Origin of the sequence: Algibacter lectus (assembly GCF_004368925.1) — a bacterium.
GTDB lineage: Bacteria > Bacteroidota > Bacteroidia > Flavobacteriales > Flavobacteriaceae > Algibacter > Algibacter lectus.
In genome coordinates this window covers 173,015-230,685 of record NZ_SORL01000007.1, presented here as the reverse complement: position 1 = coordinate 230,685, position 57,671 = coordinate 173,015, and the positions used below count along the sequence as shown (strand labels likewise).

At 32.5% G+C, this 57,671-nt stretch carries 50 protein-coding genes (2 of these 50 running past the window's edge); 15 read left to right on the top strand and 35 right to left on the bottom strand.

Annotated elements, in window-relative coordinates:
• The 3 genes from DFQ06_RS02010 to DFQ06_RS02000 form a co-directional block, all read right to left on the bottom strand.
• Nucleotides 1-728: the beginning of a TonB-dependent receptor gene (locus DFQ06_RS02010; protein ID WP_235833461.1), read on the bottom strand. Its footprint begins 1,594 nt before the window's first position; 728 of the gene's 2,322 nt are visible here — the first part of the coding sequence; it begins with the start codon at nucleotides 726-728; the stop codon falls past the left edge of the window.
• Nucleotides 729-970: 242 nt separating this feature from the next.
• A complete protein-coding gene (locus tag DFQ06_RS02005; RefSeq protein WP_133965731.1) occupies nucleotides 971-1,213 on the bottom strand; it encodes a hypothetical protein in 243 nt (80 codons plus the stop codon).
• 113 nt (nucleotides 1,214-1,326) lie between these two features.
• On the bottom strand, nucleotides 1,327-1,713 hold the full coding sequence (locus DFQ06_RS02000; protein WP_042494861.1) for a MerC domain-containing protein: 387 nt from the start codon (nucleotides 1,711-1,713) through the stop codon (nucleotides 1,327-1,329).
• A 181-nt stretch (nucleotides 1,714-1,894) separates the two neighbouring features.
• Between DFQ06_RS02000 and DFQ06_RS01995 the strand changes: the two genes are divergently transcribed.
• Complete coding sequence (locus tag DFQ06_RS01995; RefSeq protein ID WP_042494860.1) at nucleotides 1,895-2,269, top strand: Fur family transcriptional regulator; 375 nt, start codon at nucleotides 1,895-1,897, stop codon at nucleotides 2,267-2,269.
• Between the two features lie 97 nt (nucleotides 2,270-2,366).
• On the opposite strand, the gene DFQ06_RS01990 is transcribed toward DFQ06_RS01995, so the two are convergent.
• On the bottom strand, nucleotides 2,367-3,206 hold the full coding sequence (locus tag DFQ06_RS01990; protein WP_042503905.1) for an oxidoreductase: 840 nt from the start codon (nucleotides 3,204-3,206) through the stop codon (nucleotides 2,367-2,369).
• 384 nt (nucleotides 3,207-3,590) lie between these two features.
• On the opposite strand from DFQ06_RS01990, the gene DFQ06_RS01985 reads away from it, so the two are divergent.
• On the top strand, nucleotides 3,591-4,454 hold the full coding sequence (locus DFQ06_RS01985; RefSeq protein ID WP_133965730.1) for a bestrophin family protein: 864 nt from the start codon (nucleotides 3,591-3,593) through the stop codon (nucleotides 4,452-4,454).
• Nucleotides 4,455-4,459: 5 nt separating this feature from the next.
• On the opposite strand, the gene DFQ06_RS01980 is transcribed toward DFQ06_RS01985, so the two are convergent.
• From DFQ06_RS01980 to DFQ06_RS01970, 3 genes are all read right to left on the bottom strand, one after another.
• Nucleotides 4,460-5,995 carry a YifB family Mg chelatase-like AAA ATPase gene (locus DFQ06_RS01980; RefSeq protein WP_133965728.1) on the bottom strand — a complete coding sequence of 512 codons (1,536 nt, stop codon included), beginning with the start codon at nucleotides 5,993-5,995 and terminating at the stop codon, nucleotides 4,460-4,462.
• 141 nt (nucleotides 5,996-6,136) lie between these two features.
• Entirely contained in the window at nucleotides 6,137-6,700 is a 564-nt protein-coding gene (locus DFQ06_RS01975) for a hypothetical protein (RefSeq protein WP_133965726.1), read from the bottom strand.
• Nucleotides 6,701-6,751: 51 nt separating this feature from the next.
• A complete protein-coding gene (locus DFQ06_RS01970) occupies nucleotides 6,752-7,147 on the bottom strand; it encodes a hypothetical protein (protein WP_133965724.1) in 396 nt (131 codons plus the stop codon).
• A 441-nt stretch (nucleotides 7,148-7,588) separates the two neighbouring features.
• On the opposite strand from DFQ06_RS01970, the gene DFQ06_RS01965 reads away from it, so the two are divergent.
• Entirely contained in the window at nucleotides 7,589-8,560 is a 972-nt protein-coding gene (locus tag DFQ06_RS01965; RefSeq protein WP_133965722.1) for a retropepsin-like aspartic protease family protein, read from the top strand.
• Nucleotides 8,561-8,589: 29 nt separating this feature from the next.
• On the opposite strand, the gene DFQ06_RS01960 is transcribed toward DFQ06_RS01965, so the two are convergent.
• The 12 genes from DFQ06_RS01960 to nrfH all read right to left on the bottom strand — a co-directional run bounded on the left by DFQ06_RS01960 (nucleotide 8,590) and on the right by nrfH (nucleotide 23,536).
• Nucleotides 8,590-9,051: a lipocalin-like domain-containing protein gene (locus DFQ06_RS01960; protein ID WP_159140046.1), complete on the bottom strand. Its 462-nt coding sequence runs from the start codon at nucleotides 9,049-9,051 to the stop codon at nucleotides 8,590-8,592.
• 192 nt (nucleotides 9,052-9,243) lie between these two features.
• Complete coding sequence (locus DFQ06_RS01955) at nucleotides 9,244-10,296, bottom strand: transglutaminase domain-containing protein (protein ID WP_133965720.1); 1,053 nt, start codon at nucleotides 10,294-10,296, stop codon at nucleotides 9,244-9,246.
• Complete coding sequence (locus tag DFQ06_RS01950; protein WP_133965718.1) at nucleotides 10,297-11,013, bottom strand: carboxypeptidase-like regulatory domain-containing protein; 717 nt, start codon at nucleotides 11,011-11,013, stop codon at nucleotides 10,297-10,299.
• A 174-nt stretch (nucleotides 11,014-11,187) separates the two neighbouring features.
• Nucleotides 11,188-12,444, bottom strand: a complete 1,257-nt coding sequence (locus tag DFQ06_RS01945) for an alginate export family protein (protein WP_133965716.1) — start codon at nucleotides 12,442-12,444, stop codon at nucleotides 11,188-11,190.
• 123 nt (nucleotides 12,445-12,567) lie between these two features.
• Nucleotides 12,568-13,395 (bottom strand): ABC transporter ATP-binding protein, encoded by an 828-nt coding sequence (locus DFQ06_RS01940; RefSeq protein ID WP_133965714.1) that lies wholly within the window; start codon nucleotides 13,393-13,395, stop codon nucleotides 12,568-12,570.
• An 11-nt stretch (nucleotides 13,396-13,406) separates the two neighbouring features.
• Nucleotides 13,407-14,252: an ABC transporter ATP-binding protein gene (locus DFQ06_RS01935; protein ID WP_074936212.1), complete on the bottom strand. Its 846-nt coding sequence runs from the start codon at nucleotides 14,250-14,252 to the stop codon at nucleotides 13,407-13,409.
• 118 nt (nucleotides 14,253-14,370) lie between these two features.
• Nucleotides 14,371-15,477 carry an ABC transporter permease gene (locus DFQ06_RS01930; RefSeq protein ID WP_074936214.1) on the bottom strand — a complete coding sequence of 369 codons (1,107 nt, stop codon included), beginning with the start codon at nucleotides 15,475-15,477 and terminating at the stop codon, nucleotides 14,371-14,373.
• Nucleotides 15,478-15,504: 27 nt separating this feature from the next.
• Complete coding sequence (locus DFQ06_RS01925) at nucleotides 15,505-16,899, bottom strand: CmpA/NrtA family ABC transporter substrate-binding protein (RefSeq protein ID WP_133965712.1); 1,395 nt, start codon at nucleotides 16,897-16,899, stop codon at nucleotides 15,505-15,507.
• 311 nt (nucleotides 16,900-17,210) lie between these two features.
• Nucleotides 17,211-17,969 carry a Crp/Fnr family transcriptional regulator gene (locus tag DFQ06_RS01920; protein WP_162857628.1) on the bottom strand — a complete coding sequence of 253 codons (759 nt, stop codon included), beginning with the start codon at nucleotides 17,967-17,969 and terminating at the stop codon, nucleotides 17,211-17,213.
• A 208-nt stretch (nucleotides 17,970-18,177) separates the two neighbouring features.
• A complete protein-coding gene (gene ccsA / locus DFQ06_RS01915) occupies nucleotides 18,178-21,321 on the bottom strand; it encodes a cytochrome c biogenesis protein (protein WP_133965710.1) in 3,144 nt (1,047 codons plus the stop codon).
• Between the two features lie 92 nt (nucleotides 21,322-21,413).
• On the bottom strand, nucleotides 21,414-22,910 hold the full coding sequence (gene nrfA, locus DFQ06_RS01910) for an ammonia-forming cytochrome c nitrite reductase (protein WP_042503890.1): 1,497 nt from the start codon (nucleotides 22,908-22,910) through the stop codon (nucleotides 21,414-21,416).
• Nucleotides 22,911-22,936: 26 nt separating this feature from the next.
• The gene (gene nrfH / locus DFQ06_RS01905) at nucleotides 22,937-23,536 is read right to left on the bottom strand and encodes a cytochrome c nitrite reductase small subunit (protein ID WP_235833459.1); all 600 of its coding nucleotides are present in this window, start codon (nucleotides 23,534-23,536) and stop codon (nucleotides 22,937-22,939) included.
• A gap of 248 nt (nucleotides 23,537-23,784) precedes the next feature.
• Here nrfH and DFQ06_RS01900 point away from each other — a divergent pair, with 248 nt between their 5' ends.
• The 8 genes from DFQ06_RS01900 (at nucleotide 23,785) to moaA (ending at nucleotide 30,533) form a co-directional block, all read left to right on the top strand.
• Nucleotides 23,785-24,963: a molybdopterin molybdotransferase MoeA gene (locus DFQ06_RS01900; protein ID WP_133965706.1), complete on the top strand. Its 1,179-nt coding sequence runs from the start codon at nucleotides 23,785-23,787 to the stop codon at nucleotides 24,961-24,963.
• Between the two features lies 1 nt (nucleotide 24,964).
• A complete protein-coding gene (locus tag DFQ06_RS01895) occupies nucleotides 24,965-25,303 on the top strand; it encodes a winged helix-turn-helix domain-containing protein (RefSeq protein WP_042494847.1) in 339 nt (112 codons plus the stop codon).
• A gap of 91 nt (nucleotides 25,304-25,394) precedes the next feature.
• Complete coding sequence (locus DFQ06_RS01890; RefSeq protein ID WP_074936224.1) at nucleotides 25,395-26,135, top strand: sulfite exporter TauE/SafE family protein; 741 nt, start codon at nucleotides 25,395-25,397, stop codon at nucleotides 26,133-26,135.
• Nucleotides 26,136-26,137: 2 nt separating this feature from the next.
• Nucleotides 26,138-26,941 (top strand): NTP transferase domain-containing protein, encoded by an 804-nt coding sequence (locus DFQ06_RS01885; protein ID WP_133965704.1) that lies wholly within the window; start codon nucleotides 26,138-26,140, stop codon nucleotides 26,939-26,941.
• Between the two features lie 49 nt (nucleotides 26,942-26,990).
• A complete protein-coding gene (gene moeB / locus DFQ06_RS01880; RefSeq protein WP_133965702.1) occupies nucleotides 26,991-28,091 on the top strand; it encodes a molybdopterin-synthase adenylyltransferase MoeB in 1,101 nt (366 codons plus the stop codon).
• Nucleotides 28,081-28,524 (top strand): molybdenum cofactor biosynthesis protein MoaE, encoded by a 444-nt coding sequence (locus DFQ06_RS01875; RefSeq protein WP_042494844.1) that lies wholly within the window; start codon nucleotides 28,081-28,083, stop codon nucleotides 28,522-28,524. The genes moeB and DFQ06_RS01875 overlap by 11 nt, the downstream gene beginning before the upstream one ends.
• A 26-nt stretch (nucleotides 28,525-28,550) precedes the next feature.
• Nucleotides 28,551-29,462 (top strand): bifunctional molybdenum cofactor biosynthesis protein MoaC/MoaB, encoded by a 912-nt coding sequence (gene moaCB, locus DFQ06_RS01870; protein ID WP_133965700.1) that lies wholly within the window; start codon nucleotides 28,551-28,553, stop codon nucleotides 29,460-29,462.
• A gap of 63 nt (nucleotides 29,463-29,525) precedes the next feature.
• Complete coding sequence (moaA, locus tag DFQ06_RS01865; RefSeq protein ID WP_133965698.1) at nucleotides 29,526-30,533, top strand: GTP 3',8-cyclase MoaA; 1,008 nt, start codon at nucleotides 29,526-29,528, stop codon at nucleotides 30,531-30,533.
• Between the two features lie 105 nt (nucleotides 30,534-30,638).
• Here the strand turns inward: moaA and DFQ06_RS01860 are convergent, their stop codons facing one another.
• Genes DFQ06_RS01860 through DFQ06_RS01850 form a run of 3 tightly spaced genes read right to left on the bottom strand, consistent with a single transcriptional unit; the run spans nucleotide 30,639 to nucleotide 32,661 of the window.
• Nucleotides 30,639-31,058, bottom strand: coding sequence for a glycosyltransferase (locus tag DFQ06_RS01860; RefSeq protein ID WP_052415278.1), 420 nt, complete (start codon nucleotides 31,056-31,058; stop codon nucleotides 30,639-30,641).
• Between the two features lie 9 nt (nucleotides 31,059-31,067).
• A complete protein-coding gene (locus DFQ06_RS01855; RefSeq protein WP_042503884.1) occupies nucleotides 31,068-32,252 on the bottom strand; it encodes a response regulator in 1,185 nt (394 codons plus the stop codon).
• Between the two features lie 37 nt (nucleotides 32,253-32,289).
• Complete coding sequence (locus DFQ06_RS01850) at nucleotides 32,290-32,661, bottom strand: response regulator (RefSeq protein ID WP_074936236.1); 372 nt, start codon at nucleotides 32,659-32,661, stop codon at nucleotides 32,290-32,292.
• Between the two features lie 183 nt (nucleotides 32,662-32,844).
• Here DFQ06_RS01850 and DFQ06_RS01845 point away from each other — a divergent pair, with 183 nt between their 5' ends.
• From DFQ06_RS01845 to DFQ06_RS01835, 3 genes are read left to right on the top strand one after another with little or no spacing between them, the layout of a single operon-like run.
• Nucleotides 32,845-35,934: a hypothetical protein gene (locus DFQ06_RS01845; RefSeq protein WP_133965696.1), complete on the top strand. Its 3,090-nt coding sequence runs from the start codon at nucleotides 32,845-32,847 to the stop codon at nucleotides 35,932-35,934.
• Complete coding sequence (locus DFQ06_RS01840) at nucleotides 35,934-37,145, top strand: hypothetical protein (RefSeq protein WP_052415277.1); 1,212 nt, start codon at nucleotides 35,934-35,936, stop codon at nucleotides 37,143-37,145. The genes DFQ06_RS01845 and DFQ06_RS01840 overlap by 1 nt, the downstream gene beginning before the upstream one ends.
• Complete coding sequence (locus DFQ06_RS01835) at nucleotides 37,139-38,656, top strand: glycoside hydrolase family 2 TIM barrel-domain containing protein (RefSeq protein WP_133965694.1); 1,518 nt, start codon at nucleotides 37,139-37,141, stop codon at nucleotides 38,654-38,656. The genes DFQ06_RS01840 and DFQ06_RS01835 overlap by 7 nt, the downstream gene beginning before the upstream one ends.
• Before the next feature lie 23 nt (nucleotides 38,657-38,679).
• Here DFQ06_RS01835 and DFQ06_RS01830 read toward each other — a convergent pair whose 3' ends face one another.
• Both DFQ06_RS01830 and DFQ06_RS01825 read right to left on the bottom strand, forming a co-directional pair.
• Nucleotides 38,680-39,861 carry a glycosyltransferase gene (locus DFQ06_RS01830; protein WP_133965692.1) on the bottom strand — a complete coding sequence of 394 codons (1,182 nt, stop codon included), beginning with the start codon at nucleotides 39,859-39,861 and terminating at the stop codon, nucleotides 38,680-38,682.
• 111 nt (nucleotides 39,862-39,972) lie between these two features.
• Complete coding sequence (locus DFQ06_RS01825) at nucleotides 39,973-41,235, bottom strand: oligosaccharide flippase family protein (protein ID WP_074936245.1); 1,263 nt, start codon at nucleotides 41,233-41,235, stop codon at nucleotides 39,973-39,975.
• A gap of 169 nt (nucleotides 41,236-41,404) precedes the next feature.
• Here DFQ06_RS01825 and DFQ06_RS01820 point away from each other — a divergent pair, with 169 nt between their 5' ends.
• Nucleotides 41,405-43,465, top strand: a complete 2,061-nt coding sequence (locus DFQ06_RS01820) for a tetratricopeptide repeat protein (RefSeq protein ID WP_133965690.1) — start codon at nucleotides 41,405-41,407, stop codon at nucleotides 43,463-43,465.
• Between the two features lie 736 nt (nucleotides 43,466-44,201).
• On the opposite strand, the gene DFQ06_RS01815 is transcribed toward DFQ06_RS01820, so the two are convergent.
• From DFQ06_RS01815 to DFQ06_RS01765, 11 genes are all read right to left on the bottom strand, one after another.
• A complete protein-coding gene (locus tag DFQ06_RS01815) occupies nucleotides 44,202-46,817 on the bottom strand; it encodes a DUF6923 family protein (RefSeq protein ID WP_133965688.1) in 2,616 nt (871 codons plus the stop codon).
• 121 nt (nucleotides 46,818-46,938) lie between these two features.
• Entirely contained in the window at nucleotides 46,939-47,433 is a 495-nt protein-coding gene (locus DFQ06_RS01810; RefSeq protein ID WP_133965686.1) for a CAP domain-containing protein, read from the bottom strand.
• 559 nt (nucleotides 47,434-47,992) lie between these two features.
• Nucleotides 47,993-48,706 (bottom strand): LytR/AlgR family response regulator transcription factor, encoded by a 714-nt coding sequence (locus tag DFQ06_RS01805; RefSeq protein WP_133965684.1) that lies wholly within the window; start codon nucleotides 48,704-48,706, stop codon nucleotides 47,993-47,995.
• A 9-nt stretch (nucleotides 48,707-48,715) separates the two neighbouring features.
• Nucleotides 48,716-49,033: a hypothetical protein gene (locus tag DFQ06_RS01800; RefSeq protein WP_042494836.1), complete on the bottom strand. Its 318-nt coding sequence runs from the start codon at nucleotides 49,031-49,033 to the stop codon at nucleotides 48,716-48,718.
• Entirely contained in the window at nucleotides 49,005-50,084 is a 1,080-nt protein-coding gene (locus DFQ06_RS01795; protein WP_133965682.1) for a sensor histidine kinase, read from the bottom strand. The genes DFQ06_RS01800 and DFQ06_RS01795 overlap by 29 nt, the downstream gene beginning before the upstream one ends.
• A gap of 3 nt (nucleotides 50,085-50,087) precedes the next feature.
• Nucleotides 50,088-51,221 (bottom strand): FIST signal transduction protein, encoded by a 1,134-nt coding sequence (locus tag DFQ06_RS01790; protein WP_133965680.1) that lies wholly within the window; start codon nucleotides 51,219-51,221, stop codon nucleotides 50,088-50,090.
• 2 nt (nucleotides 51,222-51,223) lie between these two features.
• The gene (locus DFQ06_RS01785) at nucleotides 51,224-53,182 is read right to left on the bottom strand and encodes a PAS domain-containing sensor histidine kinase (protein ID WP_074936254.1); all 1,959 of its coding nucleotides are present in this window, start codon (nucleotides 53,180-53,182) and stop codon (nucleotides 51,224-51,226) included.
• Nucleotides 53,182-53,721 carry a heme NO-binding domain-containing protein gene (locus DFQ06_RS01780; protein ID WP_042494834.1) on the bottom strand — a complete coding sequence of 180 codons (540 nt, stop codon included), beginning with the start codon at nucleotides 53,719-53,721 and terminating at the stop codon, nucleotides 53,182-53,184. Before DFQ06_RS01780 ends, DFQ06_RS01785 begins: the two co-directional genes overlap by 1 nt.
• A complete protein-coding gene (locus DFQ06_RS01775) occupies nucleotides 53,722-54,132 on the bottom strand; it encodes a response regulator (protein ID WP_042494833.1) in 411 nt (136 codons plus the stop codon).
• Nucleotides 54,133-54,601: 469 nt separating this feature from the next.
• Entirely contained in the window at nucleotides 54,602-56,026 is a 1,425-nt protein-coding gene (locus tag DFQ06_RS01770) for a rubredoxin domain-containing protein (protein WP_042494832.1), read from the bottom strand.
• Nucleotides 56,027-56,028: 2 nt separating this feature from the next.
• Nucleotides 56,029-57,671 carry the final stretch of a nitrate reductase gene (locus tag DFQ06_RS01765; RefSeq protein ID WP_133965678.1) on the bottom strand. The gene runs 1,879 nt beyond the window's last position, so only the last 1,643 of its 3,522 coding nucleotides appear in the window; its start codon lies beyond the right edge, outside the window; its stop codon occupies nucleotides 56,029-56,031.

The window sequence follows — 57,671 nt, the reverse complement described above, 5'->3', positions numbered from 1 at the left end:
TTTACGCCTAACGATATACCTAGTAAATCATTATTACTTTCACCTAAAAGATTAACCTCGCCATTAAATGAGTTTATAGCAGGTATTTTATTAGGCTTTATATCTACAACACCCGCAATAGCATCGGCCCCATATACTAAAGATGCCGGACCTTTAATTATCTGTATATTCTCTATACCATATTGATCTATTTCTAAACCATGATCATTTCCCCATTGTTGTGCCTCGTGTTTTATTCCATTTTGCACTACCGCTACCCTATTAAACCCTAAACCTCTAATTACGGGTTTAGATTGCCCAGAACCAATATTAATGGTACTTACTCCAGGGATTTTACTTAAGGTCTGCATAAGACTGTTTTCCCGGTTTTGATTTAGAAATTCTTTGGATACCTTATAAGAAATTGTTGAAGACTCCTTATCTCTTCTTTTACTTGTCTTTCCATTAACCTCAACAGCATCTAAATTTGTTACAGCTTCATCTAAAGCCACATAAATAAGATCCATATTACGCCATACGTGCACATTAACAGTTTTAGGTGCATAGCCTATATGAGACACATTTAAAACGTAATTACCATTAGTAATGTTTTTTATTATGAATGAACCATCTGAGGATGAAATAGAAAAAAAACCGTCTCCGATAATATTGACACCTTCAATAGGTTGTAAAGTTTTTGCATTTACTACCAAACCTTTTATAATTAAAGAATCTTGGGTACATGCCATGGCGTATAGACTAAAACAAAGCCAAATACTTAATGTTTTGTAAAACATATTAATGTTATAAGATTGAAAAAATAGCCCTTGAGAGCGAGCGAAAACCAAACCTAAACATGGAATTTATTAAGACAACATGGCATATATGTAAAACCTCATTATAAAAAAATGAAGTTTTACATATATGCCATAAGGGTTATATAAACCCTTAGGCATAATGTTGCTATTAAAAAATTAAACGAAATAGGGTATTATAACAAAAATGGTGGAGGTCTGGAAAAGAGCTGATCTTTGGAAGACGAGCTTGCCAGTATAAATTTATAATTCTGACAAATTTCTTTAGGAAGAAGATATTCAATATCATCTAAAGAAAAATTAGAAAAAACAGGAGTAATTAGAGATGTTAAGTTATTGGTTATCGCATGATCGCATATGTTACAATGTATGGCATGATCATCATCGTCAGTATGAGACATCACATGAAACCCTGCCATTTTCATTGAGAAGAAAATAACAAGTAAAAAATAAGTAATACTATTTTTTATGCGATTGGTTTTCATTATTTGTATTAACACTACAATTAAACTGTAATTTCTAAAACGTATTTTTAATGTTTATGATTTTCTTTTGTCTGTAACAACTTCCAATTAAAATAATGTGCTAGCGATACTAAAGAAGCTCCTGCAACAGTATTGCTTACTTCCCAAAATTCATTTAAATCTAGCCTGCCCAATAAAATAAATGAAAAGCCTAATAAAGCATACAGTAAAGGTTTTAATTTAAAATGTGTTTTTTTATAACTCGGCCAAAGAGATACTAAAACAAACACAATACCAAAAGCTATAAAGGTCCACTCTATTATAGGGTTTCCTAAAAAATGTAAACTACCCAATGATGAAAATGAAAGTATCAATGGTATTGTAGCACAATGAACCGCACAAATTAACGAACTAGAAAAAGCAATAATATCTACAGTGTTATTTTTAATTTTCATCTAAAATTTATAAAACATGTTATTTAACTAGTAAGTAAACGTACTATTTGTTAACTTTCTCTCATTATTTCGACACATTAAATGCAATGTTGTCGCATTAATTGGTTTTGCAAATATATTATGTTTTTATAATATTGCAACATAATCGCAATAAATTATTGCAAATAAATCGCATTAATAAATGAAAAGAAGAAATACACCAACAAAAGAGGCTGTTTTGGAGGTTTTAACAACAACCGGAAAAGCGATGAGTCAGGATGCGATTGAACAAGAAATAGATATTAATATCAATAGAGCAACCATTTATCGTGTTTTAAATAGATTTTGTGATGACGGTGTTTTGCATAAAATTGTTGCTGAAGATGGTAAACAATATTTCGCATCGTATAACAAAGTTGGTGAACAAGAAATAGCGAAGAATCATCTTCACTTTAAATGTTTAATTTGTGAAACTATAGAATGCTTGCATGCCGAAGTTAATTTCTCTATCCCGAAGGCATACATTGTTCAGGATGTTAATTGTGTTTTAACTGGTACTTGTAAAAACTGTTCTTAATAGTATTGACATAAATTAAAGCTTTTACATAACATTATGCCATAAAAAAACCGCCTATTAGGCGGTTTTTACTTTATATAAATTGGGTTACAATAACCTATTCGAAATCACACTCTTTACCTAAGTGTTCAAACTTAGCTAATTCTTCTATTAATCCGTTATTTACTTTTCCGAAAACTTCATAAGCAATTTTACCTAAAGGTAAATGCACTGGAGCTTCTTCTAACTGAGCTAATTTGTAAATAGCATCAGCCGCTTTTTGCGGATCTCCTGGTTGGTTTCCACTTAAATTTTGTAAACCTCTTATACGCTCACCAACCGTACTTTCGTAATCTTCTATTTTAGTATTATCATAAGCTGCAGAACTTCCAGCCCATTCTGTTCTAAATGGTCCAGGTTCAACGTTTGTTACTTTAATGTTAAGTGGCTTTAATTCTGCCGCTAAAGCTTCCCCAATACCTTCTAAAGCAAATTTAGAACCATTGTAAATCCCTAAACCTTGAGAACCTACACGTCCTGCAATAGAAGTTATGTTTATAATATGTCCAGAACGTTGCTTACGCATTTGTGGTAAAACCGCTCTAATAGTCGTTAAAACGCCAAAAACGTTTACTTCAAACTGTCTTCTTACTTCTTCATCAGAAATCTCTTCAACACTTCCCATAATACCATAACCGGCATTATTAACAACTACATCAATTTTTCCGAATTTATCATAAATGGTTTTAATACCATCAACAATCATTTGTGTAGAAGCAACATCTATAAGTACACCAAAAGAATTCCCTGGGTTTTCATTGTTAAACGCCTCTACTTGGTCTTGTTTTCTAAAAGTTCCTACCACAATTTGTCCTTGTGATAAAACCTCTTTAGCTAACTGTTTACCTAATCCTGATGATACACCAGTAATAAACCATACTTTTTTGTCTGTACTCATTTTTGTTTTGCTTATATTCTGTAAAAGAAATTGTTTTTTTTGCAAAACTACTAAAAAATTATTTAGTAGTTTAAGTTTTATTGATATCGAATTTCTCACTCTACCAAAGCTCCCCTTATCGACCTAAACTATTGTATTAAATAACCTTTTAATATAAAAACTATTTATATTAGCGACACCTCCTAGAACTGCTATTTAATTATTCTAAATACTTTTAATATTCAACTATAAAAGCATCCAAATTTAGTAGGTAACATTAGTAAAACATGCTTATTAATACAGAAAATATTTAAATCTTAAAAAATAGATTTTACTTAATTTTGAAGTCATACGTGTAAAATATATTATAATTTTGCCTCCAAACTATAACAAGCGCATTTACCTATGGTACAATACAACCCAAAAGATTGGATTACCTTTATTTTTAGATTTCACAAATCGGATACGTTTAGAAAGCTTTTTCCTTTAATGATTTTTATTGGAATTTACACCTATGGAGTTGGCTATATGGAACTAGAATACTGGAAACTTTCAGAAAAAAGTCATTTATCAAATATTACGGTAATGCATGGTATGTTGGGTTTTGTTATTTCATTGCTATTGGTTTTTAGAACAAACACTGCTTACGACCGCTGGTGGGAAGGTAGAAAATTATGGGGAGCACTAGTTAATAACAGCCGAAATTTAGCCATAAAACTACATGTTATTTTAAAAGAAAAACACGATAGAAGCTATTTTAAAAAGTTAATACCGAGTTATGCCTCTATTTTGGTAAAGCATTTAAACAATAAAGAAACGAGTTTGCAACTTTTTGATCATGAAGATTTAAAAATAGACAAGCACAAACACCACCCGAACCAAGTTGCTAAGATGATTTTCCAAAAGGTGAACGATTTACACGAACAGAAGAAAATTACGGGCGATCAACTTATCGTTTTAAATGCCGAAATTCAATCGTTTACCGATATTTGCGGTGCATGCGAACGTATTAAAAACACACCAATTCCGTATTCATACAGTGCCTTTATTAAAAAATTCATATTTTTCTACATCATGACTTTGCCTTTTGGCTATGTGTTTAGCCTAGGATATTATGCAGTGCCTGTAGTCGTTTTTGTTTTTTATGTATTGGCGAGTTTAGAATTAATTGCTGAAGAAATTGAAGACCCTTTTGGTTTTGATGCTAACGATTTACCTATTGATAAAATAGCTACAAATATAAAAAAACATGTGGAGGAGATATTTTAGTAAATCTACCCTAACCAACCCTCGCGATCTAAACTACGGTATTGTATAGCCTCACTAATATGAGAACCATTTACCTCTGCAATACCCTCTAAATCGGCAATAGTTCGAGATACTTTTAGTATTCTATCATAGGCGCGAGCCGATAAATTGAAGCGTTCCATAGCCGTTTTGAGCAACTGTTTCGAATTCTCATCTAGAACGCAATGTTTTCTAATTTGCTTCACATTCATTTGGGCATTATAATGTACTTTATCAGAATCTTCAAAACGTTTTGTTTGTATTTGCCTAGCTTTGGTAACCCGCTTCCTAATATCTACCGAGCTCTCTCCTTTTCTATCATCCGATAATTTATCAAAAGGCACAGGCGTCACTTCAATGTGAATATCAATTCTATCTAAAAGCGGTCCCGACACTTTACTTAAATAGCGTTGCATTTCTGCAGGACTAGATGTTACAGGTGCATCGGGATCATTGAAATAACCACTCGGACTCGGATTCATACTCGCGACCAACATAAACGATGATGGATAAGTAACCGTGAATTTTGCCCTAGAAATAGTAACCTCGCGATCTTCTAGTGGCTGACGCATAACTTCTAGAACTTCACGCTTAAATTCTGGTAATTCATCTAAAAATAAAACACCATTATGAGACATAGATATTTCACCTGGTTGCGGATAACTTCCGCCGCCGACTAATGCCACGTTCGAAATTGTGTGATGTGGATTTCTAAACGGTCTTTGAGCCATTAAACCGGTATCTTTTACTCTACCCACTACAGAATGTATTTTAGTAGTTTCCAAGGCTTCATGCAATGTCATAGGTGGTAAAATACTTGGTAATCGTTTAGCAAGCATCGTTTTTCCTGCTCCAGGAGGACCAATTAAAATAATATTATGTCCGCCAGCAGCAGCGATTTCCATACAGCGCTTAATGCCTTCCTGCCCTTTTACATCTGCAAAATCGAACTCCGGAAAATCTAAATTCTGCTCAAACTCTTTACGTGTATCTATTATAGTTTGTTCTATAGCTGTTCCCTTATCAAAAAAGTCTATAACTTGCTTTATATTATCAATACCATAAACCTCTAAGTTATCTACAATAGCAGCTTCTTTGGCATTCTCGGCTGGCAATATAAAACCTTTATAACCTTCTTCCCTAGCCTTAACAGCTATAGGCAATGCACCTTTAATAGGCTGAAGCGTACCGTCTAAAGACAATTCGCCCATTATTAAGTATTCTTCTAAACCTTCTGCTTTAATTTGGTCTGTGGACGCTAAAATACCAATGGCTAAAGTTAAATCGTAAGCCGAACCTTCTTTTCTCAAATCGGCAGGCGACATATTAATAATGATTTTTTTACCAGGAATTTTATATCCGTTATTCTGAAGTGCTGCCGCTATACGAAAGTTACTTTCCTTAATGGCATTATCGGGTAATCCTACAAGATGGTAACCAACGCCTTTATCTACATTCACTTCTACCGTTACCGTTGTAGCCTCAACACCAAAAACGGCGCTTCCAAAAACTTTTTTAAGCATAAATTAAGTTTGTTTGATGCTTAAATGTAATAAATGTATTTGGAATTTTATAATTTATTAGGAATCAAGACTTTTTATTAGAACAATTCTGCTGCCTAAACACCTAATTTAATCTAGAGTTTTACTCATTGTTCAAACACTTTATTCTCTGTTTTTATAAAGCGCTATAGCTTTCAAAAATTTGATTCCGCCAGATTCTGTTTGGTCGTGTATAAATCCATTCAATTCAGGATTGTTTTTATCAACCCAGCTTATAAGTCGGTTTTTGTTCATTTCCCATGTAGCTTCTCTAAAATCCAAATATTCCGTTTCAATACTAATTATTTTTTCCTTTTGAAATTTTATAGTTTGCTGCATTACAAATGGCACTTCCTGAAGAAAAGCAATTCTTTTATCTATTTTTGAAATTTTCACTTTCACTATTCCACCCGCTTCCTCTATTTCAAGTATATTATAGTTAGGGCTAAAAACAGCATCCCATTTCAATAACTCTAAATAATCCTTTTTAGAATATGTTACCTCGTACTCACCTTCAATTGTAGTTATACTATCTGTAATAAAATTAGATATTTTAGAATCATCTGAATGGCTGAGCTCTTTAAAGTATTGTTTAGAAATTTCAATCTTGTCAATTTGCTTTTCTGAATTTTTACAGGATACAAACCCCATTACAAATATTAATAATAAAACTATCAGTTTCTTCATGGGTTATTGTTTAAATTAATGACATATCTGGTTGTAAATAAAAAGCGAACATTAATAATTAAGATCCACAAACATCCAAATATAAACAATCAATTTTAGTATAATTACTATACAGAAAGCAGCTAGCAAACTAAATAAAAACTTCTTCTTACTGGTTTTATATTTTGGTTTTAAAAAATAAACTTGAAGTGGTATAAAAAGTAAAAAAGCAACCAAAGCTATACCCATAGCTACAAATGAAAAACCAACTATTGCTAATTCTCCAAGAACATTAAAAGAAGCATGAGATAAAGCAAAAAAATCATCCAATGAACTAATACTACTATTACCGCTGTAACTAGTATTATTCTTCTTGAAGAAAAGGTTTATTTCAATAAAAAACACAACAATATTGAATACTAAATATAGTATTAACCAAATTGTTTTTGTAAATATTTTTTTCATCATTTCAATATTACTATTCCGTTGTGAGATACGCAATAGTTTGAAGAATTAATGTGTGGTTCTTATTCAAACTACCAACTTTCATTACTTTCCTTAATAGTATTACCTAAAGTATGTTTTTATGAAAATGAAATCTGAAATTTAAAAAACTCTAGAATACGGAAACCCGTAAAGAACTTAACGCTTATTTACAGTAATTTACATATTAGGATTTTTAAAAAAAAATTAAGCTTTTATCGTGAAATTATTCCTTTTAACTAAAACTTTGATATTAAGTGTTTAAATGTACTAATGAATTATTAACTATGTAAGAAAACAAATAGTCTTAAGTTATATTAGTATTATACTTACTAAAAATTCCCTTATGGCAGTTATTGAAGTAAGCATCCTCTTTATTAGAGACAATTACAAAATAGAACTCATCAAGACATAATAAAAAATAATATGAAAATTAAATTAATCATTACATATTCTGTTTTCCTCTTCTGTTTAAATATTTTTTCACAAGTAACAATAGAAATGAAAAAAATCAATGGAATACTACAAATACCTTGTAAAGTTAACAGTATTCCAATGAACTTTATTTTTGATACCGGAGCAACAGATGTTTCATTATCAATTACAGAAGCTAAATTTTTAATTAAACAAGGACTTTTAACAGAAACTGATTTTGCTGGAAATGTTAATTATCAAATTGCCAATGGAGACCTTATTGAAGGTACTCAAGTTAATCTTAAAACAATCAATATCGGAGGAATTATTCTTGAAAATATTCAAGCATCAATTATCCACCAACAAAACTCTCCTTTGCTATTAGGTCAATCGGCCATTTCTAAACTTGGACCTTACACTATTGTTGACAACAAATTAATTTTTGGTAATATTGAAAATAACAGTAAACAAAAGAAAATTCATTTGCTTGATGATAAATACGGTTACAGAAATATCAAATTAGATACCGAAATTTCAGCATTCAAAAAATTAATAAAATTAGGTTCTAACAGCTCTGGTTCTTTATATGATTATGAACCTTTATCAAATAACCTAAAAAACCTATATACTATTGATTTTCATAAATTATTATTAGGCTTTAGCAACTTCGATAATAAACTCGAAATAATCATCTTATTAAAACGTTATCAATCAGACTCTTCAAATTCACCTGAAAAAACACAAAATACAGCTCTAGATGAATTTGAAAACATAACAGCTAACTTTATACAAACTTTAGGGACACCCACGAACTATGAAGATTTGAAAAAAGAACCTTTCGACTATGTCTGGGAAAGTGATAAAGTAATATTAAGAGCTACATTTAAAACTAAAAAGTATGAGATTGATGACAATGGTAATTTAGAAGTTCATTTATCAAACACTATAACATTTTCAAAAAAAAAGAAAAATAAAGGCTTTTAAATAAACGCCTCGTAATCATTAAATGCACTCTATATTTTACTAAAATCTATATATTCTATAGAAGGAGCATCTTCACCGTCACATGGATTAGAATCTGCACCTAGTTTTAATGAACTTTCGGAAATTTCAAATAAACTAGCTTTTAAAGCGGTAGTTTCTTCACTATTTCTAATATATAATTCATCATCTATAAATTCCCATGTTCCATTACTTTCTCCATCGATAATACAGTCTCCCATATATTGAATATAAGGAATATCATAATAAGTTCCATCGGCATTAAAAGTGATTGATCCATTTTCCTTACAACCAGAATACGCTTCAAAGCTTTCACTTCCAGAAGCACATATAACGCCTATGCCATTTTTTTTCCATTCTCCTATTAACAATTCTTCTTTACTTCGTTTTTCGTTGTTATCATCATCTGAAGAACAAGATGATAAATTGAATCCGATAATAAATAATACAACTAATAAGCTTACTTTTTTCATTTGGGTTTTATTTTTAATGGACTGTAAATTAATCATCTAAAAAAAACAGCAACTATTATCCAGAAAAAAAGAAATAGTTTCAACTAAACTTTAGCAATAATTAAAATACTAGCCGCTAGTTAATTTCCTACATAGATAGTGTTTTTTAATCATTCTATAAATTTTTATTAAGAAAAACTACTCTTCAATTAATCACTTTTCATTATTCAAAACAACCAACTTCCCTAGCTTATCCCCTTTCAAAACCCGCACCGCATAAGAAACAACAACCTCATCATCAATCAACACATAAAAATCATAATGACCTCTTGTTTTAAAACTATAATTTAGCTTCAGTATCCCATCTACAAAAGTAAAATCATCATTCTGTACAGCTTCCTTAGTAACGCCATTACTTACAGAAAGTTGAACATCATTTAAATTAATATCTTTTAAAATTTTCAGTTGAAACGGAATCGTTCCTTCTTTAAAAACTTCAATCTTTAGAGTGTTTGGATATACCGGAACTACGCCATATTTAAAAGAACTACCATAAACCATAGGCCCATTAACAAACTGATTACTATCTATAGCTTCATCTAACAATAACCACTTTGAATCTAAAGGAAAGTGACTTTTAGAAAATTGTTCTGGTTCAGCTAAAAAATAACCATCCTTATAACTCTTAATAAATTTGTTTTCATTCACATTAAAAAAACCACTCGCTAAAGTAGCATCTACCAAATACCATTTATTATTCAGCTTCACCGCATTCCATGAATGATTAGCCACACCAAGCGCTCCTATCTGGCTACTTGGTGAACGACTATAGCCATTTATAATCTCGCACGCTATACCCGATAGAGACGCTAATTCTTTAATTAAATAAGCATAACCTGAACAAATAGTCTTTTGATTTTCTACCAACTGTTTAAACACTTTTTTCTGTAAACGCTTGTTCCAATTGGTAAAAGCTAAACTATCATTTTTAAACTTTTTCCGCTTACGAGTCGTTTTTAAATAAAAACCATAATCGCCTTCTATATTAAGGCAAACCCATTTGTAAATGGCTCTAAATTTTTCGACATCAGAATCTAAATGAAACGTGAGGTTATGCGCTAAAAGAGGTAAATTCTTTAAAGCGGTATTATTGTACAATACAGAAATACTATCGGCTTCTTTAAAATCGATATTATTAAAATCTGACTGTTGAGATACCGATGTAAAACCAACTAAGGTTATAAAAATGAATACAAAGCGCTTCATCTAAAATATACCTTTAATTTTTTGCCATAAGTTTGGCTTAGACTCATAAACTTCTTTTACAGCTACTTTACCAACAAGTATGCAAACGTCATCACGCATTACAATATCTAATGGTTTTTGATTATTTTTAATTACAATTTCTTGTGTTTCGAAACCAATGTAACTTATAACCAAAATATCTCCTTCCTTTAAGGTTTCAGGAAACTCAAACTCACCATCAAAATTAGTGCTTGTACCAATAGTAGTCCCTTTTAATATAATATTTACACCTGGTAACGGACTAGACGTATCAGAAACTGTTCCTTTTAAAAATTCAGTTTTAGAAGATGTTCTTTTCACTTCCGCTTCGCTGCTACTAAAAGCATTTACTTTTTGTACCGTTTGCGTTGGCCGTTGTATTTGTTGCGCCTGTATATTTTGTAAAGAAATTAACGAAATAAAAACCACACTTGCCACTCTTAGAAAATTAAAAGATGATGTATTGCTTCCTGTTTTATCTTCTAAAGTATATGTCTTTAACTGCGAAGTCGCAAAAATGCCGCAAGTGTTTTCTTGGTTGGTTTTAAAATAAGCCGTTAACTTTTGGTCATTCATTCTTCTAAAATCTATCACTTCCTTGTCGCAGGAATTACAAAACCCGCCACAAGCCGTAGGTTTAAATTGATTATAATCTTCCGAACATGGTTGCTTAACCGAAATACTTAATTGTTGTTTCATAATATATATTTTTCTTATTCGAATATATCAATAGGATGAGGTATAAACTATCCATAATGAGCTAACGGTGTTTTTCACTGCGTGTAACTTCTTTTTCAGTTAGGCTGATCTTTAAACAAAAAAAATCCCGCCAAAAGCGGGATTCTAAATATTTTGAGTTTCCTTAAAAGTAACTTAGTTTAAAAACTTAGGCTTAATAACTAACATAGCCCAAGCCCAGTTTTGTACATCGGCAGCAGCAGCTTCTGTAACACCTTTAAGCTCGTACATACCATCACTAGCAAACATGTGAGAGTACCCTATTTTTAAAGCATAACCTTTAAAGGCTTTAGAATATACTAAATCTAACTCTGTTCCTAAAGATTTCTCGCCACTAGCTAACTCTTGCTCACCACTAAAGTTTAATGCTTTAACCATTAAGCTAGAGGTTTCGTTAAGTTTAAAGTTTGCACTTACGTGAATATCAAATAAACCAACATTGTTAGCATGATTTCCTACGTAGAAGTAATCCATAAAACCATTAAATTTATGATTGGTTCCGTATAGCGGGAAGAAAGCTTCAGAATCTGCAGTTGTAGTATCGTTACCACTAATAAGTTCCATACCTGCACCTAAACCAACTTTAGCAGATGCTTTGTAAGTAAACTCTAAGCCTAATAAATAAGCACCATCAACAGTATCACCCATTTGTGTAAAAGCATTTAATGCTGCTCCAAAATCGCCACTTTTATAATCTAAGTGTGTTCCTAAAGTTTGAATGCTGTTTACACCATCTGGAGTTACACCATCTGCTTCATATTTCTGAAAACCATTGTTTAACAATAATAAGCTACCAGAAAAACTATCCCAAGATTGTTTTAAATAAGCATATTGCATGGTTTTATAAGAAAAATATCCTGTAGTACCGTAAGCTGTAGAAGTCGATTGAAATCCTGTTGGGTTCGAGTAATCTTGATTAAACGCTAAACCAACATCTAATAAAAATTTTCCTTTTTTATATTTCAATAATGCCGCATCATGGTTACGCCCTTGTTGTGCCCAGTCTAAGCCTCCAAAAATACGTTGATCGTCGTAAGAAATAACCTGACGACCTAATTTAGTAGTAAATCCTTCGCCTAATTTCACCTCTGCCCAAGCTTGGAATACAGCAAACGAGTTATTCTGGTCGTAAGGTAAAATTTGTCTGTTTTCTCCCCAAACCATAACATCTTGTAAGCTTACATAAAACTTATAATTCTCTGTAGAGTAACCTGTATTTAAACGAATTCTTGTTGAAATTCCAAAACCAGGGTCTGCTGCATCTGGAATAATACCACCAAAACCATTACGGTATTCGGTTCTTGGCCTAAACTCACCATCTAAAGTAAACTGTGCTTGTGCAAATTGAACCATTAAGGCTAGTATGCTTATAGTTAAATAAATTTTTTTCATAATTTTAATTTTACGTTTTTAATTATCTAGTGATTGATTGTTGTAACTTTTTTAATGTTTTAAGGCAAATGTATAAGACTATCCTTTTTTACTTTATGATAAATCTCATGTTTATATTACTTTTTAATGCTCCAAAAAGTCTATTAAGTGTTTTCTATACTTGTAGTAATCGTCGTGTTCTAAAACCGATTTACGTGTTCGTGGTCTTTCAAAATCAATATTTAAAATATCACCAATTTTCGCTTTAGGCCCACTCGTCATCATAACCACGCGATCTGCTAAAAAAATAGCTTCATCTACATCGTGCGTTATCATAACGGCTGTAATTTTTTCTTTATTCCAAATTTCAATTAAAATATCTTGCAACTCTCCTCTTGTTAGAGAATCTAGCATACCAAAAGGCTCATCGAGCAATAATACTTTAGGTTTAATAGCAAAAGCACGAGCAATACCAACACGCTGTTGCATTCCTTGAGAAAGGTCTGATGCCTTTTTATCAAACGCATCTTCCAAGCCTACTTTCTGTAAATAATACTTAGCAATATCATGCCTTTGTGCTTTTGTAGCATGCGGAAACACTTTATTTACGCCCAACAAAACATTCTGTAAAGATGTCATCCAAGGCATTAAACTCGGCGCCTGAAAAATAACACCTCTATCTGGCCCAGGGCCTTTTATATGCTTTCCTAAAACAGATATATGTCCGCCCGAAATAGGGTTTAATCCAGCAATCATAGAAAGCATCGTTGTTTTCCCGCAGCCCGAATGCCCAATAATGGTAACAAATTCTTCCTTTCTAATCTGTAAGTTTAAATCTTCCAAAACCACATAGTCACCCTTTGGGGTTGGGTAAACCTTTTTCAGGTTTTTCAAATCCAACATCACTTCATGAGAAGGAAAAATTTGTTTTTTAAGTATATCGCTCTGTTTATTTTCAATTATAACGCTCATGCTTTTTACTTTTAAAATTGATTAACAAAATCCTTAGGACTCAAATCCGGAAGCACAATAGCTTCCTTAGCCTCAGTTTTTCTCTCGTTTCCAATATCCATTAAATACTCAATAATGGCATTTCTTGTTTTTTTGAAATTCGGATTATCATTCATTTCCGTTTTATCTCTAGGGCGTTCAATATCAATTTTAAACTCAGGCCCTAAAGTGGCATTTGGCCCTGGACGTAACGGAATAATGCGGTCTGCCATGTAAATACCTTCATCTACATCATTAGTAATTAACAGCGCTGTACGTTTATCTTTTCCCCAGATGTTTAAAATTTCATCTTGTAAATTCCCACGCGTTAAAGCATCTAAAGCACCAAGAGGTTCGTCCATAATAATCATTTCTGGTTTCATGGCTAAAGCTCTAGCAACCGATACACGTTGGCGCATACCACCCGATAATTCTTTCGGACGCTTATTAATGGCAGGTGTTAAACTCACCATCTCCACATAATCGGCTACAATAGCATGCAACTCCGCTTTACTCTTTTTAGGAAAAGCCTCCTTAACAGCCATATACACATTTTGTCCTACCGTTAACCAAGGCAGCAACGAGTAGTTTTGGAAAATAACACCTCGCTCATGGCTAGTTCCCATAACAGGCTCACCTTTAAATAAAACCTCACCTTTAGTTGGCGTAATTAAACCGTTAATTAAGTTTACTAAAGTGGTTTTTCCACTACCAGTAAACCCTACAATAGCAACAAATTCACCTTCTTCAATCGATAAATTAATGTTCGATAGCACTTCCGGTTCGTTTTCGCCTTTACCGTAAGTTTTATAAATATTATTTAATTCTAAATATGCCATTTTTCTAAGTTTTATTTGGGCGTTACCACAAGGGTCGAGCTTTACGCTACAAGTCCTCGCTCCGTGCCTACGCTGTGGGCTTTCCACTGCAATCCCTAACGCAAATTCGTCTGTTCAATTAAATCCCTTCCGTTTTATCAAAAGACACCCAGTTTTGTATGGTTAGCATAATGCGATCTAATAAAAAACCAATAATTCCAATAACAAACATGGCCACAATAATTTTTGCATTAGAATCGTTAGCTCCATTTTGGAATTCTTCCCAAACAAACAGACCTAAACCAGGACTTTGAGCTAATAATTCAATAGCAATTAAAACCATCCATGCTACCGATAAGGTAATTTTTAAACCTGTAAAAATTAATGGTAAAGACGATGGTAATACCACTTTAAATATTTTTTGAAACGGTCCTAACTTCAATACTTTAGCTACATTAATATAATCTTTATCTACCGTAGCAACACCCATAGCAGTATTTACCAAAGTGGCCCACATAGAACAAAAACCAACACTAATAAACGATATAGTAAACGAGCTATCCTCGCTAGAATCGATCAATAATGTTTTTACAATCATAAAAACAAGTAAGTACCAAACTACTGGAGATACCGGTTTAAAGATTTGAATAAACCAGTTGAATGCGCTTTTTAAAGTCGGACTCAACCCAATGAAAATACCTAAAGGCACCGCAATAAATAAGGCTAATAAAAACCCAGCAAACACTGTTTTTAAACTTCTAAATATTTGATCTACAAAAGATGGTCGCCCAGTATATGTAATAGCATCTTTACCTTCTGCCAAACGTTTCTCGTTTAAAACAGCTGTTTTTTCAATAAACGCAGCTTTATCAGCTTTTATAATGTTATGATCTCTTAATAACGATTTATAAGAGTCCCAAACCTGACTCGGTGATGGCAACGTGTTAGGTTGGCAACTAGAATCTCCCGATGCTATGCAACTACGCAAAGCATCGGCAGCTTCTGGACCTTGATCAGTAAGGGCTTTTTCAATTTTAAATTCTGCTTCTATGTTGTACAAAGATTTTGCACCCAAATGCCACAGCCCAATAAATAATAGCATAGAAGCCAGTGGAACAACGGTTTTACGTAGGACATTTTTTAAATCTTCTCTTTCTAGTTTCCCAGTAAATAGGTCTTTTAAGGTGCTTAAAAACCCTAACCCTACAAAATTGGTTACTTTTCCTAATGTTATACTTTGCTTCATGACTTCTCTATGTATTGGCTTTACTAATTATTGTATCGCTTTATCTTTATTTCCTATTTTAAAACTATTGATGTAAGAAATTGGATCTTTACCATCGTAAGTTGTACCATCTATAAAATCTGCTGTTGCTGGTTTAAAACCATCTGTAGTTGGAATATCTCCTGCAGGAATGTTTCCTTCTTCAACTAAAAGTTTAGCGGCTTGCGTCCAGATATCTGGTCTATAAATACTACTAATAGTTTCTTTATACCATGCTGCTGGCTTAGCTTCAGGAATTTGTCCCCATCTACGCATTTGCGTTAAGAACCAAATACCATCAGAATAAAATGGATAAGTTGCATTGTATTTGTAGAATACATTAAAATCTGGCATATCACGCTTATCACCTTTCTCAAACTCAAAAGTTCCTGTCATAGAATTGGCTAAAACCTCTTCTGGCGCACCAACATATTGAGACATTGATAATATTTTTACAGCCTCTGCTCTATTACTTGGCTCATCTAACCATTTACCAGCTCTAATTAAAGCTTTAGTTACAGCAATAGCCGTGTTTGGGTTATCTTCAACAAACTTCTTTGTCATTACAAAAACCTTTTCCGGGTTGTTTTTCCAGATATCGTAATTTGTTACTACAGGAACTCCAATACCTTTAAATACTGCTTGCTGGTTCCATGGTTCACCTACGCAATATCCATGAATAGTTCCTGCTTCTAACGTTGCTGGCATTTGTGGCGGAGGTGTTACAGATAGTAAAACTTCAGCATCAATTTGTCCTTGAACATTATCGGCCGTATACATACCTGGGTGAATTCCCGCTGCTGCTAACCAATATCTAATTTCATAATTATGTGTAGACACCGGAAAAACCATTCCCATTTTAAAAGGCTTACCTGAGTTTTTATACTCTGTAATTACTGGTTTTAAAGCTTCTGCTTTAATAGGGTGCACAGGCTTTCCATCTTCTCCTATTGGCACGTTTGGTTTCATTTTAGCCCAAACATCGTTGGATACTGTAATTCCATTTCCATTTAAATCCATTGAAAAAGGCGTTACTAAATCGGCTTGACGACCAAATCCTGCTCCAGCAGCAATAGGCTGCCCGGCTAACATGTGCGAACCATCTAATTGACCATCAATAACACGATCTAAAATATTTTTCCAATTCGATTGTGCTTCAACTGAAACAAATAAACCTTCATCTTCAAAAAATCCTTTTTCTTTCGCAATAGCTAACGGCGCCATATCTGTCAATTTGATAAAACCAAATGTTAATTGTGGTTTTTCAATATCTAATGTTTTTGTTTTAGAAACTTCGGCTACAACAGTTTCTGCTATTTCTTTCTTTTTCTCTTTGCCTCCGCAAGCACTTAATGCAACCGCTAAGGCAACAACTAAAGAGGATTTTGTTAATAATGATTTCATGTTGAATTGTTTTAATTAATTACTAAGTATTAATACTTACTTGTTGCAAATATATAAGTAGAACTCAATTTAATACATGATATTCCCCATATAACAATAGCTTTTTTATCATATAAAAACCTGCGAAAACACAGTTAAAATAACCAATAACTTAATTAACAATAACTTAAACACACAAAACAAACTACGTAAACCAACATAGTAAACATAAAAAACTACGTATAAAAACACGTATTTATAAAAATAAAGTTGAAATCAAGAAAATCTAAAAGTGAAATAAAAATATAATTTGAATAACTTTAAAATGATGCTTAACTATCTAAGAAATAGTTATGTTCGCTAATTTCATTTTTAAGTGCTTGCACATTAGGAACACCTATTTTTTTTCCTTTAGCAGAAATTAAGCCTTCCTTTTTTAACAAAGAAAACACACGGATTACCTGCTCTTCTGTGGTTCCTGCATAATCGGCATATTCTTTTCGGCTTAGTGGTAAATTGAGATAACCACGTAAATCGCCAAACTTTCTATTAATATACAACAATGTGTCAATAACTCGCTCACGAACCGTCATTTGAGAAATAGACTTCACTTTAGATTCGCTGCGGTTAAGCTCATTGGCATAAAACAACATTAATTGATAACTAAACTCAGGGCTTTTTCTTAAAGCATCTTGTAAACTATCTTTAGAAAAATAACAAAGCACAGTATCTTGCAAAGCCACGGCACCAATAGAATAATATTCTTCAGTTCCAAAACCACGATGGCCAATAATTTCGCCTTCTTTCGCAAAACGAACTATTTGCTCACGACCATTAATACCGGTTCTAAAAACCTTAACAGTACCTTTGAGAATAAAAAACAAGCCATTAACTGGAGCGCCCTCTATTATAAACTGTTGGCCCTTTTTACAACGAATGTCACTCTTTTCTTTTTCTAGAGTTTTAGGACCTAACGTTTTTAAAACATTTTTAATTAAACAATCGGAATTATCACATACTTCGCAAGCCGTTCTCGTGAGCGATCTCACGTTTGGCGGTGTTCTATATGTATTTACAACTGTATTTTGCATAAAAAGCTTTAAGCGAATCACACAAATATAAGTATTAATACTTACTCATCAAGAACACTACTTATTTTTAATAATTACGCAAATAGTTTCTAAAAACAATAAAGACATCATATATTTATGATGTCTTTATTGTTAAAACCGTAATTTAAAAATTAGATTTTATGTATATCTTTCTATCGATTAAGGGTTTAAATCTATTCTACTACTCTCATTTTTTACGACAAAAAGTCTTCTTTCTGTAATACGCTAAAAGCGTTACAATAACCATAAAAGCAGCTAAGACATAAACAAAATTAGGAATTGGTAACGGATCGCCAGCGGCATAGCTATGCAAACCAGACAAGTAATAGTTGACTCCAAAAGACGTCATGATAATAGACCAAAAAGCAAACATACTCGCTACGTTTATAATAAAGTTGTTGTTCAGCTTCGGGATAAATCTTAAATGCAAAACGATAGCATAAACAATAATACTTATTAAAGCCCATGTTTCCTTTGGATCCCAAGCCCAATAGCGTCCCCAAGACTCATTAGCCCAAACACCTCCCAAAAACGTACCTACAGCTAATACAAACAAACCAATAGTCATGGCTATTTCATTAATATAAGTCAGCTCTTTAATTTTAACTTCTATAATTGCCTTAGTTTTTGGCGTTTTAAAAATATAAAGCAACAATGCCATTAAACCTAAAATAGCAGACAATGCTAATGGCGCATAACTACTAACAATGGTTGCCACATGTATTTTTAACCAATACGACTTTAAAACAGGCATTAAATTGGTAATCTCCGGATTTAACCAATCTAAATAACTTACAAATAATAATGCCCCGGAAAATAAGGTAGCAAGTGGTAAAGAAAAATCTGATTTTCTAAACGTAAGTAGTCCGCATAGCAGTAACACCCAAGACACAAAAACTAACATCTCATAACCATTACTCCATGGCGCATGTTGTGCCACATACCAACGTAAAATAATATTTCCTGTAAAGCATAGAAATGAAACTAGAGTTAGCACTATAAGTATATTATTGAAAAACTCTATACCTTTTTTCTGCACAAACATTTTTACAATAGCCAGAACGAGCAATATCAATCCAAGCGCAAAAAACACCTGAAATAACCAAAAATTAATATTGGCCTTATTGTACCAAAGTTCTGCTTCTATACGCTCCGGAGTTGGTATTACACTTGCGCCTAAAACCTCTTGATATTTTTTAATGTACATTAATTTCTCTTGAGCATCATCATACTTAAGCATTACAATGTCATTAAAATAAGATGGAATAATGCTTTGCGCGAACTGAGCATCTTCCTCTGGGAAATCTCTAAAATGATGTTTAAAACTAAACCAAGTATTATTGGCATCATTCTTATTTGGGAAGATCTTTAAATAATTTCCAGCAAATAAATTATATAAAATATTAAATCGCTCATCAACTTTTAAAACCTCTTTATCAAACTCATTACGTTCTGCAGGCTTTTTCTTGTTAGCTTCTTCAACTTGATTGGTTAAAATATAATCGCCTTTAGCATCTAGCAAGCTAGTGTAAGGCAATAGATTATTTGTACCAACTACCACATCTTTAAAAAGGTCGCCTGTTTTATCAAAATCGGCCTTAACAAGCGGTATTTTCTGCCAAACGTGCGGTGCTATATGCATGGCTAAAAACGTTTGATTGGCATCAAAAGTCACTTTTTCACCATTTACTTCATAAGAAAAACTCGATTTTCTTGATATTTTTCTCAAAAACTCAGAACCTAATGTATTTACAGGTTTTATTCTACCATCAAGGTCTTGCACCAAAATTTTACCAAAATAATCGGAATGTGCGCGATCTACTTCTTGCGATTTTACTAAACGCTCTATTTGTTGTGCTGTAGAATCGTTTAATTGCTGCGCAAATGAAGCTTGTAAACTAAAAAGCAACATTACAACAGCTACATGTTTCTTTTTTAAATGTTTCAGTTTTTTATTAATTAAATGAAAACGAGATGCTTTTCCGAAAAGGGTAAAAAACATACCCAACGTCATCAGTACATATCCTAAATACGTAATCCAAGTTCCTAAACTATCATGATTAACAGAAAGAACAGTTCCTTTTTCATCAGTATCATAACTAGCCTGAAAAAAACGATAGCCTCTATAATCTAGCACATTATTCATAAAAATTCTAAACGGTGTTTTTTCATCGTTATCTAAAATAGTAACTTCACTAGCATAAGCTGATGGACTCGATGAACCGGGGTAACGCTCTAACTGAAAATCATTTAACTGAATAGAAAACGGCGTTTCTATTGCTCCCGCTCCATAAGATAAAATCACTCTTAAATTGTCGATATTGACTTCGTGGTGTGTTGGTAAAAAGCCTTCGCGATACAATATATTTAAAGGCTTTTCAGCATCATTTACAGATACATTAACGAGTAATGCATCATCCTTCATTTTATCGTTTTCTTTAGAATCTTCAGATTCACTTTTTAAATGAAAAATTCCGCTTTCGAAGTACGTTAATGGTACAAATGAAATATCGCCCGATCGGTATAATGTTCTTAATGTAATGGCATGTAAGCTATCCTTAGGAATAACTCCTGCTTGTTGTGACGACATGATAAAGAAATCTAAATTGTGAGGAGAATCGATACTAAAAGCACCATTTTCTTCAACAATATTAATAATACCTTTTTTATCAGAATTGAAACCAATTTCATGCTGATGCTCTCCTATCTTTTCAATTTCTCCTTTTTTAAGGTATATGGTATTTCTACCATTTCCTTCGGTAACTACCATTTCTAACAGGGGCTCACCATGTTTTTCATCTTCTACAACTTCGGCAATGGCATCTTCTACATAATCTTTGTAAGATACCGCTACTGTTGCGCCTTCAAAATCTGTTTTTAATGTGAAATCGTTATTTTTTATAGATGAAAACGATCGTTTCTCTTTTACCGTTTTAGACGTTTTTCCATCAGTAATAGTTACTGATAAAAAATTAGCATCTGAAATAACCACATTAGACGATTGCCCTTCTCGAATACGCATAACGCCACCATAAGAGGTATAACGTGTAATTCCTGCACCGAGAATGATGACAATGAAAGATAAATGGAACAGTAAAATGGCCCACTTTTCTTTCTTTAATAAGTTATACTTAAAAATATTGGCGATGAATGAAAAAGCTAAACCAACCATAACCATCTCAAACCACCAAGAGTCGTAAATGATTATCCAAGCTGTTTTTGTTCCATAATCGTTTTCAACAAATGTGGCTACAGCCATTGATACGGCAAATGTTAGTAATAAAAGTAGAGCCAACCTTGATGATGAAAAAAACTTGTATAATTTCTGCATAAAACTTTATTAAAAAAAAGAAAGATAGTTTTGGTGATATCACTAATCATCAAAAACTATCTTTCCTAATTATTAAAAACTAATACTAATCTTTAATTATTTAAAGACACATCTTTTGCGCCATATTTAGATTCTCTTTCTTTAGCAGCCTCTAACCATTTTGGTACTAGGTTTTTCTTAAATTCTGCTTTCTCTTTTCTTAAAGCTTCCATATCTAAACCAATATACTCTTGAGCTTTTTCTTTAGTAGAAATATCTGGCATAGTTACAGCTTCATTATGGCCCAACTCAGCAAGTAAACGTGCTAATTTAACACGACCATCTTGAATAATAGTAAAACCACTACCGATAACTCTAGCGGTTTCTACAGGCGAGTGAAAAGATGCACCGTGAGATGCGGCGGCATAATCCCAACGCCATTGTGCGTGACGGATATCCATTAAAATATCTTTCATTTGCTCTTCTGTTGCTCCTAAATCCCAAGCTTTTTTAGCTTCTACGTGAGCTTTAACTAGAAAACCTTCTAATTTTAATCTGTTTTCGGCTGTTTTACGTTGACGATCGTAAACATTCATCTTTAACTTATCAGCATCTTCTCTATGGCACACTTGGCACGCATTAGACACATTGTTTAACGGAGATTGTATGTGGTGATCTGTAAATTTTTGTCCGCCCTCACTCTTATATGGCATATGGCAATCTGCACAAGATACACCACGATCGGCGTGAACTCCTGTTAAGTAAGTTTCATATCCTGGGTGCTGTGCTTTCAACATTGGCGCACGGCTTAATTTATGTGTCCAATCGCTAAATTCAATAGCATCATAATACTCTTCCATAGCTTCTACAGACATCCCATTTTCCCAAGGTAATTTTAAATAAGGTACACCTTCTTTTCCTGGTAATTTTTTATCAAAATAATACTCTACGTGACATTGTGCGCATACTAAAGAACGCATTTCTTGGTGTGTTGCTTGGTTAATATCTTTCCCCATAGCATCAAAAGCTTCAACCAAAGCAGGGCGAGATATGGTTAATTTCATAGTTTTAGAATCATGACAATCTGCACAACCAATTGGATTTACAATCTCATCGCCTTTATCTGCCCATTTACCAGAATAAAATTCGGCTATACCTTTTTCATTCATTAAACGTGGTACATCGGGACTCTTACACGTCCAACATGTAGCAGGCATTGGTCCATCACCTTCTCCTTTAGGTCCACCAGTTCTAAGTGAGTTTGTTATATCTTTAATAGCATTCATGTGACCACGACCTTGACTATAATCTTTAGAAAAACCATAACCAGCCCATAGCACAACTAAATTAGTATCCTCATCTAGCATATCGCGCATAGCAGAACCACCTTGGTAAGTTGCAAAACTAGTGTCGGCTGTTTGTAAAAAGGACTGATACTCGGCTGGATAATTTTTTCCCCATTCGGCATTTCTTGGCTCATTATCTCCAATGTTAACCTTTGGAACATATTGATATTTAGCCTCGTTTTTCCTATTAACAATACTTGATGCTAATAATCCCAGTAGAAATACGACTACTACTGTCACAATAAATAAAACCTTGTTTTTCATGTATTAAGTGTAATTTATTTTAAAATCTATTTGGTTTCCATTTCTTTTTCCAACCAGCTTGGTATTACAGCCTCTTCCTTATCTGTTGGTATTGGAGCTATATTACTTTTTATTGTTGAAATACCATGTACCGTACCATGAGGCACTTCTTGATGGCAAGACCAACATTGCCTTTCCGTTCTATTTTTAGCATGATCTTCTATATATCCATCATACTTTACTTGTGTAACTTGCTGCACATGGCAACGAATACAGTTATTTTGAACCACCTCTTGAGATGCCGCTCTCATAAACATCACCTCTGGCTCTGCTCTTAACGTAAAAACCGATGCATGAAACAAACCATCTTTCGCTTTAAAGTAGTACTTATTAAATATGTTGTTATGTGGTACATGACAATCATTACAAGATGCCCATTCTCTGTGCGAACTATGCATCCAACTGTTATAAACCGGCGTCATGACATGGCAGTTTACACAAGCTAAAGGATCATCAGACATGTAAGAAACCAATTCGGCTTCTTTCGTCATAAATAAACCTAAACCTGTGATAATAGCTATAAAAAAAACCGCTATTGTTCGCCATCTAGATTTTTTATTTGGTAATAATTTGTTTTGTATATCCACAAGTATAAATTATTCGAGTTTATTATTTAACTGCCTTTTCTTATTTAGTTGTAAAAAACTAACTACTAATATTATGTTAAAATACATTTTTTTTCTTGTTGAACCAATAATAAAAATGCAATTCCCCAATGACTTCGCAAAAATGTTAATTTTTTTAACAGAATAAAATGACAAATGTCATGTTACAAAAAAAGTTGAATTAAAAATTAATATCGTTATATTTGCTAATACATAACGATATTTATAATATGATCTCCATAGCACAAGCCATATCTACAGTAAAGGCAAACACCAATGCTCTAATGAAAACAACTATTAAAACAGTTGAAAAAGCTGGTGGCTATATACTTTCTAAAGACATTAAATCACCGATTAACATGCCGCCGTTTAATCAATCGGCAATGGATGGTTACGCCTTAAGCTTACACGAAAGCAATACTTACCGCTTAATGGGTGAAATTCAAGCAGGCGATGAACACCAACCCATATTAAAACCAGGAGAAGCCTACCGAATTTTCACAGGTGCAGCTGTGCCAAAAACTGCGAATGCAGTGGTTATGCAAGAAAAAGTTACTGTTGAAAAACTATTAATAAAAATTGAAGGTGATGTCTCTATAAACCAAAATATTCGTCCCTTAGGAGAGCAAGTAAAATATGATGATTTAGCTTTAAAAAAAGGCACAAAACTGACACCTGCAGCCATTGGGTTTTTAGCATCTTTGGGCATTACAACAGTTTCTGTATACAAAAAACCATCTATAGCTATTATCACCACAGGCAATGAATTGGTAGAACCAGGAACCAATTTAAAATACGGAAAAATATATGAAAGCAACTCAAAAATGTTACTGAGTGCGCTTTACAATTTAAAATTCTACGATATTAACCTATATAATGTTGCTGATAATTATGGAAGGACAGTAGCTCAGTTAAAAACAGCGATTAATGAAAACGACCTCGTAATTATTACAGGAGGTATATCGGTTGGAGATTACGATTTTGTTGGTAGAGCCTTAACCGAATTACATGTTGAAGAACTTTTTTATAAGGTGAAGCAAAAACCAGGCAAACCTTTGTTCTATGGAAAAAAAGGAGCGACTCAAGTTTTTGCATTACCGGGTAATCCTGCTGCGGCACTTACTTGTTTTTACGTTTATGTTCACATAGCCTTACAGCAAATGATGAATCGTGAGGATCTAGAATTAAAGCGGGTTTCAGCTAAATCTGCAACACACTTTCTAAAAAAAGGTGATAGACCTCAGTTTTTAAAAGCCATTTATAATAATGGTGAAGTTGAAATTCTAGAAGGACAAAGTTCAGCCATGCAACAAACCTTTGCCTTGGCCAATGCCTTAGTTTTTATGGATGAAAACGCACAAGAAATTACCATAGGAAAAACAGTTGAAACCATAATTTTACCCGAATAATATGAGCTACAAAATTAAAAGTAGAATTTGGATAGAATCTGAAAACCATGTGCTTTTAGGCGAAGGCCGCGTACAATTATTAAAAGCTATTGAAACGGAAGGTTCTTTATCTAAAGCAGCAAAAACATTAGGGTTATCATACAAAAAAGCATGGTCGTTAATAGATTCTGTAAACAAATCAGCTAAAAAACCTGTAACTATAAATAGTACTGGCGGTAAAGGTGGCGGAGGTGCAGAATTAACAGATTATGGCAAACAATTAATTGCCGTGTTCGATGAAATAAATAAAAACTGTTGGAATTTTTTAGATGAACAAATTCAGAAACTTGATGAATTATAGTATTCAGTAAAAAAAGTACTCAAAATGCAGTCTCAAGTTGTCTTAAAAAATAATACAACAATCATAAACAAATAATCAGTAACTAAACAAAATGTTACAAACCGAAAACATAACCTTGTTTCTAATTATTTTACCCATTGTATCCTTTCTATACTCTAGTGTTGGACATGGAGGTGCAAGTGGCTATTTAGCCCTTATGGCTTTGTTTTCGTTTGCTCCAGAAACAATGAAACCCACGGCCCTATTGCTTAATTTATTTGTGGCAGGAATTTCATTTTACTATTATTTTAAAGCAGGATTTTTTAATAAAAAACTATTTCTAGCCTTTGCAATAACTTCTATTCCATTTGCTTTTTTTGGCGGTACTATTGAAATCGACGCTTCTATCTATAAAAAAATATTGGCCGTTTTACTCATTTTTGCCATATTAAAAATGCTTAATGTTTTTGGAAAAGAAAGTGACAATATAAAAGAAGTAAAACTTTGGCAGGGCCTCTTTTTCGGAAGTATAATTGGTTTTTTCTCCGGGCTCATTGGTATTGGTGGCGGCATTATTTTAAGTCCGGTAATTTTACTATTTCATTGGGGTAAAATGAAGGAAGCCGCAGCCGTTTCTGCACTATTTATTTGGGTAAATTCAGCATCAGGATTGGTTGGTCAATTATATAGTGGTGTAACACTTCAAAAGGAATCCTTTTTATTAGTAGGCATTGCTTTAATTGGTGGTGTTTTAGGTGGTTACTTCGGAAGTAAAAAAATAAACAACATGCAACTGCGCTATATTTTAGCCTTTGTGTTAATTATTGCCTGCGGCAAATTATTTTTCACTTAAATATGATAGATAAAACGAACATAACGGGTATTATTCTTGCAGGCGGAAAAAGCACTAGAATGGGTACTGATAAAGGCTTTTTAATGCTGAATGGCAAATCGTTTATGCAACATAGCATCGATGCTTTAAAGCCGGTAGCTTCAAAACTTATAATAGTATCAAATAATACAGATTATGATGTTTTTGGCTTAAACCGTGTTAATGATTCTATTGAAAATGCAGGACCTTTAGCTGGGATTTATTCTGGTTTAAAAGAATCTAGAACAGATTATAATTTGGTGTTAAGTTGCGATATTCCTTTGATAAATTCGGATGTTTTAAGACAGTTAATTTCGGCTATCGATGACACTTCCGAAGTCATTCAAATAGAAAGTAATAATCGAAAAATGCCACTGATTGCACTTTATAGTAAATCTTGCAAAACTAAATTTGAGAGGCTATTAAACTCGGGTGAACGAAAATTACAATTTGCAGTAAACCAATGTAGCGTTAAGAGTATTTCTCTAAATAAAAATGAAGCCAAGTTTACAACAAATGTGAATACTAAAGATGAATTAAAACAGCTAAAACGCATGCAGATACATATAAAATATTTTGGGAAAATTTCTGAAATCACAGAGATTACAGAAGAGCAAATTGAGTTTTCAGGAGGTGATGTTTCGGCACTTTTAAAGTTTCTTTATTCCAAATACAAAAATTTAGAATCTAACGATTTTAAAGTCGCTCAAAATCAAGAATTAGTTTCGGAAAACGCTAAGCTTACTGGACAAGACATTGCATTATTACCACCTTTTGCCGGCGGGTAAAATTTTCAATCTAATAGAAAAAATTACATAATTATTGAATTAGTAAAAAATGAATAACAGATACAACAGACATATTATTTTATCGGAAATTGGTCAAAAAGGCCAAGATAAAATTTCTAATGCTAAAGTTTTAGTTATTGGCGCAGGTGGCTTGGGCTGCCCTATTTTACAGTACCTTGCCGCTGCAGGCATTGGCAACATTGGTGTTATAGATTTTGATGTTGTTGATATTTCAAACTTACAGCGTCAAATTTTATATGGTACCTCAACCTTAGGCAAAAATAAAGCCGAAGCAGCTAAAGCCCGTTTAGAAGATTTAAATAATGATATTTCTATTAAAGCGTATCCCGAAAAACTAACGCATAAAAATGCACTTAATTTATTTGAAGCCTACGATATTATTGTTGATGGTTCTGATAATTTTGAAACTCGATATCTAGTTAGCGATGCTTGTATTATAGCAAACAAACCCTTAGTTTTTGGAGCTATTTATAAATTTGAAGGTCAGGTTTCTGTATTTAATTACAAAAATGGCCCAAGTTATCGCTGTTTATTTCCTGAAGCTCCAGAAAAAGGGACTGTACCAAATTGTTCTGAAATTGGTGTATTGGGTGTGCTTCCAGGAATTATTGGTACCATGCAAGCGAATGAGGTTTTAAAAATAATTTTAGAACTTGGCAACACACTATCCGGAAAACTATTTTGCTATAATGCCTTAACATTAGAAAATACAACCTTAAAGATTAAACGGTCGGAAATTGCCATTAAATCTGTTCTTAAAGACAAAGAAAATTTTCATTTAAAAGCGATTAATTTGAATTGTGAAGTTGAAATTATCTCAATTTCAATTGAAAATGTTTTATCAGAAAAAAACATTCAATTTATTGATGTTAGAGAAACTCATGAACAACCAAAAATTGACTATTTACCTGTTACGTATATTCCGTTAAGTCAGCTAGAAAATCAACTAGACCAAATCGATATCACAAAAAAGAAGGCCATTTTCTGCCAATCAGGAATGCGAAGTAAACGAGCCGTAGACATATTACTAGAACATAACATATTAAACTGTTTTAGTATTGTTGAAGGTGCCGCCGAAATACAAAGTAAAATAAAAGAACATAATAACATGTTACTAAATGAAAGATAAAAAACCTAAAAGCGTATTTAAAGAAGGCCCAATAACATCAGACTTTATAGGGAATTCTATTTATAAACATCAAACAAAAACAAGTATTGGTGCTCATAACATTTTTTTAGGACAAGTTCGTGCCGATGTTATCGATAATAAAACGGTAGCAGCTATCGAATATACGGCTTACGAAGATATGGCAAATAAAAAATTTCATGATATTCGAGAGGCTGCTTTTGATAAATTCGACCTTACCTGCATGCACATTTACCATAGTTTAGGTACTGTAAAAGCAGGTGAAATATGCTTATTTGTATTTGTATCATCACCAAGACGTAAAGTGGTTTTTGAAGCTTTAGAATTTATAGTTGAAGCGATTAAGGCTGATGTTCCTGTTTTTGGAAAAGAGATTTTTGAAGATGAAACACATCAATGGAAAATAAATAGTTAAACAAATCAACGATTAAACATTAGAAAATGGTCGACATCACCCATAAAAGCACAACTTTACGCACTGCAACCGCTCAAGCTGTGGTAAAAGTAAGTAAATCCGAAACTATAGAAGCTATTAAAAACGATACCGTGCCTAAAGGGCATGTTTTTGCGATGAGCAAAGCTGCAGGGCTTTTGGGAGTAAAACGAACGCCAGATATTTTACCCGATTGCCACCCTCTACCTATTGAATTTACCGGTGTGGAATACGATATTAACGGATTGGAAATCACCGTGCTTTTTACAGTAAAAACCATTTACAAAACAGGTGTTGAAGTTGAAGCCATGCACGGAGCAAGTGTTGTGGCCTTAAATATGTACGACATGCTGAAACCGATTGATAAAGGCATCGAGATTCACGCAATTAAGTTATTAGAGAAAAAAGGTGGGAAATCGGATTTTAGAGATCGTTTTAGAAAAGATTTAAAAGCAGCAGTAGTTGTTTGTTCCGATACTATTTCCGCTGGACATAAAGAAGATAAAGCTGGGAAAGCTATTATTGAAAAATTAGAATCTTGCGATGTGAAAATTTCAGAATATGTTATTATTCCAGATGAAATTGAAGATATTAAAGCTAAAGCCAAACAATATGAGGCCGAAGGTATCGATATGGTTATTTATACAGGAGGCACAGGACTTTCTGGGCGCGATGTAACACCAGAAGCTTTAATTCCGTTGTTAGATAGACGTATTCCTGGAATTGAAGAAGCTATTAGAAATTACGGACAAGACCGTACACCGTTTTCCATGTTATCACGCAGCGTTGCTGGTACTATAAAAGACACATTAATTTTAGCTTTACCTGGTTCAACAAATGGTGCTAAAGAATCTATGGATGCTATTTTTCCTGCTGTTTTACATAGTTTCAGGATTTTGAAAGGCGCTAGACACGATTAGTTTTTAAAAGATTACTTCTGGTTTTTTAAACCTGAAAATATAGAATAAATTAAAATAATAGTAATGAAGAACGAAATTCCCGTATTACAAGATTTACACGGCAGAGATCACGCATATTTACGAATTTCGTTAATAGAACGCTGTAATTTACGTTGCTCCTATTGCATGCCTGCAGAAGGTGTTCCGCTTTCGCCTAAAAGCCACTTAATGACTTACGAGGAAATTTACGATATAGCAAAAATCTTCGTAAAACATGGCGTTACTAAAATTAGACTAACCGGCGGTGAACCTTTAATTAGAAAGGATATCCCTGTAATTCTAGAACAACTATCATCACTTCCTGTAGAATTATCAATTACCTCTAATGCGGTAATTATAGATAAGTATATTGATATTCTAAAAAAGAATGGAGTTAATAATATTAACGTAAGTTTAGATTCTTTAAATGCCGAAAAGTTTAAGCACATTACAAGGCGAGATCAATTCACAAAAGTTTATAACAACATTTTACTTTTAGTAAAAGAAGGTTTTAATGTGAAGCTTAATGCGGTATTGATGAAAGATTTTAATGAAGATGAAATTATCGATTTTATCCATTTCACTAAAGATTTACCCATTGCAGTTCGGTTTATAGAGTTTATGCCTTTTGATGGCAATAAATGGGATATGAGTAAAATGGTATCTTATGCCGATGTTATGCAATTGGTTAACGCCGCTTTCCCTGAAAAAGATATTGAGAGACTAACCGATGCTCCAAATGACACTTCTAAAAACTATAAAATAAAAGGCTACCAAGGTAGTTTTGCTATTATTAGTTCTGTTACTAATCCGTTTTGTGATTCTTGCAATAGATTGCGTTTAACAGCAAACGGACAACTAAAAAACTGCTTGTTTTCATCGGGAGAATCGGATCTACTAACAACTTTGAGAGCAGGAAATTCTATTGAGCCAATTATCCAAAAAGCAGTACAAGCTAAATTTAAAGTGCGAGGCGGTATGGATACTTTAAAAAAATTACAAGAACCCAAACTACACAATAACAATAGGAGCATGATAACTATTGGTGGTTAACCGTATTGTAAAGAATTTTATAAAAATAAAAAACGCTAAAATCTGGGGAAGATTTTAGCGTTTCGTTTTTAAAACAACATAAGTAGGAACTGTTTTTTATTTAAATTATATTTTGAAAAACACAGGTTTCATTTTGTTTGTGCTTTCTACTTTATCTGCTCGAAAATTAATCATTGTTTTTACAAAATTTTCTATCTCATTCATTAAATAAAACAAATCTTCAGATACTTTTAAATCTGATGTGGTAGAATATCCAAAATATTTTAATTTATTCTGATTAAAAAAATATCTGGCACCCGCTTTAATAGCAAAGTTTATTCCTTTATCTTGTTTTATATCTATTAGTGTACAGTTTAAGCCAGATGTGTCTATCAACATTTCTAACTTATCCAGTGTATCATCTCTACTGCCATTATTTATAAGGCACAATTTAACTTCACTTCTAAAATTAAATAAACTATCAAATAATCCTCTTTCTATCTCTAAAGCATTATTATTAAATACTATTATTACTCCAATCTTCATGACAACTATCTAGGCCTTCACTCGAGAAGCCTTAACTGTTTTATCATTAGATTTCTTTCCTCTATATACCCAAGCAATTTGAGCTAGCTGTCCCACGATTTTCACAGAATCTTTCATGGATAGCTTAGATCCATCAGCATGAATCCATCTTTTTAATGGCTGCTCACAGATATAATTTTTTGCAGTTTCAGTACCAAAATGTAAAGTCATTCTTTTAAAAATTTCAACATCAAAAATCCATTGAGTAACAAATTTTTCTCTAAAAGAAAGCTCTATAACATCCTTACTAAAAATTTTAGCACCACATTGCGTGTCTTTGAAGTCCATTCCCAGTATTTTTCTGATAATGAAATTAATAGTCATACTAATAATTTTTCTTGCAGACTCCTTAGTAATGTTTGCCCCCATTCTACTAATTCTAGAACCACTAACAATTTTAAAATCTGTAGTTTCAATAGTTTTTACTAAATCGTCGAAATCTCTTAAATCTGTAGATAAATCGGCATCTAAAAAACCTATATAATCTAAATCATCATGTTTAGCCATGTGTAACATTCCTAACCTAACGGCTTCGGCTTTACCTCCATTTTTTTCGCAATCGTAAACTGTAATAAAATCTTCTCTACCTTTTCTTAAATCGTTTAAAACACGTAAGGTATCATCTTTACTACCATCGTTTACAAAACACAAATGGTATCCTGTATTTGTGCTTATATAATCGGTAAATTCTTTACTTAATAAGCGCTCCTCCTCATCATAACAAGGTATAACCACACCAACACAACGGTGTTGTATTACACCATCTCCAGTAGTATCATTTGTACTTACAACATCTGGCTGACCTATTAATCGTTTTACTCTTGCCGAAATTTCATTTAAGCTTAACGGCTTTTTCATGTAATCGTTAATACCTAAATCGAAGCCTTCAGTGATGACTTTATCTTCTGTATTACCGGATAGCACCATAATTGGTGTATCCCCATTTTTAGAGTTTCTTACATATTTTACAATATCTAAACCAGAAACTCCAGGCATATTAATATCAACAATTACTAAATCTGGATTAAAGGTATTGTAAACCGAAATTGCTTGATTAGCATCGGTTTCAATTACAACTTCGTATCCCAAATCGGTTAATCGCTTTTGGAGCGGTAGTAAAACTAGCTGTTGGTCGTCTATGGCTAATATTTTCATAACAAAATTTTTAAAATTCGTAGGTTAAATGAATTGGTTAATGGGTTCTAAAATAAATATTTATACGTTTAATGCGATCACAGATCTCATTTAAGCTTATTGGTTTCTTTAAATAATCATTAATTCCAAATCTAAATCCTTCTGAAATAACTTCGGCACTTGTATTTCCTGAAAGTACTATTATTGGTATTGACGAATTTTTAATGTCTCTAATATACCTGATAAATTCCAAACCTGAAAATTTTGGCATATTAATATCTACAATTAAAAGGTTGGGTTTGAAGCTATCAAAAATTTCAAAACCTTTTTTAGGGTCTGTTGAGGTGCAGACTTTGTATCCTAATTGTTCTAATTTTTTCCTTAGCGGTAACAACACTAACTGGTCGTCGTCTATGGCTAATATTTTCATTTTTTTTAATGTTTCAGTGGATTATACTTCAAAAATACATCTGAATTCCATGTTAAAATTTATATTTAGATTAACCTTAGCTTAACTGTCGATGAGTTGCAGATTTCTGTAGATAAATAAATTATGTGCCTTTAGGAAATTATTTATCTTTACCATGTAGCTCTTAGAGATTTAAACCACTTAATGAAAGAAACATCTAATAAATATTTAATAGTAGCCTTACTAGTTGGCCTCGCATTTCATGGCTCTTCTATTTTCTTTACATTAGAAACCACTTACGATGCTTTAATACATTTATTTTTTGCTGATCATTATGCAAACAGTTGGTTTGAGCCTTGGAATTACGAGTGGTATACGGGGTTTACAGTTCAAAGTTATCCGCCGTTAGTACATCAATCCATTGGTTTTTTCTCCTTAATTGGAGGTCTAAAATTTGGTATGTTTACTGTAGCTCTTATTGCTATTGTATTATTTATAACGGGATCTTACCGGTTTTCTCTATTAATCACATCGGATAAAACGGTGGCAGGATATGCTTGTGTTCTAGCCGTTTTCTCGTCTTCTTTTGTAGAAACGTTACACATATTTGGTCAGTTACCTAGTATTATAGGTGTATCAGTATTGATGCATGCCTTACCCGAAATATATTTATGGCTTAAAACGGGTAAACTTTGGTACTTAGTTACCTCGCTATCGCTAATATCGGTAACTGTAACATCTCACCATGTAACACCTATTTTCGGGATGGTCTTCTTCATATTCCCTTTAATTGGTATGGTTATTATGGATGTATCTCGAGAGCAGGTAAACACCATGAAGGAAGTAACCTTTAAGGTTTTTCTAAACAGTTTTTTTAAACTCTTTAAGCGTATTGTAAGTTTCGGTATGCTATCGCTGGTTATTATTATTTTCTGTATTCTGCCTTATTGGATAAACTCTAAAGCAAACCCTATTACGCAAGTCCCTATACCACATGGCTCTCGTGATAATTTCTTGGAAATCACATCTTCTGGTTTGGTTTTCTTTTTGATTCCTTGGGGTACTTTACTTATTGTTTTGCCTTATATATTTTATAGATACTATTCTAAGCGGTATTTATTTTTTGGTTTATCTATAACCATTTGTACCATTTTAGGAACTGGTGGTACCACACCTGTACCGTTAAAGATACTTGGTGAAACGGCATTTAATATTTTAACCTTAGACCGTTTTACGCTGTGGGCTTCCATTATGTCTATCCCTCTGTTTGGTGAATTTGCTTACCGGTTTGTACAAGGTGATTTAAAAGAACTTATTCAAACTAAATTTGGAGCTGTTTATCACAGAATTATTGGCGGTATACTTGCTGGTTTATTTGTGTTTATGGTTATGTTCACCATGAGTTTAGGCTACTTTAGGCCATCGCAACCTCAAAAAATAAAAATGCTTCCTATTGTGAATTTCTTAAACCAAGATGATCACGATAAATGGCGATTTTTAACCCTTGGTTTTGGAGACCAGATGGCTTGGTTAAGTGCACAAACAAATGCCATGACGGTTGATGGGAACTACCACTCTGCAAGACGATTGCCAGAATTAACAACGCGCCCTATAGAACGTTTAGAAAACTCTAAATTTAAAGGTGTTGCCGGTATTGGATCTCTTCAGCAATTTTTAACCACACCAGAAAAATACAATCTAAAATATATATTTTCTAACGATAAATTTTACGACCCCATTCTCTACTATTGTGGCTGGCAACGTTTACGGCAATTAGAAAATGGTATTATGGTTTGGGAGCGTTTAAATATTCCGCCTGTTCCTGCTATTTTACCAAAGGAAGATGTAGCCAAATGGTTAAAAATTCTTTGGGGTATTATGCCTTTTTTAACGGTATTAATTGCTTTTGTAATTAACATACAAATGCTATGGGTTAATGCTTTAAAAACAAAAATTAAAGAAAAACCAGACTTTTTAAAATACCCTACGCGATACATTAAATTCCCCAGAGGTGTATTGTTTATAACGCATATTTGGTCGCTTATATTGGTGTGTGTTGTTGTTTATGGTATCTATTTATTCTACCTTAAAAACGATTCGCAGCGCAGTCCAGAAAATGCTATTATGGCTTATTATGATGCGTTAGATTTTAAAGAATTTGAAACAGCACATGGCTTAATTGACCCTGACAGTAATCTGCCTATAGCACAGTATATGCTAGAAATATCGGTTACCGATGGTTTACTGAGTAGTTATGCCAAAATGGATGCTATAGAAACCGAAGTCACCATGCATAATGATAGCACAGCATCTGCAAAAGTGACTACACAATGGATTACACCATTAGAAAAAATAGAGAAGATTGACTATAAAACCTTGTCTAGCCACAAAGGAAAATGGTTTTTACAACCCGATGATTTAAATTCCGATTTACCTCCAGACCAGCTATATTCTAATAATGTAACTAAATATTTTAACCAAGGTAGAAGGCGCATTACAACAGAGCAAACGCATCATGAAGATATTTTAAAACAACCTGTTTTAGAAGTACTTTCTGCTAAACTTGTAAAATATGATAACCACTATGCTATTATTGGTGAAGTACAAAATATTGATAATGTACCTGCCGATGTTATTTTAAAAGGAACACTCTATAATGATGATAATAAGCAATTAGCAACCTATAATGCCAAATACCATGTAAAGCATAAATTAATGCCAAAGGAATCTAGTAGTTTCCGAATTAATTTTGAAGGCATTGCTTGGTCTAAAACTCAAGATTCTATTCCAGATACTTTTAATCCAGATGAATTTACGCCCGTTGAATTTGAAGAGCAACCAACAAAATTCAATTTACAAGTAGCCGGTAATGTATCAGGATCAGATTTATACAAAAATATTGTTTTAAGTGAATTAAACATTGAAGATGGCGTTATAAACGGAAACTTATTTAATAGCGGCATTCAAGAAATCACAATTCCTCAGTTATTGGTAACCTATTATAATGAAGATAAAAATATGCTTTGGGTAGACCATATGTTTGTAAAAGAAGGCATAAGGCAACAAAGAAAACTTCATTTTGAATACCCGATTCTAAAAAATGGTACGGTTAAAATTATTAATGATGATATGACCAATATTTTTATTAACGGTTTACCAAACGATGCTATTTCAGAGAAAATAGTGCCCAATCGAATTGAAAACCATGCGAATACTCAGTTTCAAAAAATTGAGCATCCCGATTATAGTTATATTAAAATTGAAATGAATACTTATATAGGCAGCCCGAATTAATGCAACTAAAACGTACATATCTATTTATTTTAGGATTGATTTTATTATCATCCTTTACATCTATACACTCAAATACAGCGAGCATAAAACTACTAACCTCACAAACCGATTATATTGTTGGTACCAACGTAGTTTTAGAGTTTTCGACTACCGATGCCGTGCAACCTATGCTGTATTGCTCAAACAGTTATGGCTCTACTTTAATTAGCCCAACATTAGAAAACAAGAAACTCCGTTATCAAATCCCTGCAAATATTTATAAAAAAGTTGGAGTGGTAAATTGGTCGCTAATCTATAAAAGCAACACGCTTTCTGGAGTATTTCACATGGTACCTAAGCCCGAAGTAGCAACAATGGAAACCTATATTGGTCCGCCAAGTATAGAGGCTGGAGGTAAAGATTATACCATGCTCGTTATTATCCCAACAGATTCTTTAGATAATCCCGTTCCGAAGAATACTACTGTAAATGCAAAGCATCAATTTTTAGCCTCAGAAGAAGTCGATAATATTGTTACCAATAACTTAATTGCTTTCAAAAATATTTATTCTAAAAAAGAAAGCGGACGCATGCTCATATCATCGGAGTGTTTAAATATCAATTCCAAAGAATTCACTATTAACGTTATGCCTGCCGTGCCTGTAGATTTTGAAATTTCGGCACACAGACCTCACAATTATGCCGATGGTAACCAAGTGACCACCTTTTCAACCACAATAATAAAAGATAAGCAAGATAACGTTGTAAGCGATGGTACTTTTGTAATATTCTACATCACAAATAAAAGTGGAAACATTTTAAAAACTTCAGGAACAACGCTAGATGGCATTGCTACGGCTAAGATTATTCATCCAGATTATGGCGACAATTGGAGCATTAAAGCCTACGTAGAAGGTATGTCTGAAAGTAACACCATAACCATAGCATACACACAAGTTATTGAAGATTTTATTGTTGAATTTTCTAAAGACGGACGAGACATCAATGTGGGTCCACTCCAAAGTTTTATGCAACAAATGATTCCTGATGGCTTACAAGTAAAACTTCTAGTTTATAAAAACGATATACTTCTTGAAAAATATACCAAAACATCTGTTGATGGATATGCTCATTTTTATCTAAAATCTGATATCTTTAAACCGGACAACTACAATATCAAAATCCAAACCGCTGGATTAGAAAAAACTTTTAATAATACAAAACTATGGTAAGTGTAAGTAAAAACATATTACGCACCATTTTAATAGCCTCATACATTATGCTTGTAGCATTAATAATTTCTGGTGTAAGTGCTTTATTTAGCTACTTAAACACGGGTGCAGATAGAAGTACTATGCTGCATACAGAAATACAAAAAGTAGAACAATATTTACCAAAAGTTACTTGGGCGCCTTTAAACAATGAAGGACGCCCAATAGATTCGCAAAACTTAAGTGCCTTACAAAACAACTATCTCGATGCTTGGTATGTAAAGCAAATAGCCTACAAAACCAATAAACCAGCAGGTATTAAAGATTATTATACCGATAATGCTCGCGAAAATTTATTCAACTTTATAGAACTAAACAAAGCACAAAACATCACCATAGATGCTACAACTTTAGAACACCACCCTACCCTAGAATTTTATAGTGAAGACGGTCAACTTGCTGTAGTTACCGATGATAATGTTGTAGAGTACAAGAGAGTTTTTAAAAACGATACCTTAATTTTAGAAACCACAGAAACATCTACCTATAAAATGGTGTTTTTATTAGAAGATGGTTTTTGGCGTACAAGACATTTAGTTAAAGAAAACACGAAAATCCAGGAATTGGATAACGCTCAAATATCTCTTAATAATTTTAAAATAAAAGGGATTAATTATTATCCGCAAGCTTCCCCATGGAATATGTATGGCGATAAGTTTAATTTAGACACCATTTCTAAAGATTTAAAAATTATAAAAAAAGCGGGTTTAAACACGATACGGATTTTTGTGCCTTATGAAAGTTTTGGCAAAGCAACAGTAGATTACAAAAAACTAGATCGATTAAAGCAAACCCTAGATGTCGCTGAAGCGGAAAAACTAAAAGTTATTGTTACGCTTTTTGATTTTTATGGAGATTACTCTGTGCTAGACTGGACACTAAACCAACGTCATGCAGAAACCATTGTAGCGGCATTAAAAAGCCATGAAGCCTTATTAGCTTGGGATATTAAAAACGAACCTAATTTAGATTTTGAATCTAGAGGAAAGGATATCGTTATTGCTTGGCTAGATAATATGATAAATTTAGTGAAATCTGTTGATAGCGAACACGCTGTAACTGTTGGGTGGAATAATATAGATAGTGCACCCATACTTAAAGATAAACTAGACTTTATATCCTTTCATTATTATGAAAGTTTAGATGTATTGGAAGAAAAATACATCCACTTAAAAACAGAAATACCAATAAAACCAATTGTTTTAGGTGAGTATGGTGTGTCTTCCTACAATGGGTTTTGGAAGCCTTTTGGAGATAACGATGAGGATCAGGCTGTGTTTCATAAAAAAGCACAAGACATATTTAAAAAACATGATATTGCTTTTATATCTTGGACTTTATACGACTTTACAGAAGTACCAAAAGAAGTCGTTGGTAGACTTCCTTGGAGAAAACGAGCTCAGGAGCATTTTGGTTTTATCAACAAAAATGGAGAGACCAAGCCCGCGTTCAGATATATATCCAATAATTAATCAACACTTCGAACGCGCTAATATTAAGCGCGTTTTTCAATTATTTTATTGAATGTATTTAAATAAATTTGAGCGATTTGAGACATTGGGTGTGCCGTTGCCGCTTCGTAATTTGTTTTTCCTAATTCTCGTCTGTAAGTTTCATTGGTAACAATATTTTCAATAGCCGTTGCTAAACTATCAACACATGTTGGATCAAAAAACTCACCACGGTAACCTTCATCTTGCACTAGTAAAGCTAAATCACCTAGATCTGGCATAACCACTGCTTTACCATAACTTCCAGCTTGATGTAAAACTCCAGAACTTCCTGTAGTCGATGTATATGGAAATACAACTACAGCACTATCATTAAATAATTTTGGCACTTCATTTTCTTCAACATAACCTGTAAAACGAACTTGTGGTACATGCTTATAATCTTCTCGTACTTTAGCTAAATAGCCTGGTACGTTAGGGTTATCGGTTCCTGCAATTACAACTTCTAAATCCAAACCTGTAGAGTTTCTAACCTTTTCTACAGCTTCTATCATACCTTCTACCTTTTTGTACGTTCCAAATTTCCCGAAGGTCATAATTTCCATTGGTGAAACAGGTACATTAAAATCTGGAATTTCAGGAATTTCAAAAGTACCGTGAGGTATCAATTTTACATTTTTAGCATTGTATTTGTGCTCTAATATATCAACATATTTTTGCATAGTTACTGCCACAACATCAGCTTGTAAAATCAATCGTGTTAAAGTAGAACCTATAAATCCATATACTTTTTGCATTAATTTACTCTGTGTAAATCCTGCACTTCCTAAATCAACTTCTTCTAAAATATTATGTAATAAAACAATACTTGGTATTTTTTTCATTTTACAAACCAAAGGCAACATTAAGCCTAAAGCTGCGGCAACTTTTTTATCACCAAACTTCATAAACTGTAAATTGAACAATACAGCATCTGGTTTAACATTGCTTATAGCACGAGTAACGCTTGTGATATTACTGTAGCTATTAAATTCCCAACATTCTTTAATTGTAATTTTACATCCATCTTCCATAAAAGCAACATCCTTTGGCTCTTCGGTTTTATCGGTTAACAAAATTAACTCTGTAACCTCTTCTTTTTGTCTAAAATGTTTTACCAAATGGTAAGCATACTCATTTAGAGTGACTTTACTTGGCGGATATGCAGTTACAATTGCTAACTTCATTATATGGGGTATTAAATGATAATTAATATCTACAGTGCAAATTTGGGTAATTATTACTAATTAAAAGGGTTACTGTAGACCGATGGTCGTTTACTGTCGATAAATGGAAACTTACTTAAGATTAAGCGTTTTAGCACTTTTACTAGAATCGTATTTAAAATAGATTAATTGTATCACTAACAGCAGTAACATAGCTACAATTTGCATATACACAACCTGTTCTAAACTATCATGAAAATAGATAACTAATAGCATTTGAAGCATACCAAATACACCAGAAATAACTACAGGCACATACTTATCTAACGATAAATAGTAATAAGCAAAAATATTAGAGATCGCGAACATCGATGTGGCAATAGCATATTTCCATAAAAGAGGAGCCATAGCAATGTAACTATCTCCAAATAGAAGTGTAATTATAGTTTCAGGGAAAGCTAAACAAACCAAAATTATAGTAATAGAAATAGCTGCAATGTAACCCACGTATTTAAATAAAATAGGCGCAGTTTTTTTTCCTTCCTTTTTTAGCTCTACCACAGTTGGTAAAAGCAACATAACAAACATCCAGGCGATGAAATATACAATACGACCAATTAATGCTAAAGATGCATACAAACCGGCTTCGTAAGATTCAAAAAAGTGTTTTACTAAAAGAATATCACTGTTATTTATTATAATTTGAGTCAGCTCGTAAAAGGCCGTAATTATAAAAAAATGACGAATATCTTTTGAATGTGTTTGACTCAATACTAAAGCTTTCTTCGGAAATAAATTTTTATACTTAAAGGGAAATAAGCCAAACACAAACGATGCCAAGATCCCGACAGCAATAACCACAGAAGATTTTATATCGAATAATAATATTAAACCCAGTGTAATAACTAGACGGCTTAACATTTCGGTTTGATAAGTTATCGATAGGTTTTTAAATGATTTTTTTCCCTGAAACACGCCTCGGTTTACACTCATTAAAAAATATAAAGGCACTCCAAAACCAAATACAACAAACATATTTGAAGATGATGTATTAAATACATTTTGTAACGCTCCGGCAAATATTATAATAAGGGCACCAAATGCAAGGCCAACGGCTAGTGCGTTTTTATAAACTTTAGAAATAAAACTCTGAAAAATATCATTTTCGAATAATACCGAGAATTTAGCCGTTACTAACTGAAACGTCATGGCGGCAAAACTTAAAACTAATAAAAAGGTTATAAGTACAGCGGCATCAGCAAATTGAGCAGGACCTAAAATACGACCTAAAATTAAGTTATATAAATAGTTACCTCCGTTTACGGCTAAAACACTAAGCATAAATAATTGCTCAGGTTTTATTTTTTTTTCTTTAATTTGGGAAAAGAACTGCATTGGTTTGGGGTTTTAAATGATTAATTCTTTAGTAGAATAATTTATTTCCAGTGCAAAAATCAGCGAAGAATCAACAGAAGGCGCTTAAATTTCGTTCAGTGACGGTTTGCTATAGATGAATGATTGCATACTATTGATTAACTTGCAACAAGATAATAAAAATATAATTATGCCTTTAAATTTTCGCCTTTTATTCGTTTTGCTACTTACAAGTATTTTTGCCTTTTCGCAAGATATGCAAACGGGGTTTACTTACTTAGAAACAGGAAAGTATGCTAAAGCAGAAACGTTTTTCGAAACTGTTTTAAAAGATTACCCAAACAATAAAACCGCTAAATTGTGCTATGGGCGTGCTATAGGATTACTAGGTGAATCTGGCAAAGCTGTTAACATTTTTACAGGATTATTGAGCAAATATCCTGACGATTTTGAAATAAAATTAAACTATGCCGAGTCTTTACTTTGGGATAAAAATTATCCTGATGCCAAATCTTACTACGAAATTTTAATAAAAGAAGATTCTAAATCTTTCGCTGCCCTATTAGGTTATGCCAATACGCTATCCAACCTTAAATTATATGCCGATGCTTTAATCTATGTGAATAAATCGCTCGAAGTTTTGCCAGGAAACCCAAATGCTCTAACCTCTAAAAAATATATTTATTTAGGCTATGCTTACCAAAAACAACAGCAACAAGATTATGATGGTGCCGAAGAATTATTAAAAAAGAACTTAACGCTTTTTGAAGGAGATAAAGACACCTTACTTAATTTGGCTAATCTTTATTTAATTTCCGGAAAATTCGACGAAGCCGAAAATACATATAAAACGATAGCTGAGAATCCAGACAATAAAACCATTGCATTAAACGGCATCGCTTTAGCGAAACACTTAAAAGGAAAAGAAAAAGATGCGCTTAATGTAAGTACAGAAGCTTATAGTTCTATTCCGCAATTAACAGATGAATCACTGATACAACAAACTCAAGTTCGATATATTCAGGCTTTAATTTGGAATAAAAAATATAAGGAAGCTAAAGTTTTAATTGATGATTTAATTGAAAAGCACCCTAACGAAAACTGGATTTTAGCATTACGTGCAACTTTAAACATTTACAAAAGTAACTTTAAAGATAGTGTTGTAGATTACAACAGTATCTTAGAAAATGAAGAAAGTTCTTTTGATGGTAATTTAGGTAAAGCAAACGCTTTAAAAGCTATTGGAAAATATGATGGCGCCTATAAATCTGCCGAAAACACCTTAACATTTTACGATAAACAAAAAGATGCCTCTAATTTTATAAAAACACTAAATACAACCTTCACTCCTTTTTGGGAAACTAAAGCATCTTATTCTTTTGATAATGGTGACAACAAAGCCTTTTCAGTTAATACCAATATAGAGTTTCCAACGTCTACAAAATTTAAGTGGTTGGCAAGCTACTCGTATAGAACAACAAGTAATAAGGTTACGGATAACGATGCCACATCTAACGATTTTTCATTAGGACTATCTTACCAGTTACTACCTAACATCACTTTTAAAGGAACCGCCGGAGTGACTTCCGCGAAAGCGAACACAAGCGACTACACACAATTAGTGAGTGATATTTCTTTAAATATAAAACCTTTTAAACTTCAGGTTTTAGATATTGGTTTTAAAAGTGAAATACAAAGTTTTAATGCTGAATTATTAGATAGAGAAATTGTAATGAATAACCTCTATGCCAATTACAACTTAAGTACAAATTTTAACTTAGGATGGTTTACTCAGTATTTCTACACATGGCAAAATGATGACAATGCTAGAAATTTACTTTTCACATCTTTATACTATAACATATTAAGCAAACCAGCCTTAAAAGCAGGCTTAAACTACCAATACATTACTTTTAAAAACCAAGTACCAACTATATATTTTAGCCCTGAAACATTTAACGCTGCTGAGGTTTTTGTAAACATTATAAAAGATGAAAGCATTACTAAGCCAAAAGCCTGGTTTTATGAGCTTACCGCAGCAACAGGTTTACAATATATTGAAGATGGTAGTAGCCAAAGTACTTACCGCATACAAGGAAAATTAGGTTATAAGTTTACAGAACGTGCCTTATTAAACTTCTATGGTACACGAAGTAATATTGCATCGGCAACAGCTGCTGGTTTTACGTTTAACGAAGTTGGTTTGCGTTTTAAATGGTTACTTTTCGATACACCTATTTTTAGAGAATAGATCAAAACTTATTATATATTTTAGATATTTCTATAATATAATTACTGAAATATTTTCCACTAAAAAAAGCTCCAATGTATTGGAGCTTTTTGCTTTTCTATAAGTATCGAAATCAATGATATGTTTTTGTTTTATAATGAAAACACAAGGCCTAAACCTCTCTTCTGTTCTTATAAATTGTTGTACTTAGCCTACTCTACTTAAACGCTTTAACACTACTAAGAGTAACGCTTGGCTTAAGTACTTACGCTTCAAGATTACTTATTAAATTGCAATACAGCCTCAGCATATCAATTAAAAAATTAGAATAGCTCAACTGCTTATGTTTTAAATGAAACTGTCTGGTTATATTAACATGAAGATAGATTTTAAACTACTTTCTTTATCTTCCTATTCAAAAGGAAATTAAAGCCACAATCTTAACCATATTTAAATGAGTATTTAATCTATTCAAGATGCTATTAATTTAATTATATCAATGTAGTTTTAATTATATCCCAGAAAGAGATATTTAGACGCTCATATTTCATATTAAAAGGAATAATAATAATATAGTATTCTATATAAAGCCTTCAACTAAAAAACAAGTTAAACTGATTAACAAAAAAATCACAATAAACGAATACTATTCAATTAATTAAACAAAAAAACAGGAACAGATTCCCTAAATATTTAAACAAAAAAATGGCAAAAGACTCGCGCCTTTCGCCATACTACAAGAGTAATGTGCTATTAATTATTCTAGGAGTAGTTTTGTTGTTTTGTAAAGAGATACACTACTTTTTATTTTACAGAAATAAATACCACTGCTTAAATCTCCTCTATTAAGTTCAATTTCATTTACACCAGGTGTTGTACTAAAAGCTATTTTATTAACTAGGCTACCAAGTTGATTATAAACTAAAAGTTCAACATCTTCAGCTTGATTTGCTGTAAATTGTATGCTTGTTTTAGATGTCATTGGGTTAGGCGTTGCCATAGTTGCTAATCCATCTTCCTCACTTATTGTTGATACAGATAAGGTTCCTGCTTTTGCAAAACGTAATTGTTCTAATGTCATTTCTTTTGATACTGTTTCACCATTTTCAGCAAGCATTGTAAATACTATAGATGTTACATCGTTAGCATTTAATGGCTCTCCATTAGTAGATTCGAACTCAGCAAATGGTAAAATAAAACTAGACATAGTGTTTGTTAAATTAACCGATGCTTTATACTGTGTTTCCCAGTTGTCAACACTTTCTTTTACTAATCTTACAATAAGAGTTCCTGTACCTTTAGCTTCAAATTTAAAGCTGTTATAACTTGATAAATCAATTGGGTTGAACTTAGGTGTTAAAGCTCTGTAAGCTGCAATATACTCGCTAGTATTAGCCTTTAAAGTAATGTTACGTTCTATATTAAAGTCTTCATCATTTAAGTCTTCAGTGTTTGTCGCTACAGTATATTCTGTAACCTCTGTACTTGTTGCCGCATCATCATATCCCCAAGGCCCATCAGACATGAATAAGTCGTCCGGAGTTTGTATACCATCACCAATTCTAAACCCGATATCAAATAAGCTTCCAGCATCAACTTCAATATTAGAAATATAATCTCCACTTAAATCAATATTAGTAGAAACATACTCTACATCGTGTGTTTCTGTAGATCTTACACCACCATCAAAAACAACACCTTCACTTCTATTTGTATTTACAATTTGTAGATTTAATCTACCATTGCTATAATGCCCTGTTCTAACAAACACCGTTGGTGGCGTTGAGTTATTGTAGCTATCTATTGGTTTTTGAACTTCTAAAAGACTTACAACTTCTTCTCCTAATTTTAATAAGTCATCCAAAGAATTAGACCAAATTTGAAAATTATAAAAGCCTACGTTATCTTCATATTTATCTAAATTCCAATGACTTTCTATTCCGAAATTTTGATTGTTATTGATTGATTTAGCCGAAAGACTTAAAACAAACTCTACAGTACCTTCTAGAGTTCTAATTAAAGATTTGATAAACTGTTGTTCGTTAATTTCAATAGTTGAAACAGAAATTAATTGTGCACCTAATAAACGATCACAAATATATTTTGTGTGCTCATAAACACCATCTTCCGTTTTTAATAATAAAATTGAAGCTACAGATTCGTTATTTCTAATATAATCTACCGAATAAACCTCGGTTGCATTTGTAATTCCTATTAAATCTGTTGGAGACGATTCAATCACGCTATCTTCGTTAATCGCTTCTAAAGGCATTAAATCTGATAGTTGAAAAGATCCGTTTTTCGTAGCTGTAGATCTTCCGTAGTTTTTAGACTTCGTTAAACGCTTTGCAGATGTTTGATTAAATTTATAACTACTTTTTGCTCTATTAAAATTACGTTTACTTATTTGTTGAGATAATCTATTGTTACTTTCCAAACCTCCGTCGTTACCACTAGACGTAGATGATACTTGTAAAACTGGACAACCTGTGTAACCTGAGCAAGATGGATCTTCACAATCAATTAACCCATCACCATCATCATCAATACCATTATCGCAAATTTCTTGAGCCACAGGAGCAGTAGGACAACGTGCACCATCGTTACTTGCACTTGATGGTCCAAAAGCAAATAAATTAGAATCCATTGTAGATTCTGAAGTTAAATTTTGAACACTTTGAATAACATAAATAGTTCCTGTTTGATTTGCTGATACGTAAAAACGTCCATCAGCATCAAAATAGACAGCACCATAAGTATAATTTAATCCTGCTAAAATTGGAACTTCTCCTAAACTTTGCACAGCACTAGTTACCGGATCAATTCTGTATAAAATATTGGTTCCTTTTTCTAAAGCATATAAATTACCATCTACAGCATTAAAAGCCCAATCGTGAATACTAATATTCTGAGATAACGTTTCTGTAGATAAATATTTTGAGTAATTATCAGATTCTGGATTTAAATCCACTTTGTAATAAGTGCTTCCTCCACCCTTCAAAAAATAAATACCATCTGGATTAACATCTCCAATATACTTGTTTTTAGTATCAAATTCTGGAATGTTAAAGGATGTTGTTTTAAAATCTTTTCCTATTCTAACAATAGTTTGAGCAGGTGTACTTACATACCCCCAAATATAACCATCTGCAGGATTGTAGGCTGCTGCATTAATATTTCCTGGAGTAACATCTTCTACTGCAAGAAATGAATTTCCCGAAGCTAAATCAATAGCATAAACATCGTTATACTGAAAAAGATATGCGCTATAATCACAATTAAATGGAGTATTTTGTGAAGAACTTATTAAACTAAATAATAGTGCAGTAAGTACTACTATTTTGTTTTTTAAGGTAGGTAATTTTGTTGTCATGGTTTGGGGTTCTATGATACTGTAAATTTACTCTAGAAATACGTTTAAAATTTTATTTTTCGCTTAGTTCAATTTTGGTGTAGACGAATGGTAGATTAATGTCGTTGAACCGTTTATGCTATTATCTTTTTACAAAAATATTAGTAAAATAACTTCTTCCATTTTCATCTTGTTGTGATGAAATTCCCATATCGGTAAAATTTGGATTTTCTAGGTTTTTTCTATGCTCTTCGCTCTTCAACCAAGCCTTAACTAAAGTTTTTGCCGTACTAAAACCATACCCTACATTTTCCGAAACTGCTATAGCATTAGCCTCCTTTTTTAGATTCTCAGAACGTACGTAAAAAAAATCGTGACTTGGAGTTCCTTTTTTAACCATGTACGTATTGTGAGAAATGGCTTCCTTTGAGGCTCTGTTTAAAATATTAAGTTCGGTTAATCCTTTAGAAATTCTGTGCTCATTAATTAACTCTGCAATATCATAATCCATTTGAGTATACTCTACATTAATGGTTTCTGAATTATATTCTTCTGGTGTGTTAATATCCTCTTCTACAGAACAAGACGTTAAAAAAGTTGATAATAAAACTGCGGTTATAAGTAATAATTTTTTCATCGTGATTGGATTAATTTGATGACAAAATTATAAGGAAAGACAGTTGAATTTTATGTTTTTCGATTAGCTTAATTTGAAGTGTCGACGAATGGTAAATTTTAAAAGACGAATACTTTCAACTACATTTCAACGATAATAAGCAGATAAAAACGCTGTAATACACAATTTACTCTATTTTATTGGAAAGGCAAACTACATCAACAAACACTTAACACGTTAAAAACAAGACAATTAAAATAAATTCAATTCTCAAAAGAAATCTAGATTAGTTGAGTAATTTAGAGAAATAACAATGTTTTAATCATTATTATCAGATATTTATAAAAACAATTAAGAAGGATGAAAAAATCAGTAGATATTACTTTTGCGATATAAACTATTATATATCAACGATAATATTTATTTAAATGGTTGTTGCAAATAGTTTTACTACATTACAATTCCTATTAATATTCTATAAATTTAGACTGAATTATTTTTAAAATAAGGCTTCATTTTATAAGTTTTTCAATAATAAAGACACAAAAATAAACACTTCTAAAATTACCCAAAAAACAAATTAAAGCAAGTTTAAACGCTTCATAAGTTCTGGTCTATTAGAGCGACTTACAGGAATAACATCCTTTTTTATAAGTACACTATTATCTTCAATATCAATAATTTTTTTGATATTTATAATGTAAGACCGGTGTACTTTCAAAAACAAATCATCTGGTAATTTATCTTCAATTTTCTTTAATGTCGAATGTACTGTATAGTTTTTATCTTCTGTTTTTACTTGAATATAATCGCCTTTGGCTTCAACCAAATAAATGCTTGGAATATCAATTTTTATTAAACGTCTATCAATATTTACATAGAGGTGATTGCCAGAGGTTGTTTCAGTTTTATCCGTGTTAGAGTCCGTTTTAACAGGAGTAACTTGCTTTGCCTCCGCTTTTAAAATAGCTTTATCAAAGCGTTCTTGCGACACAGGTTTTACCAAATAATCTACAATACAATCATACTCAAAGGCTTGAATTGCAAAATTTGGATCTGATGTCGTTAAAATTATTTTTGGTGGATTTTTTAAGGTATCAATAAAATCGAAACCTGTAAAATCTGGCATGTGTATATCTAAGAAAATTAAATCTACTTCATTTTGATTTAAATATTTTATGGCTTGCATGGCATTAGGGAAAGCTTCTAATACATTAAGACTTGGCACATTGGAGCATAGTTGAGAAATAATTACTCTAGCTGTGGCTTCGTCGTCAATAACAATACAATTCATAAATAATATTTAGAGGTCTTCAAGATATATAGTTATGGCATTTAAAATAGCTTCAAACTCCTCTTTTTGGTCGATTGAACCTTCCAATAAATTGGTTTCGTAAGCTACAGCAACATCATAACTCTTTTCAAGGCCTAAAATACTAATTTTATGTTTAAGTTTATGCACATTATCTGCAGCTAATTTAAAATTTTTAGCATTATAGTTATCAAAGTACACTTGCTTCTCTTCTGGGTACTCTTTTTTAATAATATCTATTAGTTTTTGCTTGAAGGCTTCGTCTCCTCCAGATAAACTATCAATGTAAGTTTGGTTCGGCTGTTCCATTTGGTGATTTTTTTAAAGTGAAATAAAAAGTGGTTCCAATATCAACTTGAGATTCTAACCAAATTTTCCCACCGTATAATTCTACTATTTTTTTTACAATAGATAATCCAATTCCCGAAGATTCAGGATTATTTTCTAACTTAATAAAGGTTTTAAAAATTTTATTAAAGTAGGTTTCTTCAATTCCTTTCCCGTTGTCTTTTATATGAAATTGCCAATATTCTCCGGCATCTTCTACTCCTACTTCAACTGTTCCTTGAGCTTTATCGTTATATTTAATTGCGTTACCTATTAGGTTTTGAAACAATTGCTGTAACCTATATTTATCACCTTTAAGAATAGGTAAATTAGCTTTAGATATGCTAATATGTTCTGGGACTTGAATTGTTTTTATAATATCGTCTATAAGTTTATCTACATCAACATCATAAACATCAATTTGATTTTTACCTATGGTAGAATACTCTAAAATACCCGTAATTAAGGTATCCATTTTTTCTACATTCGACCTAATAAGATCCAATGTTTTCTTACCATTTTCATCAATAGAACCAACGTAGTCTTCTCTTAACCAAGTTGTTAAAGTTTCAATACTACGCAGAGGAGATTTTAAATCGTGAGATACCATATGGGCATAATCACTAAGTTCTTGGTTTTGATGAGCCAACTCTGTCAAAAGCGATTGCTTTTGTTTATTCATTTCGATAATCTCTTTAGTTTGATTATCAATAAAATCGACAAGCTTAGGTCCAGATAACTCTGCGTTTTCAGGCTTTTCATCTTCCTTAAGATTATAAAATTTTAAAGTATCGATTACATTTTTAAGTTTATCGATAACTTCTTTTTGCTCATTAGCCTCTTTTTGTAATTTTCGATTTGCGGAATATAATTCATCCGAGCTTATAGACATCGCCCTTTGAATCATACTAGATTGTTCGTCAAAATTATTGTAGGATAGATCTACCGCGTTGAGAAACTCAGATAAATCTTCATTGTTTTTTAATTCTTCACTTAAAAATTTACGTATTTGTCTTTTCAGTAATGAATTCATTATTTATTCGCTTATAAGCGTTATCGTCATAGTTTGATTATGTAATTGGCATGCTACTTCACCGTGAAAAGGTGCAATTTCTCCATAGGAATAAAAACCACTAATAACGGCATCGCTACCAATAACCTCTATAACTTCTTCTATTTCCTCTTCAACACGTTGATCTAAAACCAATTTTCTACCAATACAACTTACAAGTATAGCAAGTTGTGGTTTGTTTTTCCTGTATTCCAAAGCTTGCCTAGCAGCACGTTCTGATGCATTTGCAATATTATCAACATTAGTCATCATCAGTTGTACTTTAGCATTTTCTTCAATATCTCCAGCTAAAATTACAGCATGCTTTTCTTCATCAATATTTAAAATAGAACGCACAATAGATTGCTTCTCATCTTCACTTTTTACATTAAAAGGATATAATAATGCAGCACCTGGTAGGTCTTTTGCTTTTTCACCCAAATAATTTTTATACAAATCTAAAGCTGGTAAACCATCAAGTTCATAAAGAATATTACCCTCAGATTTTGTTACAATACGCTCTGGTCCAAAAGGTGTCCACCCGCCGTGAATAGAAAAAGATACTTCTAAAGTTTCTCCATAAAAACCAACAGCAACTAACTCGCCTTCTTTAGGGTTTTCGTTATAAGATGCTAATGTTTTTTCAAAACGCGCATCGTCACCACATAAACCTCCAGTAATAATTAAATTATCATCTGTAGAAGCACTCATACCTTGAGTAAGCTGGCTACCGTTAATAAAACTACCTTCCGAGACTACAAACACATATTTTAAACCTTCTTGTGGTAATTGATTAATTAGATCTTTTCCGGTTTTATAACTGTCTAAATCTGCATTTAAAACGTTGCTTGTTTTAATTACAAAGTTACTTTTTTCAAACTCTATAGCCGTAACCGTAATACTATCATCGTTTACAGTATTAGATGAAATTTCTGCACAAGATGAAGCAAAAATAATATGTCCGTCGGGAAATTGCGCTCTAAGCTCTTCGTAAATAGTACCGTTTTCTAATAGATATCGATTTCCAAAAACAAGAACTAAAGGTTCCTTTAATTCTTGTTTTTCGATTACGTATTCCCAATCTTTATCTTTATGTTTTACTAATTGTACTGTTTTCATGGCTATTTTTTTAATGTGAAATAAAAAGTGGTTCCCATATTAGGCTCGCTATCTAACCAGATTTCACCTTCATGTAAATCGACGATTTTTTTAACAATCGATAATCCGATACCAGACGAATCTTTGCTTTTCTTTAAAGAATGGAATATTTTAAATATTTTATCATGATATTTTTTATCAATACCAATACCATTATCTTTTATTGAAAATTTATAATGACTTTTCAAATCGTCGAAATCTACTATAATACTACCTTCTTCTTTATCTATAAACTTAACCGAATTACTAATTAAATTTTGAAAAAGTTGCTGTAGTTTAGTTCGGTCGCCCTGTATTTTTGGCAAGGGCTTTTGTATTTTAATTTTGATATGTTCTGGAACATATAATATAGTAACGAGCCCATTTAACATATCGTCTAAATCGACCTCTATTTTCTCTGCAATATCCGATCCAACACTCGAGTAATTTAAAACATCGGTAATTAATTGCTCCATTTTCTCTAAAGTGGTTTCAATAAGTGCAAAATTTTGCATACTCATGTCATCCAACTTATCTTTATTATCTTCTTTTAGCCAACTTACCAAGGCATCAATACTTCGTAAAGGTGATTTTAAATCATGAGAAACAATGTGTGCATACTCTTGTAACTCATCGTTACTTTTTTCTAATTTTTCAAGAAGTTTTTCTTTTTGAAGCTCTAAATTTTTAATTTCGGTAATATCTAAATGTATTCCAATAGATCCTATAACTTTACCTTCTATATCGTAATTGGGTGCTCCACTTATTAACCAATAGCGAATATCTCCCGCTTTGTTTTTAGCTTTAAGCTCGTAAGAACTAGATTGTCCTTTTTTACGTTTTTCATTTTCTGCTTCAATTATTTGTCGAACATCTTCGGCGGCAAAAAACACACCTGCATTTTCACCTTTTACCTCTTCTTCTGTATAACCAGACATATCAGTAAAACTCTGGTTAATCATTAAAATCTCGTCGTTGTTATTGACCTCAACAAGACCTAAATTCATGTTAGCAATAATGTTATAATATTTTTGCTTTTGAGCTTCTAAACTATCTCTATAAGTCCTTTTTAAAGTAATATCTGTAAAAGTCCATAAGTAACCTTTATACTCATTTCCTGTTATAATAGGCATATAACTCCGCTCTATTATTTTTCCATCTACCATTTCGAGCTCATCGCCAATAACATTTTCTTTGGCCGCATCAATTTCTTGCATTCTTTGAATAAATGCCTCAGGCTCTTTAAATAAAACTTTATTTCGTTCTGCCGCAGCTTTACAGTCCATACCAACTAAATCTGCTGGGTTTGCATCTATACCAAAAAGCTCACAAAATTTATTATTTGTGAGTACTATATTTCTATCTTCATCCTCTAGAATGATACCACTATCTAAATTTATTATAAGTGTAGATAGCCTATCTTCTGATTCTATTAATTTTTCTGCCGATCTTTTTTGATCGCTAATATCTCTAACAATACCTTGAGCGGCAACTGGTTTTTTATCTTTATCAAAAATAATACTGGCATTAATATGCACCCATTTTACCTCTTTAGATTTAGTGTAAACACGTGCTTCGTAATCTTTAAAAAAACCATTAGTTGTTAACTCTATAAAAGAATTTATAGCATACTCGTAGTCTTCTTTATAGATTAGGTTATTAACGTTTACTTCTTCCTTATCAATATCGTAACCAAATAATTTTGTGGCAGCTTCGTTAAATTTTATAACGTTACCATTAATATCCATTACAACATAAGCATCAATAATGTTTTCAAAAACACCTTGAAGTTGTGAAGATTTTTCGTCTAGTAAATTTTTTAATTTTTGGGTAGTAAAGAAAAGTTCTCTCGATTTTTCTTCAAGTATAGATTCAGCAGCTTTTCTTGCTGCTTTTTCTCTTTTTAGGGCGCGTTGTAATATTTCAGCCTGATCCTGACTCATTAATTTCTTTGAATAAAAAATCTAACTTCTGTTCCGTCCTCTTTTATTTTTTCTAAATCTATTTTAGCTGTTGAATTAAAATGCTCAAATGTTTTGTTCATTAATCCTAAACCAAAATGGTGCATAGCACGACTTGATTTATAAATAAGTACCAATGAATCTTCGGTTTTATCTAACACCTCGAAAGTAGGTAACTCGGCATCTGGATAAATTTTTCTAACCTCAACATGAATATGGTTTTCTATTGAAGAAATCATTTCTATAGGGTCTTTGTATGTTGCTAAAAGCCCTGGGTAACTTTTCTCTATTACACTAAAAAAGTGTTCTGCATAAACTAGCAGTAAATTATCTATAGATATACCTGTGTTTTCACTTAAATGCTCTAATAACTGCAGCATTTCGGAGAAACTATATGTGCCCACAGCTGTGTAAACGCCATCGGACTTTAAAGTTGAAGCGGTTATAATTCTATCGACCATTTCTAGTCCAAACTTATCTTCAACTAAATCTAAAAATTCAGTAAAAACAATACCTTTCATTTATATTTGTTTTAATTCATTAATACTCCAATACGCTAAAAGCTTTTCCATTTTAGAAACGTAATCTTCATATTTCAAAGGTTTTAAAACATAGCCAGCAATTCCAATTTTGTAACACTCCAATAAATCTTTTTGATTTTGTGAGGTTGTTAAAATTATAGTTGGAATATATTTCAACACATCATCCGACTTAAGAATGTTTAAAAACTCGATGCCATTAATTTTCGGCATATTCAAATCTAACAAAATTATGTCAGGTAATTCGTCTTTTTTCTCTAAAATTTTTAGAGCTTCTTCACCGTTATTAGCTTCTATAATTTTGTGATCTAATTTAAGAGATGAGATTGTTCTTTGGAACTTCATCACTTCAATCATGTCGTCTTCTATTAATAATATGTTGAGAGTTTTCATGGGTATTATATTTTTTTTACTTTGAATTTGATGTAAAAATAGTTCTAAACAACGGTTTTAAAATTGTAATTCGCCTAATTGAATTTTAATGGCGCTGAATAGCTCTTTAGTGTCGATGAATGGTTTTTGATAAATTAAAGATGTTATCTAATTTTTAAAAAAAACTTCGATAAGCCCCTAAAACACTGTAAGTCTTTTAAACTGATACCGTTTTAATGTAAGTATTATCTTTAAACACAGATTACCTTGCTAGAACAGGTTTTGTACTTAGGTATTACAAAATGAAAACGTTGGAATTTAAAATAATGATAACGGATAGTTTAGCCCTGATAGCAGCGGCATCCTTTTTTGAATGTATTGATGCACCTGCTATTTACTAAAAGAATTTGCTTTAAAAAATGAACAATAAGCTCGAGGTTGGTCTACAAAAAAGATATAGCGAATAGCAGGTAATAGCTTCTAAAAATTATTATTTCACTAAAAGTTTTTTCTGAAAATTACTTTTTGGCGCTTCGCAAAGGGAGCATTCGTAAGTTTCATCGAGGTCTTCGAAGCGTGTATTTGGGTTAATATCTTGAGTGATATCTCCAAAGACTTCATTATATATAGTTAAACAATCTTGACATTGGTAAACGTTCTCTTCGGTAGTTTCTTTTTTAGGTTCTACGGCTTTCACTTCTTCACGTTGCGTACCGAGTTGCTCAAAATAGAGTTTACTTAGCTCCATTAATAAACCCGGAAGCTCTACCTTATCTACATCTTGCACATGCATAATGTACTCTCCCGTGTTAGGATCAAAGTTTTTAGCATAAAGTAAATTGTAGGTGTCGCGAACAATAAAATCGCCTAAAAGCTCTGGCTTTTTGTTTTTTTCTATAACTACAGATGTGAAATGATAAGATTTGCTTTCGAAGTTTGAAATCCCGAATGTTAATCCATAGGTACTTATATCGTTTTGATCAAAGTTTGTTACTAAATACTTTTTTAGGTTTAGCGCATCTTTATCATTTACGGGTAAATGCCAATTAAGCTCCAACATAGAGTGGCGCACATTAATACCGTAACTACCAAGAAATTTTTCCCATTTTAACTTAGAATCGATTGGCACACCTTTTACTATAAAAGATTTCCATGGGGTGATACAAATTTTGCCTATTTTACTTTCTGCACACAAATCGCACATGTCTTTAAGGAAAGTTAAATCGTACCTATTGTTTCTCCAATACAAACCAAGCCAGTATTTGTCGCCAAAACGGTTCATGCCTTCATAATAAGGAAATGGGTAAAAAGGAACTTCTAAAGGTTTATCTACCGTACGGTTATTTGTTTCTACAGCATCGTTTACTAAGTCAAAAAGCGTTTCAATGGTTTCTGGCTCTTCTTGCAAAACCTGCTCTATGGCAAGCTCTACCTTGTCCATATCCCAACTATAAATTAAAGCAGGATACATTTCTGTCTTTTTCCACTCGGGTAAACGCACGTATAAATACCAATAATCTTCACTTTCTGAAGCGATGAAATTTACATTACCTGTAAATAAGGGCACCAAACGTTGCTTAGGATCTATAATATTGATGCGTAATTTTAAATCGTGCTTAAATTGTTCTAATATATATAGGTAACGATCGCTAGTAAGCCAAGAGGTACTTGGCAAAATATCTGCCGATACGTACGATGATACAATATTTTCTATACCATCGCGCTTTGGTTTTATAAACTGAATTTTATCGAATTGAGAAAACTTCTCTTTATCTATCTCCTCTGGAAAAATAATATCTTGCCGAGAACCAAAAGAAATAGCATCTAAACCTAAACCTTCTGCGGCTTCGCAAATATATTTTAATTCACCTGGTGATAAAACACCTCCGTTAATTCTAAGTCTATATGGCTCCATAATTATGCTAATACTTTCGTGTTATTCAAAATTTCTTTTACTTCTGTTTTACAACTTCCGCAACCTAAACCTGCTCCTGTTTTATTGCAAAGTTCTGTAAAATCTTTACAGCCTTTTTCGATGGCTTCTACTATATTTCCTTCGCCTACTTGACTGCATGAGCACACTAATTTACCTATAACCGGAACATCGTTTGAAGCACCACGAAGCAATGTATTTCGTTTATCGGCCATTTCAATTTTACTCTCAATCATGGTTTTAAACTCGGCAAACTCATTTTTATCGCCCATTAAAACAGCACCTATTAACAAATCGTCTTTTACAATACATTTTTTGTAATAGCGTTTTGAGATATCGGTAAATATAATTTCTTGGTAACTTAAATCGTTTTCCGGAATATTAATTTCTCCAATACTACAAAGGTTTAAATCGTTGAATTTTAAAATATTCATTAAAACAGAACCGCTGTACGATACACTAATATCGCCAGCTATAAAGTTTGCTAAAATATTAGCCTGCTCTTCTGCTGCCGATGTAATACCGAATAGTTGATTGTTAAATTCTGCAATTTCACCAATAGCGAATATATTTGGAATAGACGATTGCAAATGCTGATTTACCTTAACGCCACGTCCGCACAGAATACCATTTTCTTTGGCTATCTCTATATTAGGACGCGTACCAATAGCATAAACAATAGCGTTTGCTGTTAAAAACTTTCCACTTTTAAGAGTAATATTAATTTCGCCTGTATCATCATCATCAAAAACAGTGCTAACTTCATTATCAAAATAAATTTGAATACCTCGCTCCTGCACATCTAATGCTAAAAGTTTACTAGAAACCTGATCTAACTGACGTTCCATTAAGCGTGATGCGCGTTGAATTATAGTGATTTTTACGTTTTTATGTTTCATGGCTGCTGCCAACTCTAAACCTAATAAACCACCACCTACAATTACAACATGTTGCTCTTCTGGAGGTAAACCCGTAGCATCTAAATAAGCTTTAAAACTATCGGCATCTTGCTTATTTCGCATGGTAAATCTACCTGGTAAATCTATTTGTACACCGCTTGGTATAAATGCACGACTTCCCGTTGCCAAAATAAGTTTACTATAGCTATGTTCTACGCCATTACTATCGGTAACAACGTTGTGTTTAGAATCTATATTTGAAATAGAGGTTTCTGGATGAACTGTTATTTTAAGTTTTTTTAATTCTAATTGTTTAATTTTTAAAAGCGCATCCCACGTTAATTCTTCAGTAATATACTCTGGTAATAAAACGCGGTTATAGAATAAATTAGGCTCTTTTGAAAATACATGAATTTCATCGACCTCGTTAGATTCTCTATAATTTTGAACAAACCTAAAAGCGGCTGCTCCTGCACCAACAATAATAATTTTATCTACTGGCTTTTTATATTTATTGACAGATACACAGGTAAATTTAAAATCAGGTTCTTTAGAAACGGGATCTACATGGGTATTTGTTAAGTTGTTTGCTCTATTTAAATTACTTTGAAGTTGTTTACCCCAATGCATTGGAAGAAATACAACGCCTTTTTTAATAGTGTCCGTTACTTTTGCACGAACACGCACAACACCGTTTGTACTTTTTATTTCTGAAATATCACCATCTT

Coding starts and splice junctions, on each gene's coding strand:
- DFQ06_RS01990 (WP_042503905.1), bottom strand. CDS start 3,206: ATGAGTACAGACAAAAAAGTATGGTTTATTACTGGTGTATCATCAGGA.
- DFQ06_RS01845 (WP_133965696.1), top strand. CDS start 32,845: ATGAAAGAAACATCTAATAAATATTTAATAGTAGCCTTACTAGTTGGC.
- DFQ06_RS01895 (WP_042494847.1), top strand. CDS start 24,965: ATGAGCTACAAAATTAAAAGTAGAATTTGGATAGAATCTGAAAACCAT.
- DFQ06_RS01840 (WP_052415277.1), top strand. CDS start 35,934: ATGCAACTAAAACGTACATATCTATTTATTTTAGGATTGATTTTATTA.
- DFQ06_RS01965 (WP_133965722.1), top strand. CDS start 7,589: ATGAAAATTAAATTAATCATTACATATTCTGTTTTCCTCTTCTGTTTA.
- DFQ06_RS01855 (WP_042503884.1), bottom strand. CDS start 32,252: ATGAAAATATTAGCCATAGACGACCAACAGCTAGTTTTACTACCGCTC.
- DFQ06_RS01945 (WP_133965716.1), bottom strand. CDS start 12,444: ATGAAAAAAATTTATTTAACTATAAGCATACTAGCCTTAATGGTTCAA.
- DFQ06_RS01815 (WP_133965688.1), bottom strand. CDS start 46,817: ATGACAACAAAATTACCTACCTTAAAAAACAAAATAGTAGTACTTACT.
- DFQ06_RS01925 (WP_133965712.1), bottom strand. CDS start 16,899: ATGAAATCATTATTAACAAAATCCTCTTTAGTTGTTGCCTTAGCGGTT.
- DFQ06_RS01885 (WP_133965704.1), top strand. CDS start 26,138: ATGATAGATAAAACGAACATAACGGGTATTATTCTTGCAGGCGGAAAA.
- DFQ06_RS01995 (WP_042494860.1), top strand. CDS start 1,895: ATGAAAAGAAGAAATACACCAACAAAAGAGGCTGTTTTGGAGGTTTTA.
- DFQ06_RS01785 (WP_074936254.1), bottom strand. CDS start 53,182: ATGAGTCAGGATCAGGCTGAAATATTACAACGCGCCCTAAAAAGAGAA.
- DFQ06_RS01890 (WP_074936224.1), top strand. CDS start 25,395: ATGTTACAAACCGAAAACATAACCTTGTTTCTAATTATTTTACCCATT.
- DFQ06_RS01900 (WP_133965706.1), top strand. CDS start 23,785: ATGATCTCCATAGCACAAGCCATATCTACAGTAAAGGCAAACACCAAT.
- DFQ06_RS01805 (WP_133965684.1), bottom strand. CDS start 48,706: ATGAATTGTATTGTTATTGACGACGAAGCCACAGCTAGAGTAATTATT.
- DFQ06_RS01930 (WP_074936214.1), bottom strand. CDS start 15,477: ATGAAGCAAAGTATAACATTAGGAAAAGTAACCAATTTTGTAGGGTTA.
- DFQ06_RS01800 (WP_042494836.1), bottom strand. CDS start 49,033: ATGGAACAGCCGAACCAAACTTACATTGATAGTTTATCTGGAGGAGAC.
- DFQ06_RS01920 (WP_162857628.1), bottom strand. CDS start 17,969: ATGCAAAATACAGTTGTAAATACATATAGAACACCGCCAAACGTGAGA.
- DFQ06_RS01790 (WP_133965680.1), bottom strand. CDS start 51,221: ATGAAAACAGTACAATTAGTAAAACATAAAGATAAAGATTGGGAATAC.
- nrfA (WP_042503890.1), bottom strand. CDS start 22,910: ATGAAAAACAAGGTTTTATTTATTGTGACAGTAGTAGTCGTATTTCTA.
- DFQ06_RS01985 (WP_133965730.1), top strand. CDS start 3,591: ATGGTACAATACAACCCAAAAGATTGGATTACCTTTATTTTTAGATTT.
- moeB (WP_133965702.1), top strand. CDS start 26,991: ATGAATAACAGATACAACAGACATATTATTTTATCGGAAATTGGTCAA.
- DFQ06_RS01830 (WP_133965692.1), bottom strand. CDS start 39,861: ATGAAGTTAGCAATTGTAACTGCATATCCGCCAAGTAAAGTCACTCTA.
- DFQ06_RS01875 (WP_042494844.1), top strand. CDS start 28,081: ATGAAAGATAAAAAACCTAAAAGCGTATTTAAAGAAGGCCCAATAACA.
- DFQ06_RS01820 (WP_133965690.1), top strand. CDS start 41,405: ATGCCTTTAAATTTTCGCCTTTTATTCGTTTTGCTACTTACAAGTATT.
- DFQ06_RS01860 (WP_052415278.1), bottom strand. CDS start 31,058: ATGAAGATTGGAGTAATAATAGTATTTAATAATAATGCTTTAGAGATA.
- DFQ06_RS01770 (WP_042494832.1), bottom strand. CDS start 56,026: ATGGAGCCATATAGACTTAGAATTAACGGAGGTGTTTTATCACCAGGT.
- moaCB (WP_133965700.1), top strand. CDS start 28,551: ATGGTCGACATCACCCATAAAAGCACAACTTTACGCACTGCAACCGCT.
- ccsA (WP_133965710.1), bottom strand. CDS start 21,321: ATGCAGAAATTATACAAGTTTTTTTCATCATCAAGGTTGGCTCTACTT.
- DFQ06_RS01950 (WP_133965718.1), bottom strand. CDS start 11,013: ATGAAACAACAATTAAGTATTTCGGTTAAGCAACCATGTTCGGAAGAT.
- DFQ06_RS01970 (WP_133965724.1), bottom strand. CDS start 7,147: ATGATGAAAAAAATATTTACAAAAACAATTTGGTTAATACTATATTTA.
- DFQ06_RS01980 (WP_133965728.1), bottom strand. CDS start 5,995: ATGCTTAAAAAAGTTTTTGGAAGCGCCGTTTTTGGTGTTGAGGCTACA.
- DFQ06_RS02005 (WP_133965731.1), bottom strand. CDS start 1,213: ATGGCAGGGTTTCATGTGATGTCTCATACTGACGATGATGATCATGCC.
- DFQ06_RS01795 (WP_133965682.1), bottom strand. CDS start 50,084: ATGAATTCATTACTGAAAAGACAAATACGTAAATTTTTAAGTGAAGAA.
- DFQ06_RS01835 (WP_133965694.1), top strand. CDS start 37,139: ATGGTAAGTGTAAGTAAAAACATATTACGCACCATTTTAATAGCCTCA.
- DFQ06_RS01960 (WP_159140046.1), bottom strand. CDS start 9,051: ATGAAAAAAGTAAGCTTATTAGTTGTATTATTTATTATCGGATTCAAT.
- DFQ06_RS01955 (WP_133965720.1), bottom strand. CDS start 10,296: ATGAAGCGCTTTGTATTCATTTTTATAACCTTAGTTGGTTTTACATCG.
- DFQ06_RS01940 (WP_133965714.1), bottom strand. CDS start 13,395: ATGAGCGTTATAATTGAAAATAAACAGAGCGATATACTTAAAAAACAA.
- DFQ06_RS01975 (WP_133965726.1), bottom strand. CDS start 6,700: ATGAAGAAACTGATAGTTTTATTATTAATATTTGTAATGGGGTTTGTA.
- DFQ06_RS01825 (WP_074936245.1), bottom strand. CDS start 41,235: ATGCAGTTCTTTTCCCAAATTAAAGAAAAAAAAATAAAACCTGAGCAA.
- DFQ06_RS01775 (WP_042494833.1), bottom strand. CDS start 54,132: ATGAAAACTCTCAACATATTATTAATAGAAGACGACATGATTGAAGTG.
- DFQ06_RS01850 (WP_074936236.1), bottom strand. CDS start 32,661: ATGAAAATATTAGCCATAGACGACGACCAGTTAGTGTTGTTACCGCTA.
- DFQ06_RS02000 (WP_042494861.1), bottom strand. CDS start 1,713: ATGAAAATTAAAAATAACACTGTAGATATTATTGCTTTTTCTAGTTCG.
- moaA (WP_133965698.1), top strand. CDS start 29,526: ATGAAGAACGAAATTCCCGTATTACAAGATTTACACGGCAGAGATCAC.
- DFQ06_RS01810 (WP_133965686.1), bottom strand. CDS start 47,433: ATGAAAAAATTATTACTTATAACCGCAGTTTTATTATCAACTTTTTTA.
- DFQ06_RS01780 (WP_042494834.1), bottom strand. CDS start 53,721: ATGAAAGGTATTGTTTTTACTGAATTTTTAGATTTAGTTGAAGATAAG.
- DFQ06_RS01935 (WP_074936212.1), bottom strand. CDS start 14,252: ATGGCATATTTAGAATTAAATAATATTTATAAAACTTACGGTAAAGGC.